36 protein-coding genes and 2 pseudogenes (2 of these 38 running past the window's edge) are annotated in these 57,671 nt (G+C 57.0%); 12 read left to right on the plus strand and 26 right to left on the minus strand.

Annotation, left to right across the window (positions count from 1 at the left end; all coding sequences use genetic code 11):
• Together PPGU16_RS10820 and PPGU16_RS10825 are read left to right on the plus strand one after the other, a co-directional pair.
• A protein-coding gene (locus PPGU16_RS10820) for a potassium channel beta subunit family protein (protein WP_180719988.1) crosses the window boundary here: on the plus strand, positions 1-818 show its 3' portion. The gene continues 154 nt to the left of window position 1, outside the view; only the last 818 of its 972 coding nucleotides appear in the window; its start codon lies beyond the left edge, outside the window; it ends in the stop codon at positions 816-818.
• Positions 819-1,077: 259 nt separating this feature from the next.
• Complete coding sequence (locus tag PPGU16_RS10825) at positions 1,078-1,923, plus strand: 23S rRNA (adenine(2030)-N(6))-methyltransferase RlmJ (RefSeq protein ID WP_180719989.1); 846 nt, start codon at positions 1,078-1,080, stop codon at positions 1,921-1,923.
• A gap of 33 nt (positions 1,924-1,956) precedes the next feature.
• Here PPGU16_RS10825 and PPGU16_RS10830 read toward each other — a convergent pair whose 3' ends face one another.
• The 4 genes from PPGU16_RS10830 to cueR all read right to left on the minus strand — a co-directional run bounded on the left by PPGU16_RS10830 (position 1,957) and on the right by cueR (position 4,559).
• Complete coding sequence (locus tag PPGU16_RS10830; protein WP_180719990.1) at positions 1,957-2,991, minus strand: ABC transporter substrate-binding protein; 1,035 nt, start codon at positions 2,989-2,991, stop codon at positions 1,957-1,959.
• Positions 2,992-3,151: 160 nt separating this feature from the next.
• Positions 3,152-3,502: a hypothetical protein gene (locus PPGU16_RS10835; protein ID WP_180719991.1), complete on the minus strand. Its 351-nt coding sequence runs from the start codon at positions 3,500-3,502 to the stop codon at positions 3,152-3,154.
• Between the two features lie 202 nt (positions 3,503-3,704).
• Positions 3,705-3,851, minus strand: a complete 147-nt coding sequence (locus PPGU16_RS10840) for a DUF3563 family protein (RefSeq protein ID WP_082624892.1) — start codon at positions 3,849-3,851, stop codon at positions 3,705-3,707.
• Positions 3,852-4,133: 282 nt separating this feature from the next.
• The gene (gene cueR, locus PPGU16_RS10845; RefSeq protein ID WP_180719992.1) at positions 4,134-4,559 is read right to left on the minus strand and encodes a Cu(I)-responsive transcriptional regulator; all 426 of its coding nucleotides are present in this window, start codon (positions 4,557-4,559) and stop codon (positions 4,134-4,136) included.
• Between the two features lie 134 nt (positions 4,560-4,693).
• On the opposite strand from cueR, the gene PPGU16_RS10850 reads away from it, so the two are divergent.
• Both PPGU16_RS10850 and PPGU16_RS10855 read left to right on the plus strand, forming a co-directional pair.
• Positions 4,694-4,903, plus strand: coding sequence for a heavy-metal-associated domain-containing protein (locus tag PPGU16_RS10850; protein WP_180719993.1), 210 nt, complete (start codon positions 4,694-4,696; stop codon positions 4,901-4,903).
• 15 nt (positions 4,904-4,918) lie between these two features.
• Positions 4,919-5,836, plus strand: a complete 918-nt coding sequence (locus tag PPGU16_RS10855; protein WP_180719994.1) for a dTDP-4-dehydrorhamnose reductase family protein — start codon at positions 4,919-4,921, stop codon at positions 5,834-5,836.
• Between the two features lie 24 nt (positions 5,837-5,860).
• Here the strand turns inward: PPGU16_RS10855 and PPGU16_RS10860 are convergent.
• Positions 5,861-7,828 (minus strand): annotated as a pseudogene (locus PPGU16_RS10860) (error-prone DNA polymerase); the annotation flags it as partial.
• A 289-nt stretch (positions 7,829-8,117) separates the two neighbouring features.
• Between PPGU16_RS10860 and PPGU16_RS10865 the strand changes: the two are divergent.
• The 4 genes from PPGU16_RS10865 (at position 8,118) to PPGU16_RS10880 (ending at position 17,717) form a co-directional block, all read left to right on the plus strand.
• Positions 8,118-9,617, plus strand: coding sequence for a site-specific integrase (locus tag PPGU16_RS10865; RefSeq protein WP_180719995.1), 1,500 nt, complete (start codon positions 8,118-8,120; stop codon positions 9,615-9,617).
• A gap of 142 nt (positions 9,618-9,759) precedes the next feature.
• Positions 9,760-13,242 carry a VPA1269 family protein gene (locus PPGU16_RS10870; protein ID WP_180719996.1) on the plus strand — a complete coding sequence of 1,161 codons (3,483 nt, stop codon included), beginning with the start codon at positions 9,760-9,762 and terminating at the stop codon, positions 13,240-13,242.
• Between the two features lie 115 nt (positions 13,243-13,357).
• Positions 13,358-17,014 carry a VPA1269 family protein gene (locus tag PPGU16_RS10875; protein ID WP_180719997.1) on the plus strand — a complete coding sequence of 1,219 codons (3,657 nt, stop codon included), beginning with the start codon at positions 13,358-13,360 and terminating at the stop codon, positions 17,012-17,014.
• A complete protein-coding gene (locus PPGU16_RS10880; RefSeq protein WP_180719998.1) occupies positions 16,998-17,717 on the plus strand; it encodes a hypothetical protein in 720 nt (239 codons plus the stop codon). Before PPGU16_RS10875 ends, PPGU16_RS10880 begins: the two co-directional genes overlap by 17 nt.
• Positions 17,718-17,890: 173 nt before the next feature.
• Here the strand turns inward: PPGU16_RS10880 and PPGU16_RS10885 are convergent, their stop codons facing one another.
• The 8 genes and pseudogenes from PPGU16_RS10885 to PPGU16_RS10920 form a co-directional block, all read right to left on the minus strand.
• Positions 17,891-21,040, minus strand: a complete 3,150-nt coding sequence (locus tag PPGU16_RS10885) for an error-prone DNA polymerase (protein WP_180719999.1) — start codon at positions 21,038-21,040, stop codon at positions 17,891-17,893.
• A gap of 133 nt (positions 21,041-21,173) precedes the next feature.
• Positions 21,174-21,881, minus strand: a complete 708-nt coding sequence (imuA, locus tag PPGU16_RS10890) for a translesion DNA synthesis-associated protein ImuA (protein WP_180720000.1) — start codon at positions 21,879-21,881, stop codon at positions 21,174-21,176.
• A 1,844-nt stretch (positions 21,882-23,725) separates the two neighbouring features.
• Positions 23,726-24,856 carry an alpha/beta fold hydrolase gene (locus PPGU16_RS10895; RefSeq protein ID WP_180720001.1) on the minus strand — a complete coding sequence of 377 codons (1,131 nt, stop codon included), beginning with the start codon at positions 24,854-24,856 and terminating at the stop codon, positions 23,726-23,728.
• A gap of 47 nt (positions 24,857-24,903) precedes the next feature.
• Entirely contained in the window at positions 24,904-26,148 is a 1,245-nt protein-coding gene (locus tag PPGU16_RS10900; protein WP_243460535.1) for an MFS transporter, read from the minus strand.
• Between the two features lie 557 nt (positions 26,149-26,705).
• Positions 26,706-27,883: pseudogene (locus PPGU16_RS10905) on the minus strand (porin).
• 1,013 nt (positions 27,884-28,896) lie between these two features.
• Positions 28,897-29,193 (minus strand): hypothetical protein, encoded by a 297-nt coding sequence (locus PPGU16_RS10910; protein WP_180720002.1) that lies wholly within the window; start codon positions 29,191-29,193, stop codon positions 28,897-28,899.
• 856 nt (positions 29,194-30,049) lie between these two features.
• Positions 30,050-30,643, minus strand: a complete 594-nt coding sequence (locus PPGU16_RS10915) for a cysteine hydrolase family protein (RefSeq protein ID WP_180720003.1) — start codon at positions 30,641-30,643, stop codon at positions 30,050-30,052.
• Positions 30,644-30,676: 33 nt separating this feature from the next.
• Positions 30,677-31,909, minus strand: a complete 1,233-nt coding sequence (locus PPGU16_RS10920) for an MFS transporter (protein ID WP_180722606.1) — start codon at positions 31,907-31,909, stop codon at positions 30,677-30,679.
• Positions 31,910-32,033: 124 nt separating this feature from the next.
• On the opposite strand from PPGU16_RS10920, the gene PPGU16_RS10925 reads away from it, so the two are divergent.
• Both PPGU16_RS10925 and PPGU16_RS43375 read left to right on the plus strand, forming a co-directional pair.
• Positions 32,034-32,684 carry a GntR family transcriptional regulator gene (locus PPGU16_RS10925; RefSeq protein ID WP_243460536.1) on the plus strand — a complete coding sequence of 217 codons (651 nt, stop codon included), beginning with the start codon at positions 32,034-32,036 and terminating at the stop codon, positions 32,682-32,684.
• Positions 32,685-33,098: 414 nt separating this feature from the next.
• Complete coding sequence (locus tag PPGU16_RS43375) at positions 33,099-33,389, plus strand: MarR family winged helix-turn-helix transcriptional regulator (protein WP_180720005.1); 291 nt, start codon at positions 33,099-33,101, stop codon at positions 33,387-33,389.
• Between the two features lie 240 nt (positions 33,390-33,629).
• On the opposite strand, the gene PPGU16_RS10935 is transcribed toward PPGU16_RS43375, so the two are convergent.
• The 7 genes from PPGU16_RS10935 to PPGU16_RS10965 form a co-directional block, all read right to left on the minus strand.
• The gene (locus PPGU16_RS10935; protein ID WP_180720006.1) at positions 33,630-34,136 is read right to left on the minus strand and encodes a peroxiredoxin; all 507 of its coding nucleotides are present in this window, start codon (positions 34,134-34,136) and stop codon (positions 33,630-33,632) included.
• A 145-nt stretch (positions 34,137-34,281) separates the two neighbouring features.
• Positions 34,282-35,241 (minus strand): peptidyl-alpha-hydroxyglycine alpha-amidating lyase family protein, encoded by a 960-nt coding sequence (locus PPGU16_RS10940; protein WP_180720007.1) that lies wholly within the window; start codon positions 35,239-35,241, stop codon positions 34,282-34,284.
• A gap of 8 nt (positions 35,242-35,249) precedes the next feature.
• Positions 35,250-36,032, minus strand: a complete 783-nt coding sequence (locus PPGU16_RS10945; protein ID WP_180720008.1) for a VOC family protein — start codon at positions 36,030-36,032, stop codon at positions 35,250-35,252.
• A 145-nt stretch (positions 36,033-36,177) separates the two neighbouring features.
• On the minus strand, positions 36,178-37,137 hold the full coding sequence (locus PPGU16_RS10950) for a PDR/VanB family oxidoreductase (protein ID WP_180720009.1): 960 nt from the start codon (positions 37,135-37,137) through the stop codon (positions 36,178-36,180).
• 86 nt (positions 37,138-37,223) lie between these two features.
• Positions 37,224-37,649: a Rieske (2Fe-2S) protein gene (locus PPGU16_RS10955; RefSeq protein WP_180720010.1), complete on the minus strand. Its 426-nt coding sequence runs from the start codon at positions 37,647-37,649 to the stop codon at positions 37,224-37,226.
• Positions 37,650-37,678: 29 nt separating this feature from the next.
• Positions 37,679-38,722 (minus strand): amidohydrolase family protein, encoded by a 1,044-nt coding sequence (locus tag PPGU16_RS10960; RefSeq protein ID WP_180720011.1) that lies wholly within the window; start codon positions 38,720-38,722, stop codon positions 37,679-37,681.
• Complete coding sequence (locus tag PPGU16_RS10965) at positions 38,719-39,879, minus strand: amidohydrolase family protein (protein ID WP_180720012.1); 1,161 nt, start codon at positions 39,877-39,879, stop codon at positions 38,719-38,721. Before PPGU16_RS10965 ends, PPGU16_RS10960 begins: the two co-directional genes overlap by 4 nt.
• Before the next feature lie 944 nt (positions 39,880-40,823).
• Here PPGU16_RS10965 and PPGU16_RS10970 point away from each other — a divergent pair.
• On the plus strand, positions 40,824-42,167 hold the full coding sequence (locus tag PPGU16_RS10970; RefSeq protein WP_180720013.1) for an MFS transporter: 1,344 nt from the start codon (positions 40,824-40,826) through the stop codon (positions 42,165-42,167).
• 466 nt (positions 42,168-42,633) lie between these two features.
• Positions 42,634-43,248 (plus strand): cysteine hydrolase family protein, encoded by a 615-nt coding sequence (locus PPGU16_RS10975; protein WP_180720014.1) that lies wholly within the window; start codon positions 42,634-42,636, stop codon positions 43,246-43,248.
• Positions 43,249-43,590: 342 nt separating this feature from the next.
• Here the strand turns inward: PPGU16_RS10975 and PPGU16_RS10980 are convergent, their stop codons facing one another.
• The 6 genes from PPGU16_RS10980 to PPGU16_RS11005 form a co-directional block, all read right to left on the minus strand.
• On the minus strand, positions 43,591-45,051 hold the full coding sequence (locus PPGU16_RS10980; protein WP_180720015.1) for an NAD-dependent succinate-semialdehyde dehydrogenase: 1,461 nt from the start codon (positions 45,049-45,051) through the stop codon (positions 43,591-43,593).
• A 679-nt stretch (positions 45,052-45,730) separates the two neighbouring features.
• The gene (locus PPGU16_RS10985) at positions 45,731-47,044 is read right to left on the minus strand and encodes an Nramp family divalent metal transporter (protein ID WP_243460589.1); all 1,314 of its coding nucleotides are present in this window, start codon (positions 47,042-47,044) and stop codon (positions 45,731-45,733) included.
• Between the two features lie 831 nt (positions 47,045-47,875).
• A complete protein-coding gene (locus tag PPGU16_RS10990) occupies positions 47,876-49,423 on the minus strand; it encodes a methyl-accepting chemotaxis protein (RefSeq protein WP_180722607.1) in 1,548 nt (515 codons plus the stop codon).
• Positions 49,424-49,977: 554 nt separating this feature from the next.
• The gene (locus PPGU16_RS10995) at positions 49,978-51,318 is read right to left on the minus strand and encodes a CapA family protein (RefSeq protein WP_180720017.1); all 1,341 of its coding nucleotides are present in this window, start codon (positions 51,316-51,318) and stop codon (positions 49,978-49,980) included.
• A 1,155-nt stretch (positions 51,319-52,473) separates the two neighbouring features.
• Positions 52,474-54,672: a KAP family P-loop NTPase fold protein gene (locus tag PPGU16_RS11000; RefSeq protein WP_180720018.1), complete on the minus strand. Its 2,199-nt coding sequence runs from the start codon at positions 54,670-54,672 to the stop codon at positions 52,474-52,476.
• A 111-nt stretch (positions 54,673-54,783) separates the two neighbouring features.
• Positions 54,784-57,671, minus strand: partial view of a hypothetical protein gene (locus PPGU16_RS11005; protein WP_180720019.1) — the 3' portion only. 871 nt of this gene lie beyond the right edge of the window; 2,888 of the gene's 3,759 nt are visible here — the last part of the coding sequence; its start codon lies beyond the right edge, outside the window — the gene reads right to left on this strand; it ends in the stop codon at positions 54,784-54,786.

Genomic DNA, 57,671 nt, shown 5'->3' on the forward strand with positions numbered 1-57,671 from the left:
AGGTCTACGCGGGCGGCAAGTCCGAGCAGATCATGGGCGAAGCGCTGAAAGAACTGAACTGGCCGCGCGTGAGCTACATCGTCTCGACCAAGTTCTTCTGGGGGCTCAACGAAGCGCCCAACCAGTATCACACGCTCAACCGCAAATACCTGCTGAATGCGATCGATCACTCGCTCAAGCGTCTGCAACTCGATTATGTCGATCTCGTGTTCTGTCATCGTCCTGACCCAAACACGCCCGTCGAAGAAACCGTGTGGGCGATGAGCGACATGATCACGCGCGGCAAGGCACTTTACTGGGGCACGTCCGAATGGAGCGCCGATGAAATTCGCGCGGCATACGAGATCGCCGAGCGGCATCATCTGCACAAGCCCGTGATGGAGCAGCCGCAATACAACCTGTTCCATCGCAAGCGCGTCGAGCAGGAGTATCGCCGGCTTTATGAAGACATCGGTCTCGGCCTCACTACGTGGAGCCCGCTTGCTTCCGGTCTGCTTACGGGCAAGTATCGCAACGGCGTGCCGGCTGGCAGCCGCGCGGAGCTGCAAGGCTACGACTGGCTGCGCAAGGAGCTGACGGACTCCGGCAAGAACAGCGTGGTCGGCAAGCTCGGAGAAGTCGCGGACGAACTCGGCTGCACCATCGGGCAACTGGCGCTCGCGTGGATCCTGACGAATCCGAACGTCAGCACGATCATTACCGGTGCGTCGCGTGTCGAGCAGATCGCGGAAAACATGAAGGCGCAGGACGTGGCCGTGCAGATCACGCCAGAACTCAAGGAGAAGATCGAAGCGATCGTCGGCGACGCTTATCAGTGATCGTTGGGCGCGCTGCGCGGACCGCGCGAATGATGCATGCGGCCCGCCGCGGCGAATGGGCAGCGCAGCGGCAGCGCGAGGACAGCGAGGGGCGAAACGGCCCGCTCGCGTACCTCGCGTACAATACGCAGCCCCGACGTTTGACCCCTGCGGCCGCGCGGCCGGAAGCCGAGACAATGCGCTTTGCGCAGCCTTTTCATCGGCGTTCGCCCCGCACGGCAACCGCGTAATTCGCTTCTTCACTAGCGCCTTCATCACCATGCTCAGTTACCGCCACGCTTTCCACGCAGGCAATCACGCCGACGTCCTGAAACACGCTGTCGTCGTGCAGTTGCTGCGCTACCTTGGACAAAAGGACAAGGCGTACTGGTACATCGACACGCACGCGGGCGCAGGCGTCTATTCGCTGAAGGAAGGCTACGCGACCAAGACCGGCGAGTTCGAAACGGGCATTGCGAAACTGTGGGGCCGCAAGGATTTGCCGCCCATGCTCGCGGAATATGTCGATGAGGTCTCCGCGCTGAACGCCGACGGCGAATTGCGCTACTACCCGGGCTCGCCCTATCTCGCGTGGCGTCTGATGCGCGAGCAGGACCGCATGCGTCTGTTCGAATTGCACAGCACCGAGATCGACGTGCTGCGTCACAACTTCCGCGACGCGGGCCGTCGCGCGATGCTCTTCTCGGGCGACGGGTTCGACGGCATCAAACCGCTCTTGCCGCCGGCGCCGCGTCGCGCGCTCGTGCTCGTCGATCCGTCCTATGAAGACAAGCGCGACTACGGGCGCACGCTGAATTGCCTCGAAGAAAGTCTGAAGCGGTTTGCGACGGGAACGTATGCCGTCTGGTATCCGCAGGTCGCGCGACCGGAATCGCAGCGCTTTCCCGAGCAGTTGAAGCGGCTGCAGGACAGGAACTGGTTGCATGTTTCACTGACCGTCAGCAGTCCGCCCACCGACGGCTTTGGGCTCTTTGGCAGCGGCATGTTCATCCTGAATCCGCCCTACACGCTGGCGAAGATGCTGAAGGAAACCATGCCGTGGCTCGTCGAGGTGCTTGGCGAGGACAAGGCCGCGCAATTCAAGCTGGAACATCGCGGCGATTGAGCGGCCCGCGCGCAACGCGACAAGCCGCGCGACTTACTTGACCTGTTCGGCTGCCTTACGCGCGAAGTCGTTCGTATAGGTCGCCTTCAGATCGACCTTCGACGCATCGAGTCGCGTATCGAACGAAGCGAGCGCGCGCAATGCCGTCTGCGGTCCGTCGGCGGGCATTAGACCGTCGGGCGAGTAGGCTTCGCGGACGTTGTGGAAGGCATCGATGTACAGCGCCTTGTCGTTGAGCAGATAGGCTGCGGGCACCATCTTCACGATATCGTCATCGCTTGCCGTCTGAAGCCAGCGATCCGCGCGCACGATTGCATTCGCCAAAGCCTGTGTCGTCTTCGGATTCTTCTGTATGAAGCTGTCCGATGCGTAGAGCGTCGCCGCCGGCATCGTCCCGCCGAACACTTCCTGCGTGCCCTTCACGGTACGCGTGTCGACCAGCACCTTGATATCGCCCGAGCGTTGCAGCTTCGTCATCATCGGGTCGACATTCGACAGCGCGTCGACCTGCCCGTTGCTCACCGCCGAAATCACGGTCGCACCGCTGCCCACGCCGATCACCGAGATATCGCTGCGTTGTACGCCGGCCTTGCGCAGGGCAACGGTCAGCACGAGATCGGTCGATGAACCCGGCGCGCTCACACCCACTTTCGCGCCTTTGAAATCAGCCAGCGACTTCATCGTGTCGGCTTTGCTTTTCGTCACCGCCACGGCGATCTGGGGTGCGCGGCCCATCAGCACGAACTCGCGGTAGTGCTGGCCTTTCGCCGCCATGAAGATCGTGTGCTCGTACGCGCCGGCGCCGACATCCGCGCTGCCGCCCACCACCGCTTCGAGCGCCTTCGATCCGCCCGCGAAATCCTCGAGCGTCACATCGAGCCCCTCGTCCTTGAAGAAGCCCAGTCGAGAGGCTGTCAGCACGGGGAGATAGTAGAGACCCGGCAAGCCGCCGACGGCCAATGTGAGCGCCGGCTTTTCAGGCGTTTCCTTCGCGATGGCGGAGTGGTTCACAAGTGCCAGCAGCGCCGCGCAGACACTTGCGGCACGGCGAAAACAGAGGTCGCGCATTCGTTGTCTCCTGTTCTGTTCGAATTGTTCGTCTCGCTGCGTGGGACGCGTCGAATGCACGCCCGCGAGCGATGATCGCGCAGCGATTGTCGTCTGAGGATGGGGTGCGCGCCATGCGCCGAAACCCGAATAATCGAACGAGTTGCGGCGCCGGGCTGAACTACTGCGAATGCGGCATGGATCGCGGACGCGGCTGAGGCGTCGACGGATAGGGATACGGAGCCTGCGTGGCGCCCGGCACCTGAATATACGGTGCAACGATAAATGGCGGCGCCCCGTTGGGCGCGAGTTCCTCGGGCGCGGCAATCGGCTGCGCCTCGACGATGCGGCTGTGGGACAGCGGCCCCGTCGTCAGGATAGTGCCGCTCTGGCCGTCGCTGATGCCGGCTTGCGTATCGAGAACCAGCGGCGGCCGGCTCGTCGATGATGCGGCAAATGCCATCGATGCCGCCCCGAGCAGCACGACAGCCGCTGCGGATCGCAGCAGATACATCGAGTGGTCTGAAAACATGGGCGCCCCGGATGATTGTAGAAAATGCCGGTTATCGCGAAAACATCATACCTTACCGCGGCACAGGCTTTTGAGCTAGTCGCTGCCGATCAGCGTAGCGCAATCCACTGGCTCCAGATGTGACAAAGCCCCGCATGACGGGGCTTGATCTTCTACCAGGGCTCGCGGCGCATCACTGCCCGCGCGAGCCGGGGCGAACGACTTACAGCGAGTAGCCGCTGGTTTCGAGAGCGCGGATACGCTGCTCGAGCTGGACGATATCCGACGATGCTGCGAGGTAAGCCTCACGACGGCTACGTTCAGCAGTTTCAAACCAGTTGCTCAGCTTTTCGATTACAAATGCAAACATGATGAACTCCAAGGATCAGTTAAGAATCCCCGGTGAATTGGGCATCAGGGATTTCCCGTAGAAGGGTTAACCCGGATTATAGACTTCTGGTGCAACCTTGCCAGTGAATTGCACGAATGACGTGCATTCCGTTTTGGAATGGTGCATGTTAATTTCACAGTCAAACCGTTGATTTCGAGCCTATTTTTCGAGATTCATCGAAAAATCGCTCAATCGATGCACCGTTTTAGCACCATTATGGTGCGCACACGGTGATTGCTCACAACGCTGCGTCACTGTTTTTCAATGCCCGTGACAATGCGGCGCAGCCGGCGTCGAATCCACGGCGGCAAGGCTTTCGATAATCGGGCAATCAGGACGGTCGTCGCCATGGCAATGGTCGGCAAGATGCGCGAGCGTGTCGCGCATCTCGGTCAATTCGGCAATCCGGCGGTTCAGTTCGGCGACATGCTCCAGCGCAATCGATTTCACCTCCGCGCTAGCACGCGACCGGTCGTTCCACAGCGCAAGCAGCTTGCGGATATCCTCGACAAGAAATCCCAAGCGCCGCGCCTGCCGGATAAAGCGCAGCGAATGGACTTCCTGCGTTCCGTAAACCCGGTATCCAGCCTGCGTGCGCTCTTTCGCCGCGAGCAATCCGACGCTCTCGTAATAGCGGATCATTTTCGCCGTCACGCCCGACGCACGGGCCGCTTCACCAATATTCATCGCTCGTTCCCCACTCTGCTTTCACGATATGTTGCATGATTCTTGACCTTCCCACAGTGGGAAGGTCAATCATGTAGTTGCCGGTCGACAGGCATAATTCAACCATTGCAGGACTTATCAGCTAGAGGAAAAGCATGAGCATCGAATTCAAGGTAGAAGGCATGAGCTGCCAGCATTGCGTCGCGGCCGTCACGCGCGCCATCCAGGAACAGGACGCAGGCGCGCAGGTTAAGGTCGACCTGTCGGCTGGCAAGGTCGCCGTCCAGTCGGGCGCATCGGTCGACACGCTGAAGGCCGCGATCGACGAAGCCGGTTACACGGTCGTCGGCGTTGGCGGCCACTGAGCGGGGAACACGCGCATGTTCAAGGTGGCCGTTATCGGCGCATCGGGTTTGCTGGGACGCGCGATCGTCGGTGAATTGACGCGGCAACCGGACTGGCAGCTCGTGCAGACGACCTTCAGCCGTCCCGTCGGGCAAAGCGTCACGCTGGACATTCGCGATGCCGACGCCGTCGCGCGGTTCGTCGATCGCGAGCGGCCGGATGCGATCGTCATCGCGGCAGCCGAGCGGCGTCCCGACGTGTGCGAGCACGATCCCGCGCTCGCGCGTGCGCTGAACGTTGATGCCGTGCGCGCGATCGCATCGGCGACGCAGCGGCACGACGCGTGGGTGCTGTCCATTTCCACAGACTACGTGTTCGACGGCACGCAACCGCCCTATCGCTACGACGCGACGCCGTCGCCGATCAACGCCTACGGCCGCAGCAAACTGGAAGGTGAGCAGGCGCTGGCTGAATCGACGGATCTCGGCTGCGTGCTGCGCCTGCCGCTGCTGTTCGGGCCGATCGTCGACTGGCGGGAGTCGGCCGTGACGAGTCTCGTGCCCGCGATCGCCGCGTCGGCACGCACGGCTTCGTCCGAAGCGAAAGCGGCCGTGATGGACGCGTGGGCGATCCGCTATCCGACGTATACGCCCGACGTGGCTGTGGTCGTGCGTCAGTTGCTGGAATGGCACGCGCGCGATGAAGCGGTGTGCGGCACGGTGCAGTGGTCCGGCGACGAGCCGATGACGAAATACGATATCGCGCGGCATCTCGCCAGCGCGCTGCAGATCGACGCGCAACTCACGCCACAACATACGCCGACGGACGCGACGCCGCGCCCGCACAACTGTCACCTCGATTCGACGCGACTCGAAACGCTCGGCATCGGTCGGCGCACGCCGTTCGATACGGCGATTCGCGACGTGCTCGCGCAATTTCCGTGGCGCGGTTAGCGGAGCATCGCGCGCTGTAGAAAGTCAGTGGAAGTCGCGGCTCGCCGATTGCAAGCCACCCAGCAGATGCGACATATCGACGAGCCGTTGCGCCACCAGGTGCCGCACTTCCCCTTCGCATTGCCACGTGCCGTAGACGGCGAGCAGCGATGCGCCGAGCGCTTCTTTCCTTTGTCTCTCCAGCAAACTCGGCCAGATGATCACGTTGACGTTGCCCGTTTCGTCCTCGATCGTCACGAACAGCACGCCCTTGGCCGTTCCCGGCCGTTGCCGCACGGTGACGATGCCGCAGCCGCGCGCGAGCCTGCCATTGCGATAGCTGCGCAAGGCCGACGCGGGCATCAGCCGCTGTTCCAGCAATGCGGGCCGCAGCAGTTCCAGCGGATGGCGGCCGAGCGTCAGTCCCACCGAGCGGTAATCCGCTACGATGTCCTGCGCCTCCGACGGCGCGCCGAGTTCGGGCGTATCGTCCTGAACGGTGGCAACCGACAGCATGTCCTTGTCGGGCACGGCGTCCACCGAATGCCACAACGCTTCGCGCCGATTGCCCGCCAGCAACGACAACGCATTTGCATCGGCGAGCACGTGCAGGTCGTGACGGTTGAGTTGCGCACGGCGCGCGAGATCGTGAACGCTCGTGAACGGCCGCACCGCGCGCGCGTTTTCGATACGTTCGGCTGCGCCGTCTTTCATGCCGCGCAGCAGCGACAGGCCGAGACGCACAGCGGGACGCGCACTGCCCTCCACCACTTCGAGCGACGAGTCCCAGCCGCTGATCGTCACATCGACGGGCAACGCGATTACGCCATGCCGTCGCGCGTCCTGCACGAGTTGCGATGGCGAATAGAAGCCCATCGGCTGGCTGTTGAGCATCGCGGCGAGAAACGCCTCGGGCTCGTGACATTTCAGCCAGCTGCTCGCGTAGACCAATAGCGCGAAACTCGCCGCGTGGCTTTCCGGAAAACCGTATTCGCCGAAGCCCTTGATCTGCTCGAAAATTGCCTCGGCAAAACTCTGCTCGTAGCCGCGCTCACGCATGCCGTTGACGATGCGGTCATAGTATTTTTCGAGTCCGCCCTTGCGCTTCCACGCGGCCATCGCGCGACGCAACTGATCCGCCTCGCCAGGTGTGAAGCCCGCCGCGAGAATTGCGACCTGCATCACCTGCTCCTGGAAGATCGGCACGCCGAGTGTGCGTTCGAGCGCGACTTTCAGTTGCTCGCTCGGATAGCTGACGGGTTCGAGCTTTTGCCGACGCCGCAAATACGGATGCACCGCTCCGCCCTGAATCGGCCCCGGCCGCACGATCGCCACTTCGATCACCAGGTCGTAGAACGTCTGTGGCCGCAGACGCGGCAGCATGCTCATCTGCGCGCGCGATTCGATCTGGAACACGCCGACGGTATCGGCGCTCGAGATCATGTCGTAGGTCGCCTTGTCTTCGGGCGGAATGTGTTGCATCTCGAAGCGCTCGCCAACGCGGTCCGAGACCAAATCCAGCGTGCGCCGGATCGCCGACAGCATGCCGAGCGCGAGCACATCGACCTTCAGCAAGCCGAGCGATTCGAGATCGTCCTTGTCCCACTCGATCACCGAGCGGTCGGCCATCGCCGCGTTCTCGACGGGCACGAGCCGTGTGAGCTTGCCGCGGCTGATCACGAAGCCGCCCGAATGCTGCGACAGATGACGGGGGAAATTGAGCAGTTGCGACGCGAGCCGCGCCCACGCCTGAATCAACGGCTTCTCAGGATCGAGACCGGACTCTTCGAAGCGCTTGAGCAGATCGTGACTCGTATCGAACCACTGATGCGACTTCGCGACGGTATCGACGATCTGCGGATCGATGCCGAGCGCTTTGCCCGTTTCGCGCAACGCGCCGCGCGGCCGGTACGTCGACACGGCCGCCGCGATCGCCGCGCGGTCGCGTCCGTACTTGCGATAGATGTACTGGATCACTTCCTCCCGACGCTGGTGCTCGAAATCAACGTCGATATAGTACCTGGTGCTGGTCTACCGATTAGCACGTTTTTGATTTTTAATCTCAATTGGGCAAGCCCGCAACGCGGGCGCGTCAGGCGTTCAAGTGTGGGCAACTTCGGAACCGGCCGCAGGCCGGCTGTACACAGGCTTGTCCTGTGTGCAGCGAAGTTGTCCACACGGGGTGCCCCACTTTTCCGAATTTATTGAATTTCAAATTCGATCTATTTTTTTTATCGAAAACTTGCTTGAAAGAAACCGGCGAAATCCTACCCTTTACCGATACTCCCGTTAGGAGGCGGCGATGCATCAGCGGCACTATTGGTCGATCAAATACATTCGAACCAAGGAGTTTCCGCACCACCGCTTCCCGCTCGTCTTGCTTCAAGGGGAAGTCGGATACGTAATTAATCAATGGATTTGCTACCTCATTGATACGGGTGTACGTCAGTCCCTCTTCGAGGAACGTCGCCGCGCAGTGCTCCATCTGTATGATTTTTGCCTCGCGAAGTATGGGACCCGTGAATTGACCAAAAGCGAGGCGGAGGCGCTCGTCGGAGATTTCCTTTCTGTAAAAAAGAGTGGCAGCGATCTTCACAACGGGAAGCACGCGCTGGGGCTTTACTGGAAACCGGTCCAGAAACGCACGTTAGCTCGGTATGCAGCGGCACTTGAGAGCTTCGATACGTGGCAAGTCGCTTTTCATGATGGCCCACGCCTAAACCCGATTGAATCGCGTATTTTGACCGCGTGGGAGATCTATGCGGACTTTCGAAGGCGCGAGAATTGGGATGTGATGTTGCACCTGTTCCCCGCTCGAACTCATACGAGGGCAGTGCCAAAACATAAAGTTCCTGAATATCATGCGCGGTTCTCAAGGCCAAAGGTCACTCTTCCACGAAGTTTCCCCCTCGATGCGTATGTCGACCTTGTTGAATCGTGCAGCAATCCGCGCGACAAGATGCTTTATCTTCAGCTATTCGGACTTGCCCTGCGCGAATCAGAGCCACTCCACCTTTTCGTTGAAGATGTTTTTGGAGTCACCGCACACGGAGAGGCACAAATCCGGCTCGACGATCCCGAATCAGGTCTTTGGCAATGGCGTGACGACCAAGGGCATCGAAAAACGTCCTCACGTACGGAGTATCTCAAGGCATGCTGGATCAATCCGGAGTTCAGAAAATCTCACCCTGATTTGTATCGATTGCTGCCGAGAACGCTATATGGCAGGCGGGGCGGAATGCACGTCGGATTCAAGGGCATGACATTTCATTTAAGCAACGATGGTAATCCGGCCATTGTCGGACATGAGGCGGTTTGGATCGACCCTCGCATTGGCGTTTATTTCACATCGTGCTTCAGGGAATACATGCGCGAATATTTTTACGGCAAGCCTCATCGATGGCCGTTCCATCCATGGCTCTACATTCAACTTGATGCAGAGTCATTCGGAATGCCCATGACGATTCCCGCATTAAAGAAGGTATGGGCGCGAAGTATGCGTCGCCTCGGTCTTGAGCATCTCGATGTCGGCCCACATTCTTTACGTCATCTCGGCGGATACTACTGTGCAAATGTACTGAAACTGCCCCTTGAAACCACCAAATCGCTGTTGCGGCATTCGGCGATTGACAGTACACAAACTTACTATCACATCTCAAATCAAACCGTTAGATCGGAAATTATAAAAGCAGCCGCCGCTCGCAATTCAAATTCGCACCTGAGCGATTTATTGACCCTTGCCGAAAGCCCGAAATTGGTGCTTCCTGATCATTGGTGCCCCGCCGCCCCACTGTCACGGTGATCCGATGTCAAACCCTACGAAATTCCTCATTAGTGCGACAGCCACGCGCGATCAGTCAGGCTTGCGAGAGGCCATAGGGTACTGGTCTGGACGGCGAGTATTGTTCAATCCAACCCGCCAGATTGTGGTCCTTGAGAATTCCTTGAATACTCAGACGCTAGTTTTGAGTGCTCGTGAGGCGTTTTTGGCGGGGGCTCGCGCCTCAATCTCCGAACTGCTCGACATTCGCATGCGAGCCTCCGGAGGAGACTTGCGGGCGATGTTTCAGTCAAATACCTTCCAAAAGAGCTTTAGTTGTTGGCGCATATCCGCATTTAAACGCGCCGAGTGTCGCATGCACAGGCGGGTTTCATGGACTGCAATTGCGAACTGGATCGAAAGTCTCTTCCCTGATCGCCCTGACAGTCAACGCGACTTCTTGATCGACACGTTGACATGTGCCGCACTCGACGGCGAAATCACTGCCGAGGCAAGTCACCGTGCCGCGTCGTGGTTGCTCTTAAATCTACCGGAATTCACGAAATTCCTTGATTCGCTCAGCACGGAGAGCATTGAAGTCGCACTCAGCGTGCTGGGGTCGGTACGGCACTTTACTTGCGACACGACAGCACGCGCTTTCGACCTAAAAAGGGTACGTGAACACAATGCGGCCGCGATCGCTTGTATGCGCAGCCAAGGTCTCCCCTGCGCAGATATGCGTGACGTTTCTGATGCGAAGGACGCCCGCACGATAGCTCGCGCTGCGGCGCTGCTCTTGGGACAGTTGGCGTATCAGAAGCTAATTTTGCTTCCCGCGTCAGAACCTCTGCCCGTCGATGTATGTGTCTGTGTCGCGCAATGCGAAACCGATCGCGGTGCATTGATTGGATCTGAGAGAAAGGAGAATCTACCCGAGATTTTAAAGCCGTTGGTCTCATCATCGACAGCGCGACATGTTGAGGACCTCCCTTCGGATATCAAACCGTGGTTGGTGGGTTTACCGCATCGGATGCCCACAACAGACTTGAAGCCGCTGATTCAGGACTTCCAAAGGACCATGCCAAGTCTTCGGAAGTGGCCCATCGGAAAACTTGACGGCAGTCGTTGTATAGGTGGTAGATCTGTTAAGTCAAAGTGGACGCCAATGGCAATCGCTGCAACATTTGGTTCAGAATGGGGATCGTTTGCCGAACTTTATTACGCATCTAGTGACTCTGGCGCAAAGTTTCTGAAGAAAGCGGTTAGCCACATCCTTCAATGGGCGAGCATGCGCGGCTTCTGTAGGCCGTCCGACATTGCGGCCAATGATCTCATTAACCCATGCGCGCAGGAACGACAGGAAACATTTCAGGAATATTTCACCGATCTCATCCGGACAGGCAAGCTTAAAGAAGGTACAGCGTCCCAGAACTGGCTGAACGCATCACACGCGTTCAGCCTTGTAACGAACACCCTAAAAATACGTCCGGATTGCCCATTGAATCTCTCGCACAATCCGTTTTCGCTACTCGACAATCCATTTCGAAGCGGGCACTTGGGCAAGACTCCTCGCAAGCGCCTTCCGAGCTCCATTCATGAGGCCATGATTGAGGTGCTGCTGGAACCCGATGAAAACGGAATCCCGACTTACAGATGGGCGAGAACCGTCTGCAATGATTGGGTTAGTAAGACTTCAGACGCTGGCGAAACGACACAGAGAGTATGGTGCCCATCCCGTTGTGCAATGCTCGCACTGCTATTGATTTTGCCGCTCCGCCTGAAACAGGCTCGCTGGCTCGACCGAGGATTGCTGGACGTCTGTATCTGGGACGTCGATACCTCCGGTTACATTGAAAACCAACATCCATTATGCGGATATCGTTATGCAGATGGCTCGACGCATCTGCAGCGCTATGGGCGACCCAGCGGCGTGCTCCAACCGATTTCCGACTCGATTTTAGACATCGTGGAACTGGGAATATACATCAACACGAACAAGACACAGATGTGGGATCCTGCGAGCCGCCGCGGCTATGAAATTCCGTGGCCTCATATCAACACTGATCAGGTAAATGAGGTTACAGAGGACACTGTGGAGTGGCTGAATCGTCCTTATATGGTTATCGCCCAGCAGATCAAATGGATGAATCTCTACTGTCCCGATCCGATTCCTATCAGCTTTGCGGATTCGAGCATGGACAGCGAAACAGTCTCTGAAAAACACGTTGACTTACTTCCTGCATTTACACCCCTGTTTCTTGACCTCTCCAGAGAGTACTACCGGGACGATGAATCTCACATCAGCTATAACCTTCCGGTAAGTCCCGAGAAAATTTATAGGCTTTTCAACGCCCTCTCACTGGAAACGGAGCGACGTCTGGTCGCTGAAGGACATAAACTCACATTGACGAAAGTTTCCGAGAACCCGAATGGGTATCAGGGCCGTGTAAGTCTCTATGCGATACATGGACTGCGAGTGGCAGGAATTTCAAGACTGATTGAGATGGGAATTCCAGTCTACATTGTCCAAGAGTTCATTGCAGGTCACCAAACACTGACGTCCACGTTGTACTACAACAGAGTTGAACCGGGTACATTGAAGGTAAAACTTGTTGAGTTTTTTCGACGGACGGGCATTGTTGATCACTGGCACGCGTTTCGCGAATCTATGGCGCAGTGTAATCCGGTTTGGGTATCGAACAGGCATCAGGCGTCGTACCGTGACGCTGATCTCCTAGACGACTTCTTCGGATGGGTGACCGTACCCGGCGGTATATGCCCTTTGGGTGGCACCGGCTGCGATGTCGGCATGCTCGCTGAGGAGGACAGCGCTGAAAAGAAATCCATCTCATTTTCCCCCGTTGACGGCGGATGCGGGAACTGCCGGTTCTTCAGTACCGGCCCGGCATTTGTCATCCAGCAATCTCAGGCGATGAACGAAATTATGCTCGAACTGCGCGGTCATGGCAGAAGCCGGAAGGCCTTGTACGAGCGGCTTTCTGAACTTGCGTGGACGGATCTGCCGGATCTCGATGCCGGACAGCGCCAGAAATTGACCTTGGATCGCCAACTTCTCAAGGAGCAGATCGCAAGTATCGATCTGCGATGCGAGCCACTGATACTTGAATGGGTTAATCGCTATCGCATGTTCGAGGAGTCACTCACGCGACTCGATGAATGGCGTCAGATAACCGACCGCTCGCAGAACCCGAAGGACGGCAAGTTTCTACTCATCGCCGGTAGCGACCGCGCTGACATTCTGGACGAAGTTGAAGTCAGGCTTGAGCGCTCAGGCGATTTCGCGCTCGTCCGGAACATCCTGGAAGCTGCAGTAATTCAGGGTGGCCTTGAGAAAGCATCGAATCTATCGAAGGAAACTTGCTCACAGTTCATGGATCAAATCCTGCGCGTAGAGGACTGCCGCCATTTGCTGATGGACATCCGAGACGATGCGCTGCGTCACGAGGCCGCCTACCTGATGGCTTGCATGGCCGAACACCTGGTAGGAAACAACAAAGTGCAGGAAGCGCTCGATAATAAGGCCCCGTTGCCCCTCACCCTTCCACAGCACGAAGACTTCCGCCGCTGGATAGCCGCTGTTGTCGACGAAGCGATGAAGGGAAAAAACCGCACAGCTCTTCACGACCACAACGAGAGCTTCGCATAAGTCCTTGATGACGCATCAGTGGTCCCAGTTAGTCACTCCCACACTTCCTGTTGACGTGCGCGTGTGGCGGCAAAATCCAGAGGCGAATGTTTGTCGACCGTAAAGGACCATCTGTATGTCGTCGCAAGAGCTTACCACCATAGCAAATGTCACCTTTGATCGATCCGCGCTACGGAGTTCGGTGGGTTATTGGTCCGGTCAGGCAATATTGTTTAATCCCACCGAGCAAATCGTGGTTCTTGACACACTTCTTGACGGATCGTCCCTGGTCCGTATCGCAAAGGATACCTATCGAGCCAATGCGCATGAAGCAGTCAAGGATAGGATGGGTGACATCATAAAATCGATTGGCGGCGATTTTCAGAAAGCGGTGCAAGAGTCAAAAACGTTTTCTACGACATTTCTGAGTTCACATCTTCGATCATTCGAGCGCCGAGGACTTTCGGAGAAGAGGTGGCGGGTTTCGTGGCCCGATATTGCAAGGGATCTAGAATTTACTTACCCGGACGATCAAGATTCGCAACGCCGATTTCTTATCGACGAGATAACCCGAGACTTGCTTGATGGCTTACCAGTCGTAACAGCGTTATCGAAATGGGGCACATCTTGGATAAATCTAGGATCACCGAGTTTCGTCGCGATTCTTGATAGATTTTTGAGCAAACGGATAGAAGAGGTGGTAGGCGATTTGTCAATCCTGCGGTCGTTTAGCTGGCGTTGCAGGGACCAGAAGCATAGTCTAGAACTGGCTCGAGAATTCAACCCTGCCGCTTTGTCGTGCCTTCGCAAGTATGGCCTTCCATTTTCGGAATTGCGCAGTCCAACTGACGCTATGGATGCTCAAGTGATCGCTCGAGCGGCTGAGCTTTTGCTGACTTGTCTCGCCTATCAAAAGTCGATTTTGCTGCCTATGTCAGCGCCCGCATCTTTCGAGACGTGCATTCTGACTGCTGGCAGAGACCTTGGGTTCGGCCTATTGGACGAGCCAGACCGTATTGCACATCCCGATCGTCCCCTCCTTAGAGCGTTGCTTTCAACGTCAACAGCAAGAGGTGTGGCGGATCTGCCTACGGATGTCAAGAATTGGTTGACGAACCTTCCGGCAAGCAACCGTACTACAGGTTTGTTCAAGTCGATTATCGAACGCTTTCAGCAGGGCAAGTCGGATCTGCCGTTGTGGCCTCTGGCTAAATTGCATGGAACGCGAGCCAAGGTTTCGGATCGTCTGAACAACCCTGTACGCCCTCTCTCTATTTACAGCATGCACGGTCCCGCATGGGGATGCTTTCTTGAACTTTTGGATGCTTCCGGCAAAGACATGCAAAGAGTTCAAGCGCACATGCGATGCTTCCTACCCTGGGCGGCATCTCGAGGCTTCACCAGCCCCCGTGCGATTTCCGTTTTCGATCTTATCGACCCGTCCAACCCCCAGCGAAAGGATACGTTCAGGGAGTATCTTTTTGAACTCGTACGGAGTGACCAGATCAACGAACAGACGGCGCGGAACTACTGGTATGGTGCATCGTATGCCTTCCGCCTTGTCTATAACGCACTGACTATTAGACCAGATGGAAGACTGAACTTGCCTGACAATCCGTTTGCGTTATTGGAGAATCCATTTGCAAAACGCCGCCCGACGAAGAGCACCAAGCGCCGTTTGCCAAGCTCCATTCACGACGTGATGATAGAGATTTTGCTGGAACCTGATGAGAACGGCGAGCCCACTTATAGATGGGCGAGAACCGTTTGCAATGATTGGATCAGCACAACTTCAGCCGATAACGAGTCGACACACAGAGTGTGGTGCCCATCCCGATGCGCGCTTCTCGCGTTACTCATGATCCTACCGGTTCGCACGAAACAGGCTCGCTGGCTCGACCGAGGCTTGATGGATGCCTGCATCTGGGACGTCGACGCCGCAGCCTACGTTGAGAACCACCACCCCTTGCGGGGATATCTTTACCCCGACGGATCAACGCATATCGAGCGTTACGGGCGCGCCAGTGGGGTACTCCAACAAGTTTCCGACTCGATTCTTGACGGAGTCCAACTGGGCATATTCGTCAACACAAATAAGACACAGATGTGGGATCCCGCTAACCGCCGAGGCTATGAAATACCGTGGCCTTACATCGACCCGGGTCAGGAAACAGACATCACACCGGACGCAGTGGCGTGGTTGAATCGACCATATACGATTATCGCCCAGCAGATCAAATGGATGGACCGGTATTGCCCCAGTCCTGTGCCCGTCAGCTTCGCGGACTCTCCCGATGATAAGAAATCAGTTCAAGTTGAATATCTAGACTTGCTTCCTGCAATTGCGCCCTTGTTCGCTGATCTGACTCAGGTGAATTATCGCGATGACGGAGTTCACACGCCTTACCACCTTCCCGTTGCACGATGGAAAATCGCGAATCTGCTTAATGCCCTATGCGTCGAAACAGAACGACGACTGGCCGCGGAGGGACGTAAGGTCTTCTTAACCAAGGTGGGCAAAGGTGGTGATGCGTATCGCGGGCGGGCCAGCCTTTATGAACTACACGGACTGCGCGTCGCAGGTATCTCGAGACTGGTTGAAATGGGGATTCCGGTGAACGTTATTCAGGAGTTCGTCGCGGGTCATTCTACAGCCGTCATGACCTCGTATTACGATAAAGGCGAACTGGGCCTGTTCAAGGCGAAGCTTCTTGAGTCGTTCAGACAAGCCGGTATCGTCAATGATTGGTCGGCAATCCGCGAGCCAATGTCGCGACATAAATCAATTTGGGTATTTAACCGACATCAGGCTGCTTACCGCGACACCGACCTCCTCGACCAAATCGCGAGTTGGATAACTGTGCCTGGCGGCATCTGCCCTCTGGGTGGTACGGCCTGCGATGTTGGCATGGCACCGCTCGAGGAAAATCCAGACAAGGTTTCCCCTGGCTACACTCGCGTAAAGGGCGGATGCGGGAACTGCCGGTTCTTCAGTACCGGCCCGGCATTTGTCATCCAGCAATCTCAGGCGATGAACGAAATTATGCTCGAACTGCGCGGTCATGGCAGAAGCCGGAAGGCCTTGTACGAGCGGCTTTCTGAACTTGCGTGGACGGATCTGCCGGATCTCGATGCCGGACAGCGCCAGAAATTGACCTTGGATCGCCAACTTCTCAAGGAGCAGATCGCAAGTATCGATCTGCGATGCGAGCCACTGATACTTGAATGGGTTAATCGCTATCGCATGTTCGAGGAGTCACTCACGCGACTCGATGAATGGCGTCAGATAACCGACCGCTCGCAGAACCCGAAGGACGGCAAGTTTCTACTCATCGCCGGTAGCGACCGCGCTGACATTCTGGACGAAGTTGAAGTCAGGCTTGAGCGCTCAGGCGATTTCGCGCTCGTCCGGAACATCCTGGAAGCTGCAGTAATTCAGGGTGGCCTTGAGAAAGCATCGAATCTATCGAAGGAAACTTGCTCACAGTTCATGGATCAAATCCTGCGCGTAGAGGACTGCCGCCATTTGCTGATGGACATCCGAGACGATGCGCTGCGTCACGAGGCCGCCTACCTGATGGCTTGCATGGCCGAACACCTGGTAGGAAACAACAAAGTGCAGGAAGCGCTCGATAATAAGGCCCCGTTGCCCCTCACCCTTCCACAGCACGAAGACTTCCGCCGCTGGATAGCCGCTGTTGTCGACGAAGCGATGAAGGGAAAAAACCGCACAGCTCTTCACGACCAAAACGAAAGCCTTGTAAAGGTCCTTGACGATGAATGTTCTCAATGAATCTGCGGAAGAAATATTCCAGCAATTGATGGAAGAAGTCGGTCCGAAAGCAAAGCCGAACCTTAAGAAAATCAAGGAAGCTTGTGATCTGATCGAAAAGTGTCGTGGCGTGATGAACTACAGTCGGGTTGCCGCTGTAGCGACCGAGCATTTTGGTGGGCCTAAGGAGCAAACGATTCAGAACAATGCTCAGCATAAAACATACATTAGTGCGCGAATCCGTGAGTATCAGACACGTATGCGCACACGAGCACAATCTACCAAATTCCCTGAGGTTACGGGGAGGGACCGGTCCCCATATCCTGCCGAAGGCCTGGATGCCAAAACCAGATTGTGCATTGATTCCTTGCTACAGGATAACCATCGACTAGATACAGAAAACAAAAGGTTGGCGCAACTTCTCGAACAAACGACAGTACACCGTCCCATTTCACTATCCGAAGCTTTCGAACGCGGTCCGACTTCCACGCTCGGCCTCGACATAGCATTGGACTCCACTGGACCAGAAGTACCTGATTCGTTGGTGGAGGCGTTACTTATACTTCTTTCCGGCGAGATTGTGCATTTTGAAGTGCAGCGTCGCGAGCAAGTGATGCGCCTCATTTATGAGCGTGATGGAATCGTACATACGCTGCTTTCACCTGCGCAATGGAAGGAGTCCACAGACTGGCTGGAGTGGGTGCAGGGCGCTGAAAAGACGTAGCCGAATCAACATGCCAACCAGTCACTGCGCCAGCAGGCTGCTGGATTTCTCCTACGGTCAGCCAATTCGATCCGCTTTTGTGTTCGGCAATTTGCGGGTTTGGAAGACCGGCATCCTGCCTGTCTGGAAAATATCTGACGCTTTAAGCCATCGCACGTAGAGCGGATGGATGATTAGTGAAAGTCCCGGCTCGTCGATTGCAGCCCGCCCAGCAGATGCGACATATCGACAAGCCGTTGCGCCACCAGATGCCGCACTTCCCCTTCGCATTGCCACGTGCCGTACACGGCGAGCAGCGATGCGCCGAGCGCTTCCCGCCTCTGCTTCTCCAGCAAGCTCGGCCAGATGATCACGTTGACGTTGCCCGTCTCGTCCTCGATCGTCACGAACAGCACGCCTTTCGCGGTGCCCGGCCGCTGCCGCACAGTGACGATCCCGCAGCCACGCGCGAGCCGCCCGTTGCGATAGTTGCGCAACGTCGACGCGGGCATCAGACGCTGTTCGAGCAATGCCGGGCGCAACAACTCCAGCGGATGCCGGCCGAGCGTCAGTCCCACCGAACGGTAATCGGCGACGATATCCTGCGCCTCCGACGGCGCGCCGAGTTCGGGCGTGTCGTCCTGAACGGCGGCCACCGACAACATGTCCTTGTCGGGTACGGCGGCCACCGAATGCCACAGCGCTTCACGCCGGTTACCCGCCAGCGACGACAACGCATTGGCATCGGCGAGCACGTGCAGATCGCGCCGGTTGAGCTGCGCGCGGCGCGCGAGATCGTGAACGCTCGTAAACTGCCGCACCGCGCGGGCATTTTCGATCCGTTCAGCCGCGCCGTCCTTCATGCCGCGTAACAACGACAGACCGAGGCGCACGGCGGGACGCACGTTGCCGTCCACCGTTTCGAGCGACGAATCCCAGCCGCTGATGGTCACATCGACAGCCAGCACGATCACGCCATGACGCCGCGCGTCCTGCACGAGTTGCGACGGCGAATAGAAACCCATCGGCTGGCTGTTGAGCATCGCGGCGAGAAAGGCCTCGGGCTCGTGGCATTTGAGCCAGCTGCTCGCGTAGACGAGCAGTGCGAAACTCGCCGCATGGCTCTCCGGGAAGCCGTATTCGCCAAAGCCCTTGATCTGCTCGAAGATGCCCTCGGCAAAACTCTGTTCATAGCCGCGCTCCTGCATGCCGTTGACGATACGGTCGTAGTATTTTTCGAGTCCGCCTTTGCGCTTCCACGCGGCCATCGCACGACGCAACTGATCCGCTTCGCCGGGTGTGAAACCTGCCGCGAGAATCGCGACCTGCATCACCTGCTCCTGGAAGATTGGCACGCCGAGCGTGCGACCCAAAGCAGTCTTCAATGCATCACTGGGATAGGTGACCGGCTCAAAGCCCTGCCGTCGACGCAGGTAAGGATGCACTGCCCCGCCCTGAATCGGCCCCGGCCGCACGATCGCCACTTCAATGACAAGATCGTAGAAGATTTTTGGTCGCATACGCGGCAGCATGCTCATCTGCGCGCGGGACTCGATCTGGAACACGCCGACGGTATCGGCGTTCGAGATCATGTCGTAGGTCGCTTTGTCTTCGGCGGGGATGTCCTGCATCTCGAAGCGCTCGCCGCGCTGCTCCGCGACGAGATCCAGCGTGCGGCGGATTGCCGACAGCATGCCGAGTGCGAGCACATCGACCTTCAGCAAGCCGAGCGATTCGAGGTCGTCCTTGTCCCATTCGATCACCGAACGATCGGCCATCGCCGCGTTCTCGACGGGTACGAGCCGTGTGAGTTTGCCGCGGCTGATCACGAAACCGCCCGAGTGCTGCGACAGATGACGCGGAAAGTTGAGCAGTTGCGCCGCGAGCCGCGCCCACGCCTGAATCATCGGTTTCTCGGGATCGAGGCCGGACTCTTCGAAGCGCTTGAGCAGATCGTGACTCGTATCGAACCAGTGATGCGACTTCGCAACGGTATCGACGATCTGCGGATCAATGCCGAGCGCCTTGCCCGTTTCGCGTAACGCACCGCGCGGCCGATACGTCGAGACGGCTGCCGCGATAGCCGCGCGGTCGCGTCCGTACTTGCGGTAGATGTACTGGATGACTTCCTCCCGGCGCTGGTGCTCGAAATCAACGTCTATATCGGGCGGTTCTCCCCGTTCTTTTGAGATAAAGCGTTCGAACAGCATACTGCCACGCGCAGGATCAACCTCCGTGATTCCCAAACAAAAGCAGACAGCCGAATTGGCCGCGGATCCGCGGCCTTGACATAGGATGTGCTGACTGCGCGCATAACGCACGATGTCGTAGACCGTCAGGAAATAAGGCTCATAGCCGAGGTCCGCGATCAGCGCGAGTTCATGCTCGATCTGCTCCTGCACGTTGAACGGAATGCCCGAGGGAAAGCGGTACTGCGCGCCGATGTACGTTTCCTGGCGCAGATACGCAGTCGGCGTGTAGCCTTCCGGCACGAGTTCGTCGGGATATTCATAGCGCAGTTCATCGAGCGAAAACGCGCAGCGCGACAGTACGCTGATCGTTTCGCGCACCGTGTGTTCGGGATAGAGATTCGAGATCCGCAAACGCGAGCGCAAATGCTGTTCGGCGTTCGGCGCAAGTTCGTAGCCGCATTCGTGCACGGGTTTGCCGACGCGGATCGCCGTCATCGTGTCCTGCAATGGCTTGCGCGAACGCACATGCATCACGACGTGACCTAACGCGACGACAGGCACATTCTGCTTCTCCGCGACATACTCGAGCGCGCCGCGATGAATGTCGTCCATCGCACGCTGATGCAGTACGAGGCCAGCCCACGCGCGATCAGGAAAAGTCTCGTCGAGCCATGCGATCTGCGCGTCGAGCACGTCCTCATTCGCCGGAAAATCCGGCACGAGAATCGCGAGACAATCGGGCATGCCGCGCAGATGCGCGTGCTCGCGGTCGGGCCGCGACAGATCGTGCGGTGTGAGGCGATATTCGCCCTTCGGCGCACGCGTGCGTGCGAGCGTAATCAGTTCGGACAGGTTGCCGTAGCCCTCGCGATTCTGCGCAAGCAGAATCAGGCCGAACGCGGGCGTGCCATCGGCATTTCGCAGCCGGAAGTACGAGCCGATCACGAGCGGCAAACCCACTTCCTTTGCCGCGACGTGCGCGCGCACGACGCCCGCGAGCGAGCATTCATCGGTGATCGCGAGCCCTGAATAGCCGAGCTGGAAAGCGCGGCCGGCGAGTTCTTCCGCATGCGACGCGCCATGCAGAAACGTGAAGTTCGAGAAGCAGAACAGCTCGGCGTAGGCCGGCAAGGCGTTGAACGTCGTATCCATCGCGCGTTACCCCGATAGACCGTACAGAAACGGGGGCGATCTCTTGCTCGCGCGATGGTCCTCGCAATACGCATGCGTCTCGCCCGAAAGCACAGCCGTGAGTTTCTCCACCGCCTCCCTGCCCTGTTCCGGCTCAGGCGACCACTTCGGTCGAACCAATTTGAGTTGTGACGTCGGCAACTGGACGGCGGGAAAGACGCGCATGACGGGAAAACAGAACAGGAGTGGGTTGAAGAGGAATCGACAGAGGCTCCATGCGTGTTGGGCCTCGTCGTTTCACAATATCGACTATCAAGCCTTCGGCTGACGGTCGTAGCGCCAGCCGCAAAAGCGCCGGCGATGAATCCTGGGCCGACGCGAGTGGCCGGACCATGATGAAGAGCGTCTCGGATGATTGCGCGGCCAGATGCAAGCGACGCAACGACGACGCCTGCGCGTGCTGCGCCCATAAGATCAGCGCGCCGCAAGTACCGGCGCGCAGAATCTGCTCGGCAGACCAGAAGGCGTCGGCACTTGTTCGAGCCTTGACGTGCAGCAACCTGTCGAGCGAGAGGCCGATGTAACTGAGGCCGAGACCGTCCGGGATATGCGGCGGCTGTACTAGCGCGATCGGACGATCGCCCATAGAACTCAACGCTGGCCGCAACAGGCGCATTTCTCCTACGCCAGGCACCTGAACCAGCAAGTCGACAAGCGCGCCGATGGGCCAGCCGCCGCCGGGCAACTCTGCCGCTAGCGCGGGATAGCCGGTGTCAAGCGTGCGCCGGCCGCCGCGTGCGAGTTGCGAGGCTCGCCATAGCGATGGGTGAATCTCTTCGGCGCGGGTAGCGGCAGGCGACATCGGCGTAGGAAAATACCTGTATATTTATACAGTATCGTACCTTGAAATTGAATCGAATGATCAGTCACCAATAAAACAATCCAATCGCGGATTGAACCGTGTGACCTGGCAGAAAAGTGCGCACTCACGCGCGGTGCGCCCTCGTGCCGACTGGCCGACGCAAGCAAATTCGACCGCATCTGCTATCTAAGCGTGACCACCGAGCGCTGCCCACAGGGTGCGTGGCTAGCACGCGACCAGATATGCAACTGGCTGGCTGATGAAAGGCCTCTATTGCTTCACAAACTTAACAAGTGAACGCCGATACCTCCGCTTCACCGACACGCGATCGCCATTGCTTCCTAGAGACGGCGCTGGCCGACGCCTTTAGTAGGGTGCAGCAAGGAACGGCCGCTAGTACTTCCCAATGCAACGACTCGCGGCCTTGTTTTCTTTCCAGCGTGCCCGCAATCGACAAGCATTCAGGGCCCAATCCGCAAGCAACCGAGGCTACCGGTTGTGTGTTGACGAATCAACACAGCTCATCTCGGGAACCTTCATCAGCATTTCGTGGAGAAACCCGCCCCTTGCGCCCCTGCGTGCATCCCGACGCCGCCATGTTCGAATTTAGTTCACGAGTAATCCAGCTACAGGCCGATGAGGTCGCCGTTCTCCGGAACGTGAACGGATACTACGCTGCGGTGAAGATCAGGTCGATCACGGACCGCTTGCGTGGGGATCATACCAACGACGGGGTGTCTTTTGACTACCAGATTCTGGGCGACGGTAGTCATTCGTTTTCGAATGCATCATCTAATTCTGGCGTAGCTGGCAGCACTCCGATGTTCGTCACCTCAGTAACGGCCGCGATTTGACGTGCCGCTCAGCAGAATCAAGGGAGGCTAGAGATCCAGCTTGCCTTGCTATGCGATCTGGTTGCGGGATACGGGAACGCCAGTGCGCATACTGAACATCAAGTGCGCTCTGCCTTGCGAACGATTAATACTGCGGGGTGGGGTCAGACTTCCATTGAGCACGACGGCCTGGTAACCATCACGGTTACCAAGCCAACTCACGTGAATGAGGTGCCCATTCTTTCGCGACCGCAGATGCCGTCCGTGACAACAAGTCCGTATCCGGTACTCACCTTCGTAACCGATGGTCGCAATTTAGAGCTGGTCCCCAAGCCTAAATTATGTGGCCACATCACGGACACGAGGACACTCCTTAAACCGGGAGACGAAATCAAAATTAAAGTAGATGCCAATGACCCCGTTGGTGGGAAACTGCAGTACCGCTTCCGGACACTCCATAATTCAGTGGATAGTGGCTGCAAGACGAAAACAACTGATCATATCAGTTCCAAACACCACAGATATCCGGGAGATTTGCGACGTCGCAGTTCGCATCCGCAGCGAGCGGAATTACCACGCCCTTGGTGAGTACGATGACCACGTCACCCTCCGTTACGTAGTTCGCCCGTGAGCACAGAGCGGCTGAAGTAAAGTCGCCAACCTGGCAATCGCCCAAATGGATGGTAACGCAGCAAAACATGGCGCTTGTCGAGCCGGCAGGCGCCGCATCCGCGGCCCTTCAGGAGCAGGGATGCCAACTGACCGCAACTGTCGATTTCTTTCGACTGGCCAATCACACACATCACGAAGCCGTCGACAATAGTATCTTTGGGTTTAGCTGACGGCTGCGACAGGTTGCCCGGTCACAGAAATACCGTTCGACAGTAACTCCTCCCAAACGGGTTGCACGGTTGCGTTGCGCTTACCTCATTCCAACGGTTCAGCCATTCCGATTCCCTCCAGGCTGTAAGGAATCGGAATATAGAACGCGCCATAGGGCGAGACCAACATTTAGCGAGATGGAAGACCGTCAATCCAAGTCTGAAGCCTAGACCACGCAAGCGCTCTCTTCGGCGAAAAGTTGTGCATGTGCGCGCATTCCGGAATTTCGAAAAGCGTGATGTCCACACACTTGCGATAAGCAACAGGCTCCTGCCTCAAGTCACGCAGGACATCCCGTTCACCTGCTGACAAGAAAACTGGAACTTTAATCTCAGCAGCTTCACGCGCGACGATCCCTTCCTGGAGGCAGATCTTCGCGAAAGGCGGAAAGGTTCTGGTGGTCCAAAGTGGGAGAGCCGATGGCCTACGCACAGGAAAGCCAACGCTCATGTCTTCCTGAACCAGTGCGGGGGGAACGTCCTCCCAATGGTACGCGAATCGGAGATTCGCCAACTCGTCCACGAATGGACCCGACCACGCTTCCGCCAGTGATTTTGAATCGTCCTCCGACGACGAATGGGGAGCAATCATTCCGTTCGGTGTTGGCACTACGGTGTGTATTGCACTAAACCCGAGCACTGCAACTGCATCGAATGTCGCATACTCGGCCTGCTGTGCGATGAGCTGCATTCCCCCCAGCGAGTGCCCGATACCGACCGACCTTACGACCGCAACAGGTGCAAGGCCGGGAACCAACGTCCCGGCGCGGATGCGTTCGATCGCTTCAGTCACAACGCCATGAACAGCCTTAATCGTCGCGGCGAGCCCGCAACGGTCCGGCTCAAGCGCTGTACTATCACCACCTCCGTACGGGTCGAGAGCGAGAAAAATCACACCGCGGCGGGCATGCCACTCCGCCTGCGTTTCACCGTCGAGCAACGGATGCTGAATATCGTAGTAGTGTCGACTGTATCCGCCACCAGGAAAAGCGAATACGACGGTGGTGCAATCGGCCGTATTAGGAGGTGCCACAACCGTCGCTGCGATTGCAACGTCCCTTTCCTCGCAAACCTGGAGTGTAAGTTCCGCGCGAAGGAGTGAGGATACCGCGTGTGGGGGTGCCAAAACCTCTGTGTTCATCTCTTGAATCCCTAATGTCGAGAATTCTATGACGTGACGCGCGTCAAAAATCGAACGGCGAAGACTGAAATAGTTGGGCGCGTCGCAGTTGTCCTGTCTAGGATAACTGCGACGCGACATGGACCGTTCCGCGGTACTGCGTTACGGGTTCGTGCCCGCCCTCACGGTTAGTCCGGTATGCGCCGCGCCCGGAACGCATAATAGATCTGGATCGCCGAAGAAACGGCGAGCAGTGCAAGGCTGACAACGCGCAGGAACTCTGAGCTGGTGAACCGATCGCTTCCATGGGCCAAAACCCAGCCCGCCAAAGCGGGGCCAGCTGAAATGCCGGCTACGGCGACGATGTAATAGACGCCGTTCATTTGACCGGTTTTATCCAGCTTGGACATCACGCCAAGGATCATCGGATTAATGACCCAATAGGCAAACGCGAACAGCAACACGGAAGTCACGAAAACAGGCAATGACCGCGGAGCGACAAGCTGCATCGTGACTGAAACACACAGAAGAATGAAGAACGAGGTGATGATCGGTGCGGACGATTTACGATCGCCAGCAAACACGGCGGAAGCTGCCCCCAATGCGCTAGCGATTGCAGCCCATCCGATCACTGCAGACATCTGTGCATGGCCAATCGAAGTGGTTTCCCCAAGGACTGAGATGAAAGGCCAGAACGTTCCTACGCCAAGATAGAAGACGCCGAACGTTGTCGCGAGAATAATCTTTTCACCCAGACCCAGTGTCGCCACGTCCCCGATCGAGGTAGCTTTGTTCTTTGTGATTCGCTCGTTACTTTCCGGGATCCAGCCGATCAGTATGAGACCGAGTGGAACCGTACCGGCAAGAATGATGAAGATTGAATTTGCTCCACAAAGCCGGTCGATGAAGGGCATCGCAAAAGCGGCAACCGCTCCGTACAGTTGCGTACTCGTCGAGTACAAGGCTGCCGTCTTCCCCGGGCGGCCAGACAGTGCAATCAGAATTCCGAGACGCCCCAAGCCGAAGCCCGCGCCGAAGCCCGAGAGAGCGCGGAGCGCGTAAAGCACGGTACCGGGATCTTGCTTGAAAGAGATGCTCGCCAGGTTCGCCACCATCATCAAGGCGAGCGCAGCGAACAGATAGGGCCGTCGGCGAAGAGCAAACGGAAACGCCGTCGCCACAATACTTCCTGCGCTAGTGGCGATCATCTCTGTTGCCAGAAGATAACCGGAAGTCGCCTTGTCGAAGCCGACAGCCTGAACGAAGGCCTGAATAATCAGCGGCTTCAGGGAGCCGGCAGCATGTCCAGCAACGCCGATCATCACAATTGCGATGATCGGTAACGCTGCCATGATTCCAGCACGCGACATACCTCTGCCGACGGACGGGCCACCACCTAGGTCCAGATCTTTAGTTGCTGTTGGGTCGCTCATTTCAAACGTCTCCTGATTGTGATCGACTAGTTAAATCGTTGCAATTCCGATTGATCAACGGATCGAAATACTGTATTGCCACGACCTCAATGCAATGCTCGACGGCGCGCATCAATCCCGGGGGCTGGCTCTCGGCGCCATACCTGGGTGTCGATACGAATCGAATATGTGTAGCTATGCCCCATGGATTGCGTAACGTTGATCGCGCGCCGCGAAATCAGTGCCACAATCGGGATATATTCAGTTTGTCTGTTAATGTGTATTCAGTCTGCCTGTATATATTGCATGCGTAAATAGGGAATCTACTTAAGAGGTTGCTGACTCAGGCGGCGATAGACCAAAAAAGAGCTCGCCGCCCTTTACTCCACACCCGGAGCTGTGGGACATCCTCAGCTCGCGATCGCCGAAACGGTTCTTTCATAACGCGTGGTTTGTGCGCGTGGCGCGATGCGTGCCGGCGACGATCAGGCGAAGGCAATGGTCGTCGGGTACTTTCAATCGCCTCCGCCTGTAGCAAAGGTGCGCGAGCGCTCCTCGGTAGACACCACGCGGGCCGGTTAGAACTTGTGGCGGATACCCACCAATGCCGCGACCTGGTTGGCGGTCGAAGACGGTGACAACTGGTTGATGTTGGCGACCGCTGCGTGCTGCGTCGAATCGGTGCCGCTAGCGTGCTGATACACGCAATCGACGTAGAAATCGGTGCGTTTCGATACGAAATAGTCAGCGCCGAGCATCGCCTGGTGATACTTGGCGTCGCTTAGACCATAGCCCTTCGTGTAGTCATACGCGACACCGACCAGAAAGGACGGGGTCACCTGATATTTGAAGTTGACTTCGGCATTGTGGAACTTGCCCGAGCCGCCCTGATAGCCGGCCGGATTCAGACCCGCGCCTGCTTCGGAACCCACGTCCTTGAACTGGGTGTTGGTATAGGTTGCCCCGAAGGTCGCTGCGCCGAATGTGTATGCACCGCCTGCGGCGATCACCTGCTCCGTTTTGGCGGAAGCGAAGCCCGAGATCACCCTACTGCTCCCGAAGTTTGAGGCCGAGGGCGTCGTCGTGGCCGTACGGGAGTTTACGTTGTTACCCCAGAAAGAGTAGTTTGGATCCTGGACAGTCAGGAAGCCAGCGCCCAAACTCAACGGACCATTCGAGTACCCAACGCCGACCGACCAGATCTGGTTGCGGTTAAACTGGCCCGCATTGCCGCCAAGGCTGTACACGCCGCCGAATGTCAAGCCTGCGTAATTGGCGCTCTTGAACTTGATCGCATTGTTCACGCGGTTTGTGTTGTTCAGGTTATCCAGGTCAGCCGGGTGAGCAGCAAAGTACGTGCCCCACTGACTGCCCGCTTCGAACGCTCCCACGTAATCAACCACCGAGTCATACTGTCGCCCCGCCGTCACGGTGCCGTATTGCCCGGAGGACAATCCGACATACACCTGACGGCCGAACATGTCGCCGCCTTGGCCCAGCGCACCCGTGTAGAGGTTAAATCCACTTTCCACAACAAAGATGGCCGACAGTCCGCTGCCCAGATCTTCGGTGCCACGCAGGCCCCAGCGGCTACCCTGCAGGTTGCCGCTGGTCGCGAAGAAATTGTGCTGCCCCCAACGTTGTTCGTATATGCGATTGCGGCGTCAACGACGCCGTAAAGTGTCACGCTGCTTTGTGCGTGCGCTGTTCCCGCGAAAACGCTCAAGGCTGCCAGCGCGACTAGTGACTTTTTCATTGCAAAGATCTCCAGGAGTGGGTTTGGTTTTTGATGCCGAAAGCTTCTCGGCGAGGTGCTGCAATATCGATCCTTCGCATGCCTGTATTGCCGATTCCCGCGACCGCGTTGGGTTCTCGTCAGATATCTGTTTTATATTTACTATGCAGTACTACATGTTTAAAATTGACATATTTGTCAAGACAATCCTCGAAAACGCCTGGTTTTATCGGGATTCGTTACCCGCGCATGCGACGCAAAAGTGAACCGCGCGTCGAGTGATGCACCCGATCGCGATCACGGTTGTCGCCGCCTCCTCTCCATCTAGCATTCGTTGTCTGAAACGTCGCCAAGGCGGGTTGCTCGATCATTCATTCTTTGAGCCATCGGTGATGGTGTGAGCGTCGTGATCGTATTCAGGCAACGCGTGTGGGCGCGTCGGGTTGCGTTATTCCTGGCCAGTTCTCGGCCTCGATGCGGTTGCGAGTATCGGTGGAGCGGTGATGAGACGCGCGCACGGAATCCCCTGGTGGGAAGTTTGGGGGCGACGACGGCGGACTGAATCCCGTTGCTCGCTGCAGGGTCGCTCATCTCAAACGTCTCCTCATCTTTATCTAGAAGTTGAACTCTTTGGATTCAACCCCTTGTGCGTTCGCGACTTCTTGCGATGCAACGCAATGGTCATGCGACGGGACGTCCGGATCAATCGGGCGCCGATACTCATCCGATTGATCCAACTACCCGCTTACGGTTTCACAAGCGGTCTCGGGCCAGAATCGGTCCTATCAGACGTCACCACCCTATTCTTCAGTCTGACTGCCTAATTTGTGATCAGTCTGCCTGTATATTATTGAAACGTATGTAAGGGAATGTACTTAAGCGCCGCACTGCTCGTCGAAGTGTATTCGGACTTGAGCGCAGCCGGATGTGGTATTCCGTTGGGATGGGGACGTCGTTTGACGATTCGCCGCGTCGCGCCACCCCAATACGTCATGAACCCGTTGTTCCGAAGCAGCCCTCTGCACCATCCGTTCTTACACTGCTAATTGGATATCCTGAGCATATCGGGTCGATTCAGCCGAACTCGGTTCCACTTTGTGGAGATTCATGGCGGGCCGTCGAGTGTCCGGCGGAAACACACACCAAGAGCCGTCGTCATGCCTGAAAAAGACAAAGGCGAAAGTGCCCGACGGACGGATGGTTTGAACACACACATATCGCCACGGCTTGCTCCGTGTGTGGCTGAAGTGCGTCACCCTCGCGTAAATTGCAGAGTCGGCGCCTAACCATTTTTCCACCAGCGAACGCAGCGAACTGTCGCGGTAACTCATGTCGACCTCCATACATCGATAATGCTGCTGGCACCGTCGTTCGACTATCCAATCCTTGAACCAACAGAACTGACCGCAAACAGCCGGCTGCCACCGAGACTATGTCGACTGATCGATCAATTGATCAGTCTGCCTGTGCATTATTTTTGATCAGTCTGCCTGTATATTATCAGCCCGTATGTAAGGGAATCTACCTAATTCGCATCGGACGGGCGCGGTTCGCCATACTTGCAACAGACTCAGGTTCCAGTGATGCCGGGATAGGTTTTCCCATCGCGTCAGCGAGCGTGAATGAACATCGATGTGGTCACGGGGTTGGTTATGGGAGCGCACCACGATCAGCTACGGGCCCTTCGCGTTCGGATCCTCACGGGCGCGATGACGAGATACCGTGAATACGGGTTCGACATCAAGAAGCGCACCTCACAAGGGCCATCAGCTAACGTTGGCGCTATCGATCGTTGCAGTGAACGAGACTCATGTCGTGTGCATTCACGAAGCTAATTGTGTTGTTTTGGCCACAGAGTCTCATTTCGAGGAGGAGCGTCTCGCGATCGACATGCTCGCGCCCGCCGCTTCCACCTCGGGAGTCAATGGTTTTCAGTTCGCGCCATGTCCGCAAGAGGGGCATCGACATTCGCGGAGAGAGACGCGCGGGTGAGCCCCCCACGCGCGCTCGAACCGGTGGCGTGAGAAGGCGTTCGCGCCGGAATCGGCACCGGATAGCTGCTCCCCCGGGAGCAGCGCTGGTCGTCCAGGCATTGGATCTCGTCGGACCCGCATGAATCGCGCTCAGACGCGCGCCCCGAATCAAAGCAATCCGCGATTGGAGGAAGCAATCTGACGCGTTGCAGTGTTACGACTTCAACGCTGCTTCAATATCAGCGGTCAACTGGACAGCTGCGTGCTGAGAGATAACCTTCTCGATCAGGACAACGTGAGTCTGCTCATCCGGATCGGTGCATCCATCGCTTGCGATCACCATTTGATAGTCCAGGTCGAACGCCTGCCGGACGGTAGAGAGCACTACGCCGGTCGTCGTGACGCCCGCGAGGACAAGCGTTTCAATACCGTTCGCGCGCAGCAGCCGCTCAAGATCTGTTCCCGTAAATGCGCCAATGCGATGTTTGGCCACGACCGGTTCCAGCTCCAGCGGCGTCAGGTCCTTGTGAATCTCCGTACCACCGCTACCCGGAGTAACGAGTCCACTTTCCTTCAGATAGGTGAAGAGCTTGTTGCCCGGGCTAATCTCTGGATAACCGGGCCGGAAGGCGACAGTGACGTGGATCGTCAGCATGTCGACTGCACGCGAAGCCCGAAGCAGCTTCGATGCATTACCGACCACTTCGGCCGCTGCCGCCGGCGTCAGAAAATTGTCGAGGACGAAGCCCTGAAAATCCATCAGCAGCAACGCAGATGTCTTCGGATCGATGGAGAGCGGTTGAGACATTGAAAATCCTGTTGGTTGGATTGAAGTGAGGCGTCAAGCACGCGCGGAGAAGCCGACCGCTTTCCAGTTGCAGGCTGCACCGGCGAGCAACAGAATGCATGTCCCGAAAAAGACTGCCCTGATGCCCAGCTGTCCGCCGATGAAACCGCCAATCAGCGGCCCGGCGACCTGCCCCGCAAATTGCGAAGACAGCGAATAACCCATGACGGTCCCGACGAAGTGGTCCGGCACATTGTTCCTGATCACAGCAGCAATGCAGGGAAGCAAACCGCCGAGAGCGAGCCCCATAAGAAATCGGAGCGCGACAAGTTGCCACTCGCTGGTCACGAAAGCCTGGGGGATCAGCAGCAGGCCAGCAGCCGTGAGCGCAGTAATGATCACCGTCGAATGCCCGACACGGTCGGCCAGCTTTCCAAGCTGCGAGGCCGAGACGATGCTGCCGAGTGCCGCGGCCGCCATGACGAGGCCCGCCACATAAGTGACACGTGCACTATCGTGAGCGATGGCACTGGCGCCCGACGGGCCATGGACGAGTGTTGCGACATACACGGTGATAATCGGCTCGATCGACATGTTCGCCACCATAAGAAGCAAGCCGGTGGCAAGCATCGTGAGCACAACCCCTTTGTTCGGCAATTCCGACCAGCCTTCCTTGTGGCGTCTATCTGCCGGATCTGAGACACGCGGCGCCTCGCGAACAAGAACAACCGTAGCAACAAAGGCGATGAAGATCAGGACACCAGATGCCCAGAACGTCGCCCGGATCCCGATCAATGAAGGAACGGAGCCTCCCGCCAATGGGCCGAGCAGGTTTCCTGCCATCACGCCCGACGCGAGGATGCCCAGCGCCCACGCTACACGATGCCGCGGCGTCTGAACGGCAACGAGGATCGTAGCCCCCGAGGAATAGCCTCCAGCGATTCCAGCGAGAAATCGCAACGCCACAAACTGCCATATGTTCGTCGACAGCCCCATGAGCGGCATTGTTAAGGCCATACCGAGGCTGGCGCGCACCAACATTGGTTTGCGCCCGTAGCGATCGCCCAGTCGTCCCCAAAGCGGTGCGATCAGACCGGCAGCCAGGAAGTTGGCACCATATGCGATCCCCGCCCACTGCACGATTGATGCGTGACCGGTAACACCGAGCTGTTCTACGTAGATAGGCAGAAACGGCAGGACAAGCGTCATTGCGAAGACGGTTGAGAACGAGCCGAAGAAACAGATAGCGAGATTGCGCCGCCAGTACGCGTGACCTTCAGGATTCATAGTGTCAGGGAAAACCCGGAACTGCATAAGTGATCGATGTTGGTATACTATCTTGGTATACCACATTGGTCAAATAATACAGGCAGACTGAACATCGTCTGCTGAGAACGGGGACTTGAATTTGATGACGCAGACCCAGCTCGTCGAGGATCGGCTTCGACGCATGATCCTCGACATGGATATCGGCCCAGGCGAGCGCACGACAGAACGCTGGCTCGAGGAACAGCTGCAAACCTCGCGGACATCGGTTCGCACGGCACTGTTTCGCCTGGAAGCGGAAGGCCTTGTCAGTCGCAATGGCCGGGCATGGTTCGTTCCGCCGATTGACCTCGAAGAAGTCAGACAGCTGTTTATCTATCGCGAGATTCTCGAGGTGGCAGCAATCCAGATCGGCGGTCTCACCGCAAGTCCCGACGAACTCGCCGAAATGGAAGCCATCCTCGACTCGATCACCGACGATACCGCCCCTGAGCAACGCGCTAGCGCAGCGCACCAGTTTCATCTCAGGATTGGTGGGCTCGCCAGAAATGAATTTGTCAGCCGGGGAATCGCGGATTGCATGACCCGATTGCTTCGAGTTCGCTGGATCGAGATCGATGCCCCGCTTGAGCGTTGGGCGGAACATCGCGCAATGCTCCAGGCCCTTCAAAAGGGACAAATTGAACATGCCATCGAGCTAACGAGAGATCACATCAGTGCGGCACGTGATCGACTGCTGGGCGCACTGGCATCGGGACGGCGGAGCCTGCGCGCGCGTGGCGCGGTCATTTCATAGAGAACCAGTTCGGCGTCATCGTTCCCCTTCCTCCGTCATCGTCATTGAACGGACAGATCGCAGTGTTTGAACACCAAATTGAATCGTAAATGAGCGCTTCGGATGTAAAATCAGTTCGTGCGGATTCATAATTTCGCAGCAGGTAACCCCTGACCACCCCTTGCTGGCGTTTGTGCCCCGCGTGTTACATTGACGGTGTAGAACGCATTGCACATCGATAGCGGTACTTACGACGTAGCGTCCAATCTCAATATGAACGTTGATCGAAATTCCGTTGCGGAACTCGCATCCGTCGCGGAGCTCGCATTTGAGCTTCGCGAAACTTTAGGCCGAGGGGCGAGACTCATCCGGGTCGAGTCTGGTCCGCCGTTATCGCAACTCACTGTCCTCGGCCATCTTCAACGCCAGGGTGCGATGAGCACGAACGACCTCGCGGCAGCCGAGCGTGTTCGTCCGCAGTCGATGTCAATGACAGTCCAGGCGCTGGAGAAGGCAGGCCTGATCGGGCGCAAGCCGCATCCTACCGACGGACGGGCGACTCTCGTTCAGTTGACGCGCAAAGGTGCCAAAACGTTGGACAGCATATTTGCGGCACGGGAAGATTGGCTGACTTCCGTCATCCTTGAACAGTTGAGCGATGACGAACGACAGGAACTGCATCGGGGATTGGCGCTTATCCAGAGAATCATCCACAACCGTGAATAATTCACGGGGGCGATTCCCGCTTAACGGGAATTCGCCCTCGCGCGGGGAAACTGTGACTGTCCCGGCTTCGCCCCGCGCCTCGTAAGGCGACGCCTTCGACTATCGATAATCGGCTTATTCACGCAGCACGATGTTCGGCAGCTGTTATTTCGCGAACGCGAAGCAACCCATGTTGCACTTTCAGCGAGGGTGTTCCGCCCCGCCGACAGGTCGCCCCAGTCAACGACACCCCGCAAACGCTCAGCGCAATAGAGCCAGGATACTCTGAGCGTCGCTGACCTCGAATTTTCCGGGCGCTTCAACATTGAGTGACTTGACCATCCCATTGTCGACCAACATGGCATATCGCTGCGAACGGACGCCCATTCCGCGCCCGGTCAAGTCCAGAACAAGTCCAAGTGCCTGACAGAACTCCGCGTTCCCGTCCGCAATCATCCTCACCTTACCCCCGGTTTGAAGATCGCGTCCCCACGCGTTCATTACAAACGCGTCGTTGACGGAAACACACCAGACCTCGTCGATCCCGGCCGCGGACAATTCCCCTGCCGCGTCGACGTACCCTGGTACGTGTCTGGCGGAGCACGTCGGCGTGAAAGCACCCGGCAATCCGAAGATGACCACGCGCTTACCAGCGACCCGCTCACGCGCCGAAAACTCGCCCGGTGCGGCCACAGCGCAGCCTTCACTCGCGTCTTCCATAAACTCAAATAGACGGACATCGGGCAATGTATCACCCACCTTGATCATGCTCGTTATCCTCTCCACGTAAGTTTCCTAAAATCCCCAAAGGTGTTGTCGTCCGATCTAACGGATGCATCTCGCGCGAATCCCCGGCTACCAGTTGCTCGTTACCGTGTTGGTGTGCAGCATCCGCAAACCGCGGCGCTCCTGTTTACGAGCGTTGATTGAATTTGCGCAGACACCGATGCACGGAATAGGGCCTACCGGTATAGCCTGCAAACGACTCGGGCACCTCAGAAACGTAGACCGCACCTCTGGAGTCAATGGCGATTGCATGCGGCGCGGGAAATTCAACGCCGGAGCGGTCCAGTCGGGCAATAATTGCGCCGTCCGACGAGCGTATCGTCACCCGCCCCGGCATCTCCTGCTCTGCCCGGCCAAGGCGCCAGGACTTGAGGTCAGCAGGACCACGCGGAAGTTCGGTCACGTACACGTTCCCATCGCGATCGAAAGCTACGTCCGTTGGCCGCTGAACATCGTTCCATACGTCCAGCAGATCACCATCGCATGAGAATATCTGGATGCGATCGTTCTCCCGATCACAAACCCAAACGCGCCCCACGGCGTCGACCGTGACGCTGTGTGGAATGACGAAACAACCTTCGCCAGGCCCCGGGCCACCCCACGAACGAACCAACTGTCGATCTGCAGAGAAGCGATGCACCCGACAATTGCGGTATCCGTCGCTGACGAACAGTTCACCGTTGCGCCAAGGCGCAACCTTGGTAGGCCGGTTAAAGGGTGGCCCCCCAACCATTCCATCGTATGCAATCTCTGCGCTCGAAGCTCCCGCGACGTATCCTGTATCGGATGGCACACCGGTGCCGATCGATTCGAGGAGGCGTCCCGACCTGTCGAACACGAAAACCTGATGGCCTCCATCGTCGGCGACATAGACTGTGTCGTCTTCACCGATCGAGATAAGGTGAGGTCGGGGCGAAAAACGGCCACTTCCCCATCGATCCACAACGGTTCCATCAGGGCTCAATACGGTGACAGGATCGTCACCACGACGGAGAACATATACGCGATCCTGTGAATCAACTGCTACACCGGTAACGTCGCGCTCCCACGTATCTTCGCCCCAATTTGCGACCTCCTCGAAGTTCATCGCGAGTCTCACTCAGTCTTTGCACGTACCCAGTGCGGCACCAACGAAGGAGCCTGGTCGGACGCTCCGTCGAGAAGCGCCGATACAGGCTCCTCGTCGATGAACCAGTCGGAAAAATCATACGACTGCCACGCGGCATCGCCGGCATCGAACGAAGAAATCTCGAGCGGATTGCCGCTGGGGTCGGAGAAATAAATCGAAGAGATGAAGCGATGCTGATTGTTCGCACCCTTTCGTTCTGACACTTCAGACACCGGAACACCTTGCGACATCAGGTGCTCGCGGAACCACACGACCTCAGCATGCGAGGCCACGTCGAACGACAGGTGATCCAGCTTCTGCGGTTCCACCGGCCGGCTCCATTGCGCCTTGCTTGCTGCCGGCCAAAGAACAGAACTCACGGGAGCGGGCGGTCGCTCGGTCACCGTGGGTGCCTCGTACAGTGAGAACAACTCGCCATTGCCCATCTCGAAGAATACCTGCCGAACCGTGATATCTACGGCTATGGGGGATGTCTCGGCCTGGTCCTGAGCAGCCGACCCGCTCGAATGATGTGCTGAAGAACGCAGACCCTTTGCAGTAGTGGCGAACCGCTGGGTTCGTACCACGCGCATGCCGAGCACATCCCTGTAAAACCGCACGCCTTCGTTCATGTCGCGGGCAAACATGACAAGATGGTTGATCCCCAGGATCCGTCCAGATGCTGGCCCCGATTCTTGCAGGATCCGACGGTGGCGGGGCAGTTCATCGGTATCTGACGATCCACCTTGTTGAGTCGACATTGCAACCATTATTAGTACTCCTAATATTCATTTGATTTCACCGTCACGACAGTCAGGCCCGCGTGTTTGCCACATGTCGGCGTAGCCAACGCAGAAACGCGAGCAAATCGTGCCAAGCGCGCTATCACCTTGATTCAGATGTCACTTCGCCCGACTACGCATCGAGAACCAGACGAGTCGAGCAAGATCTGGAGACGCACACCATGATTGTCTGCCCTGCTACGCGCTCTTTTTGGCTGAGCACTGAGTCGCGGTGGTCAGGTATTCCCGCGAGAACTCGCGTCTCGCACGACCCGCACACACCCTCCTGGCAGGACGAGTCAATGTCCACGCCGTATTCCTCAGCTAGCTCCAGGATGGAGCGGTCCGGCGGAACGGTTATGACAAGCTTTGACCGCGCGAATTCGACCTCGAACGCACCATTCGCCTCAATAGATCCGTCGTCGCGAGGAGCAAATCGTTCGTAGTGAACTCTGTCGGCCGACCATGAGGCACAGATTTCGTCAATCGAAGAAAGCATCGGCTCGGGGCCACAGCAGTAGAGGACGGCTTCTGGGTCGGCGTCATGGATCAAGGCAGCGAGATCGAGCTGGCCGCTGATTTCGCTCTCGTGAAGCGAGACCTTGTCACCACCGATTGCGCGTACCTCATCGATAAAAGCCATCGACTCGGCCAATCGGCCGCAGTAAACAAGCCGCCAGTCTGCACCCGTAGCCGAAACCTCAGCGATCATCGGAAGAATCGGCGTGATGCCGATTCCGCCCGCGACGAAAAGGTAACGCTTAGCCCGCACAAGCGGGAAATTGTTACGCGGCGCAGATACACGAATCGTATCGCCTTCCGCAAACACTTCATGGATATGAGCTGAGCCGCCGCGCCCATCCTCCGCCCGCCGTACAGCGACCTGCCAGTGACGTCGATCGGCAGTTTGGCCACACAAGGAGTACTGCCGCACATAATCAACGCCATTCGAAGCGAAGTGGACGTCGATATGCGCTCCAGGCTCCCATTTTGGAAGTTGCAACCCATCCTTACGGGCGAAAGTGAGGCGAACGACCCCCGTCGCCACCACATCTTTGCGGGCGATCACAAGTTCGAAGTCGCGTTCAGACATAACCATTCCTTGATAAACAAGCGGGCCACTGCTGTTAAACCGTGCGGCCCGCTTTACCACGAGTTCGCGAGTCGAAGTCGATCTGATCAGATTTCGAGGACGACCGCATCACCTTCGACGGAAATCGGAACCGTCTCGACTCCGGCTTTCAGGCGCTCGAGCTCCTCCGGCGATTCGATCGTCACCGGGTAGCTGCGCACTTTCTGGTTGGACTTGAAAATCGTCCGCCCTGTCTTGATTTCAAACTCCCAATGATGCCAGGGGCAAGACACGATCTCACCATCACGCACCCAGTGCATTTCCGGCATGCCATCCGCCGCCAACTCTGCCGTCGACGTCCCGCGAACATGGCCCTTGCAAAGCGGGCCGCCCATGTGCGGACAGGTGTTCTTCAACGCGTAAAACTCGCCATTGATGTTGAATACGCCGATCCCGCTCTTTACCTTTTCCGGATAGACGATCGTCGAAGAGCCGGGCGGAAGATCGTCGGCTGCACCCACTACATATCGCATTTTCTGTCTCCTGTTTCAGTCCTGGCGGGTCACGAGCTCAGTTCGGCCGATACTCGCGACGCGATACGCGGATAGAACTCCACCGCGTTATCGGCAAAACAACGAGCCCGGTCTTTCTCCGACCACGTGGGGAACACGTCCTCTGCTTTCGCACCATCCCAATAGGGATGGCGGCTGCCGTAGACGACGAGCGAAGAATTGTCACCGCCAATCGTCCCGGTTGCTGCCTTGCTGTGCGGCGAGATTTCGTCGTCCGCCTGAGTCACGAAGCGAACATGGCGGGCCAGGTATGTCGACGGATCATCGCTCACCCACGGCACCTCCATCCGATCGGATTGCCAATCCTTGTCCGTCCGGATTGCCAGCGAACGCGCCGCGTGCACGCTAAGGTCGCCGAACACGACACGAAGCTCCGGTAGGCGCTCGAAGACCCCGGCGATAATGAAGCTGGTCAGTTGCACGATCGACGCCATGGGGCGAAGCGCATGATCTTCCGCAAAGAAGCTCGGGAAACCGACCTGCGACGGCGGCGGTTCGATCAGCGTCGAAAAATCATCGTGGACATAGACGACGAGGCCGCGCTCAGCCGCCGCGCGCCAGATCGGGAAGAAGCGCTGTTCGCCAAAGGTCGCAAGAGAACGCGCCGGCACGACGAGTTGGACGAACCGGTCGTCATCGGCCCAGCGATCAATCTCACGCAGCGCCGTATCGGTATCGTTCATCGCCAGGCGGATCGATCCCAGGAAACGTCCCTCAGATTCCGAAGACTCCAGCCACTTTTTGAAAAGCAGCGTATTTGCGGCGCGCGCAACGGCAGCAGCCTGTTGCGGGTTCGGCCAATATCCGCGCGTCGTCGGGCTCAGCACGGCATAATCGACGTCGGTGCTACGAAGGTAGGCCGCGACGGCTGCAGGGCTCATTGCCTGTTCCGGGGTCACGGACAACTGATCGAAAGGAGAGCGATACTTCTCGCCGAAAAGGGGAGGCAGCTTCAGGAAATTCCAGGGCGAGCCGATTGCTTTATTGAACTCGACGCTTCCCAGGACCGGGTGGATAGCGCAATCGATTTTCATCGTGCACCTCCTGCCAGATCGAAGCGGTCGACCGGCCTTGTTTTCGGCAAGTCGTAAATCACTCGTGCGTTCTCATACATGATTCGGGTCTTCATTTCGGCGTCGAGCGAACGAGGAAGCGCCTTGCTCGGCGGGTCATAATCGTAGTGCGGATAATCGCTCGAGAACATTACCAGTTCGCGGGCATTCGCTTCTTCGTAAAGGGCAGCGATCTTGTGCGGATCCGTATTCTCTTCAATCGGCTGCGTTGCAAAGCGGATGTGATCGCGCACATACTGATGCGGCGTCTTCTTCAGCCCGAGTTCCTGCCCGGTCTTTTTCCAATGGCGCTCAAGTCGATCGATGAACGGCTGATACCACAGGAAACCGCCTTCGATGAACAGCACCTTCATCTCGGGATGCCGATCGAAAACGCCATTGCAAATCCAGCTGGCCAGATGTGCCCCGTATGCCATCGGTGCAATGAGGGAGTGGTACTCGACGAAATATTGCAGAGGCCCCGTCGAGGTCCATCCCAGCGGCTGTGTAGCACCGCCGCGGAAGTGCATGGCAATAGGAAGGTTATGCCGGGCAGCAGCTTCCCAGATCGGGTCATAAATCGGGTGACCGAACGGGCGGGGACCATAATGGCCAATCACCACCTGCCGGAACCCGGGATGTTCGCCCCATTTGTCGATCTCTCGTGCGGCCGCAACCGGATCGTCGATGCCGATGGAGATCGAGCCAACATAGCGATTCTCGGCGTTGTACTTGGACAGCCAGGTGTCAGCCAGCCATGCGTTCACCGCGCTGGCCAGCGCCGTATCGAGTTTCGGATCGACCGTGAATCCGCGAAAGCTCCAGGGCAGCAAAATCGCGTAGTCGGTCGGGTCGTCGACGAACATCTGCTGCCCAACCATGTCCGGATCGGAACCGATGTCGCCGACCTTAGGATAGGCATCCTTACGACCGCCGCCCTCCAACGTTCTGTACGTCGGACGGCTGAACGGCACGCTGGCGATTAGATTTGGAACATCGCGCCAGGGTGCGTCCAAGTAAGGGATAAGTTCTTCGAAATTGCGTGGTTCGACATGGACGTCCGTATCGATCACCTTGATTCCAACGTGATCGAGTTGACTGTCCCGCGCTTCCGGCCGCTCAAGTGTTGCCGTCGTCATAGACTGTCTCCTGACAATGTAGGGTCGCCGTTTTGATGTTTCTTCGCGACGAAGTTTCGTCGTGATATTCAGTCTGCCTGTATATTTTTTCCGTGTCAACACACCACCCGGTAGGTAGAAGCCCGAAGACGCCATGCTCGGGATTGTGGATGGACGATTGGGTCGATTGTTCACGCCGTGTTTATCAATTGCGGAAGGCAGAAACGAAGTCGCGTTATCGAACTTCCGCCCACAGACAGATCCGCGATCTCCCGACCTGTGTGGGCATTGAGGTTTGGCCCGCCTGGATTTGCGTCAACATGCCCTGCCCGCGCCGAACGTAGGTTTTCATCTATGCGTTGAGTAAGTGGATTCCCTTACATACGCGTCACAACTATACAGGCAGACTGATCACCATTATGCAGTTCGCCTGTATATTCCGATGAATCCCGACTTCCCTACTATTCGGTGCACACAGGGAAGGCTGGCAACCCGTGCGTCAGGAGGCCAAGGACGACCCCGCATCCACATACAGACTGTGTCGCCGTAATACGTTTAATGCGGATTAAAAGAGCATTTTTGGGACCAGAGAAAGCGGCGACAGAACGGCGGTTTACTACAACGCCCGGATAGTGCTGCATCCGCTTAACGAAAGCGCGCCCCCGCCACCAGTCAAAGAGGCAAGTTCACAGAGAGACGGTGTCAGTGAGTTGCGGGTTTGATATCTGTACCCTTATTCGCGGCGATCCAGCAGGGCGCGCGGTATCGGTGGTGGCGGAAAAGGCAACAAGCACAGCTGGTGAGCTCAAGCGTCGGCGCTGAGCACATGCAGGTAGGACCGACTGAGCACTTTCGAGCGGTTTGTCCACGCCAGTGTCCATAGGACCGTGCCAGCTGGTCTAGCCTAAGCCCTACAACGGAATCGATTGATCCGGTTTTAAAATACTCAAGTTCAGGAGACGAACGTGCAACGCATCGATGTACATGAGTTGGTCGACGAGGCCCGCTTCAATGGTTTTCATGCCAAGATACTGATCTGGTGTCTGTTGATCACAGCCATCGACGGCTATGACCTCACTGTCACAGGCATCGCGCTGCCTTCAATCATGCAACAGATGGGCGTGAGCGCCGTGACAGCGGGCTTCATGACGAGCTCCGCCTTGTTTGGCATGATGTTCGGGTCAATGTTCCTCGGCGCCCTGTCTGACAAGATTGGCCGTCGCTGGACGCTCTCTATCTGCGTTTTCCTGTTCAGCGTCTTCACGGCAGCAGCAGGTTTCACCAGCGAGCCCGTCAGCTTCAGCATACTGCGCTTTATCGCTGGACTAGGACTCGGAGGTGCAATGCCAAACGTCATTGCACAGATGAGTGAATATTCGCCGAAGAAGATCCGCAGTTTCGTGACGGCCATGATGTATTCGGGCTATGGGCTTGGCGCCATTTCGGCAGCCGCTCTGGGCAAACTTCTCCTCGTCGACTACGGCTGGCAGGCGGTTTTCTTTGCGGCCGCTCCGCCGCTGGTGCTGATTCCATTCATTATGAAGTCGATGCCTGATTCGTTGCCGTACCTGCTCGCGCGCCGGGCTGATAACCAATTACGTGCGATAGTCAGCCGCCTTCAGCCGGGTCTTCAGTTCCAAGATCGTCTGGAGTTTCGCGCACCCACCGGCGTGCGCACCGCGGGCGCGCCCCTCGCACGGCTGTTCCAGGACGGCCGCGGCATGAGTACTCTCCTATTTTGGCTCGCTATGTTCACCGCGCTGTTTATGATCTACGCTCTTATTACTTGGCTAACCAAGCTTATGGCAATGAGTGGCTATAGTCTCGGTTCAGCGCTGAATTTTGTCATCGCAATGAACGTTGGCACGATCATTGGTGCCATCGGCGGCGGCTGGTTTGCCGACAGACTGAACATCAAGTGGGTGCTAGTGACGATGTATGCGCTGGGCGGCATGTTTCTGTGCCTGATGACGGTGACGACGTCGGCCACACTACTGTTCGTGATTATGGGTGCCGTCGGTGTTTGCACCGCTGGGGCGCAGATTGTCGCGTATGTATATTGTGGACTCTTCTATCCGACGGCGATCCGCTCCACCGGCGCCGGCATGGCGATGGGCATTGGGCGCTTAGGTGCGATAGTGTCGCCGCCGCTCATTGGAATGATGGTTGCGCTAAAGTTGTCGCTACAACAGAATTTCCTGATGATCGCCGCCCTCTGCGTCGCCGCCGCATTCATGTTTGCACTCACAGATAATCGTCGATTTGCGTCTTTGCATTCTGAGGATACAGCCCCCGAGGCAACCGTCTGAATACAGGCACTAGCACGCTCGACAGCGAACAGCCGATTATGCACCCGGATGCTCCGGGTAAATGAGCGACGTGTTCTGATGGCGACGCTGGCCACGTCCTCGAATCGCATGTAAATCGCCAGCTGTATGTCGCCGCTTGTCGCCGTCGGTGGGATAGAACATGACGATTCGGCGTTAGCCCGCGGATACGATGGGTAGATCAAGCCACGGAGGAGTGTCGTGTATGGATACCAATAAGCCGCAGTCGACAGTGTCGAGCGTCAAGTCTTCCCTACTGGCGGCAGCTCATTGTGTTGAGCGGCAAGAAGCGTCCGGACTCAGGCGATTTCATACAAGCTGACGCAGCGCTGCGACGGGCCCGCAATTCACGTTATATCTGCATGGTCTGGCGAATCTGCCTATAAAGCCCCATGGAGCACGCAGCTTCGTCGACCATCCTTCTCGCAACATTACCCAAGAATTCACGATGATCGATTTACTAGCTGTGCACGAAAAACTTGAACCCATTAATCCAGCATCGACGGCGCTGGTGCTACTAGACCTCCAGAAGGTCTGTATCGAGCAGTGGGTACCCGAGGAAAATAGGATAACGTTGCTAAAGAACGTCTCTAACCTTCTAGCGTGGGCGCGCAAACTACAACTATCTGTGATTCACGTGAAGGTTGCCTTCCGAGAAGGTTACCCGGAGATTAGCTCATCGAACAAGCTGTTCTCCGAACTCGCGGCTAGTGATCTATTTCTCCCCTCAAGCCCGGGGTGCGATTTCCACGAAGCTGTCAAGCCAAACTGTGGCGAACCTACGGTAGAGAAGCATCGTGTTGGCGCGTTCACCGGCACTGATCTCGACATGATCTTGCGATCGAGAGGCATTCGAACAATCATTTTTGGTGGAATTACGACAACCGGGGCGCTGCTTTCGGCAGTTCGGCAGGCGTTTGATCTCGACTATAAACTAATCGTTCCAGGCGATTGTTGTGTTGATCCAGACAATGAACTGCATGAGATTGTCCTCAACAGAATCGTCGCAGTTCATGCCACCGTAACAACCGCGAATCGTCTAACGGCCGATTCAATTACCTGAGGGCACTGGTTGCTGAAGTTTTATCGCCTCTGAGGGTCGGTCGGATGCAGCGTCGCTCGACGGCTGGTCCCTCGGGAAGCCGGCCCCTCGCCTGCTGAATCGTCTTGGGGTCAACCCCGGCACCCAAACTCTCACGGCATAATCCACTGCAACGCGTGCGAAGTCGCCGCTCCCGACATCACTCCCATCCGGCCACCGGTTATACGCGTCACTTTCAATTCATTGCAAAACCCACGCCCCAAAAAAAGTGCCTTGGCCCAGACGTCAAATCTTCGGACCAAGGCAAAGCCCTCATAACAACCGGCTACAACTTGAACAGCGGTTCGACTTCCGCATCGACAACTATATTCCACCAATGCAGAGGTACTTTGTTTCGAGGTACTCGTCCAGCCCATAATACGCGCCTTCCCTGCCCAAGCCGGACTGCTTGATGCCACCAAACGGCGCTACCTCATTGGATATCAATCCGGTATTAATGCCGACCATGCCATATTCCAGAGATTCCGCTACGCGCCAGATGCGGCCGATGTCCCGGCTGTAGAAGTACGCCGCCAGGCCGAACTCCGTATCGTTTGCGAAATGCACCACTTCTTCGTCGTTACGAAAGCGGAACACGGGTGCGACAGGACCAAATGTTTCCTCGCGGGCGACTTTCATCTCTTGCGTCACATCTGCAATGACAGTCGGCTCGAAGAATCCGTGGCCGAGCGCATGGCGCTTCCCACCCGTCACGATCCGACCACCACGTGATACAGCGTCGCTGATGTGAGACTCCACTTTTTGCACCGCATCTTCATTTATGAGTGGACCTTGTGTGATGCCGCACTGCGTACCCAACCCCACTTTCAACTTCGCGACTGCGTCCGCGAGTTTCTCGACAAACTCGTCGTAGACCTTGCTGTGGACGTAGAAGCGATTCGTGCATACGCATGTCTGGCCCGCATTGCGATACTTTGATGCGATTGCACCGGCCACCGCTTCGTCGAGGTCCGCATCATCGAACACGATAAACGGAGCGTTCCCACCCAATTCGAGTGAGACCTTCTTGATGGTGGGTGAACACTGGGCCATCAGCGCCGAACCCACCCGAGTGGATCCAGTAAAAGAGAGCTTGCGAACACCCGGATTGGCTGTCATTTCGCTGCCGATCTGTTGCGGCACGCCTGTAATCACCTGGAAGACGCCGGGAGGCACACCCGCGCGCTCGGCAAGTACAGCGAGCGCCAAAGCGGTGAGCGGTGTCGCTTCTGCGGGCTTGACGATTATCGGGCAACCCGCTGCGAGCGCTGGACCAGCTTTGCGGGTGATCATCGCCGCGGGAAAGTTCCAAGGTGTAATCGCTGCACAGACTCCGATGGGTTCCTTGACGACCACGATACGCCGGTCATTGGCAACTGTGGGAATCACATCGCCATAGGCGCGTTTTGCCTCTTCTCCAAACCACTCAATAAACGAAGCAGCGTACTGGATTTCGCCCTTTGCCTCGCCCAACGGTTTGCCCTGCTCAGTGGTGAGTATCAAGGCGAGATCATCCTGATTTTCGAGTATCAGGTCATACCAAGACCGCAGAATTGCCGCGCGCGTCTTCGCAGTCAGGCTACGCCACGCGGGCCAAGCGGCCTTGGCATGTTCGATTGCTCGACGCGTCTCTGCCGCCCCCATGCGTGGCACGTGCGCAATGACGTCGCCCGTAGCGGGGTTCACGACAGGGAATGTCTCGCCGCTATCGGCGTTATCCCATCCTCCATTCAAATAGCACTGGTCGCGAAACAACGACGGTGCGCGAAGGTTTTGCATGCTCATCTGATGACCTCGGAGTCTATATGCCAGCGTGGGCCACCTCCCCGACCGTTCACCCTTCTTGTGGACAACGGCACAGGCAAGCCGGTTACCCAGCAGTCTGCATTGAAGAAAAAAAGGCGCCGCGGTCACGCGGCGCAAAAAAGGCACAGCTCCGGCGCAGAGCCGACCTTGGAGATACCCGAACGCGAAGTTCCGTTGCTTGTCGCGCCCTCTCAGTTTTCCGTAAGTGCTCTGGACTCGGGCAACAGATCCCTCTGCCTCGTATCCGATCGTTTGAACCGTGGATGCCGGGCCACGTACCGTTCGAGAAAGGTCAAGAGATCGGCCGACGTTGGCCGTGTGCCCCATTCACTGGCAGCATTGACCGTCGCTAACGCCATCCACGAATCGGGCGGACTGATGGCTTCGACAATGGACAATCCGTCGCTCACGATCAATTGACCGGTTGACGGTTGAAATTGCGCCGACACCTGTCGGGAGTCGACGCACATTTCCGCAAGTACATTTGAAGCCCTCATCCCATCCTCCTTCGAAGATCTGTGCCCCCGCATCACAAGGCGAGACGTTGGGGCCGCGCGCTTCACCAATCAGCCTACCCCTAGCGACCCGGACAACCGTACATCGCGCCACGCAATCCTGAAGAAGAATGTACGGACGAACCGCACCCGTGATACCGGACTCAAGCGTCCATCACCAGTTGCCAGAGCAACGCCACGTTCAACATCACAATGATCCCTGCGCACAACCATGCCAGCGCATGCGGTATCCGTTTGACGCGGAAGCGACCCATGAGGCCAGCATCCGATGCAAAGCGCACGAGGGGAATCACGGCAAGCGGCAACTGCACGCTCAAAACCACCTGGCTGGCGACCAACAGCTGGTTTGATCCATGTTCGCCAAACGCGCCCACCGCAAGTAACGCGGGCCCAATCGCAAGAGTGCGGGTCAGGAGCGCTCGAACCCAACGCGCACTTTTCAACCTGAGGAAGCCCTCCATTACCGCCTGCCCTGCGAGCGTGCCTGTGACGGTCGCGTTCAGTCCACAGGCGAGCAGGGCTGCTGCGAAGAGTACACTTGCCCAGTCGCTGCCGACGAGCGGGCTGATCAGGCGATGAGCATCGGCGAGATCGCTGACATCGTAATGTCCGTTTGCATGGAATACCGCCGCCGCGACAATCAGCAACGATGCGTTCACGCAGAAAGCAAGGCCGAGGGATGCGAACGTATCAATATTTACGCCCTTCAAGACCTGCACCACGGACTGATCATTGCCATTGCTACCTTTGTTGTAATCCTTCACAAGGGCGGAGTGCAGATACAGGTTGTGCGGCATCACAGTGGCACCCAGGATTCCGGCTGCGAACCAGACCATGCCAGCGTCGCGTAACAGCGCAGGCGTCGGCGCGAGCCCCGTGAGTGCGCCACGCCATGACGGATTGGCAAGGGCGAGTTCGATAACGAAGCAAAGACCTACAAACAATATGAGCGTGGTAATAACGATCTGCAGCGGCGAGCGACCGCGACTCTGCAAGGCGAGCATCGCAAACGTGCCGATCGCGGACATCAACACACCAACTGTTAGGGAGACGCCGAGCAGGAGTTGTAACGCCACCGCGCTGCCCACTACCTCAGCGACATCACAAGCGATGATTGCAATCTCGCAGGTAATCCAGAGAAATATCGTAGTGCGACGGCTGTAACGTTCACGGCACAACTGGGCGAGATCACGTCCAGTAACGACACCGACCCTTGACGCAACCCATTGCAGCAGTAGTCCCATCAGGCTGGCCACCAGCACGACACTCAGCAATTGATAGCCGTACTTGGCCCCGCTGCCAAGTGCGGTCGCCCAGTTGCCCGGGTCCATATATCCCACCGCCACCATCGCACCAGCGCCCACAAACGAGACCCATCGTCCACGGCCGCGTGGCGACGCGTCCGGCGGTTTCGCCCCCCCAAACGATTGCCATCGTTGCGCGCAGAGTGACCGGATGAAGGACACTCCGCAGCCTCGGTCTCAACGCAGCCACGAGAATCGACCGCAACGCAGGTGACATCGCGATACAAACTCTCTTCACCCCACCAGCCCGTCACGAGCGGAAAATTCATCGCCATTGTCACTCCGTTGTTGCAAATAACCAGCACCCGCCCGCTTGTTGCGCGCTGGCGGTTATGCCATCACCGCTCCCCGCCCCGATGAAAATCCGTTCTCTACACTCGAGGTTTCTGGTGACTGCGCGACCTTTGTTCAAACTTCCATTATTAATATTAAATAACACTCCTAACTTTCCTCTCCCCTCTTGATCTTCGGTTTCAACTATTTACTAGGCTCTTCGTATCGTCAGCTTCTCAGTCCGCGCGCGTGATTTTTCGATTTGTCGCCTGAACCTGCTTGATACCGACAGAAACGATCGATCTGCAAGGCCACAACGGCAGCATCACGATTTCACATATATTCAGTCTGCCTGTATAGTTTTATGGTGTCAACCAGGTAAGGCTCGGATGAACCCTAATCGTTGCTGTGATATGGCCCCGAACGATCCCAAGCCTCACCCAAGGCCTAATGCTTCAGCGTTCTGAGAAAACCCTGCAAGGCGAGACGAACTCCGAACGACCGACTGCAGCAAAGGGACCGTGATCACCGAATGGCACTGACTGAGGCCAAAGGATTCACTCTGTGTTGAAGAGCAAAATTTCCCACCACATCGGAATGTCGTGCTCGCCGCTGGCTGGCGCATGCGTGCACCGGGAGCAGTGACGGCACACTGCTGCCCGGGCACTGCAGATTGACGCTGGAAATTTGCGCCGCACAGCGGGAGAGGCGTCAGGCGGGTAACGTGAAGCCCGAGACTGCCTCGCGAAGCGCCCCAGCCTGGTCCCTTAGTGATTGCGCCGCAGCAGCGGCTTCCTCGACGAGCGCGGCATTTTGCTGGGTCACTTTGTCCATTTCTCCGACAGCGCGGTTGACCTGCTCAATCCCGGCGCTTTGCTCGTGCGACGCATGGCTTATCTCCTCGAGAATCTCACTCACCCGTCGCACGGATCGCACAATCTCGCCCATCGTTTCGCCCGCGGTGCCAACGAGTATCGCGCCTTGGTCGACCGTAGTTGTCGAAGACTCGATAAGCGCCTTGATTTCCTTGGCGGCCGTTGCTGAGCGTTGGGCGAGGCTCCTCACCTCAGAGGCGACAACGGCAAACCCGCGGCCTTGCTCTCCGGCACGTGCCGCTTCCACGGCCGCATTGAGGGCAAGAATATTGGTCTGGAAAGCAATTCCGTCAATCACGCCGATGATGTCACCGATCTTCTGTGAACTGGAAGTGATTTGACCCATAGTGTGTACGACGTCATCGACAACAATGCTGCCACGCGTTGCAACATCTGCAGCCTGCCCCGCGAGCTTCGCAGCTTGTGCCGCGCTGTCGGCGTTCGACCTCACGTTTGCCGTCATCTGGTCCATGCTCGAGGCGGTCTCGACAAGCGCGGCGGCCTGCTGCTCCGTGCGTTGTGATAGATCCATGTTCCCCGCGGCGATCTCGTTTGCGCCAATGTTAATGTTCTCGGCACCCGCACTTATGCGGGAGACAGCATCTGTGAGACCTGATTGCATTGTCGCAAGCGCGTGCATCAGGCTCCCGTTCTTGTTCCCGTCCAGCGACACCTTGACCGTCAGATCCCCTCGCGAGATACGATTCGCTGCTTCGATCGCTACTTCAAGGTCTCCGCCAAGTCCGCGCCGTACGCTGCGAACCACCACGAACATCACCACGCTAGCGATGAAGCCGAGCGCGCCCGTGACGATGGTCCAGTCGATGAGCGCGCTGACAAATTCTGCGTTGACATCGTCCATGTACATACCGGTAACGATGATCATGTCCCACGGCGCAAATCGCCACGCGTACGAGGTCTTTTCCACCGGCGTATCACGGGCGCCTCCGGGTCTGTACCAAACGTAGTTGACGAAACCGCCTCCCTCCTGACCGCTGACTTTCACAAGATCCTGAAAGATATGCTTGCCATTGGGGTCGGCGAAACCTGACTGATCCTTGCCGACCAGATCGGGGGCGAACGGATGCATAAGCATGACGGGTCGCGAATCGTTTACCGCAAGGTAGCCGTCTTTGCCATACCGTAAGATGGAAAGCGCCTCGAGTGTTCTTTTCTTCGCCTCCTCTTCGCTCATGACATTTTGCTGGGCAAGCGCGAAATAGTGCTTCACGACACTTGCGCCCTCCTGGACAAGCCCGATCAACTGATCGCGGCGGTCCTTTATTAGCGAGGCGTGGTATTGCCACATGCCCGCGACGGCGATCAGGACCAATCCTATCCACAGCACAGCTATCATCGAGCTGAGTTTCTGGTTCAAAGTCATCTTGAGCATAGTGAGGCCCCGTTCTTCACCCTTTTTGTTCACGCTATAGACAATCACGTAGTTTGCGATTGCCATTTTCATCAGATCAACGTCAAGTCGCCAGTTAGATAAAGATCCTGCGCAAAGATATTCTCAAATCGCGCGGTGGCCGTCTGTTCGCAATGAACTTCTTCTCTCGAAATCGACATCCCGACCAGCTTCTGTCATAGTCGATGAACACACACTCCCGCGCGGTCCTAGTTCCTGCTTTTCTATATTTGCTTCGTAGTCCTATGTGTATCGGCTGCCACTTGATTCCGCACATCAGCCATCATTGGGAGTTTCTTTTTCTGTCCGCCCCGTCCTGGCTACCTCGCAACGAACAGCGCTGACAACCATACATCTGTCTTTGATTGGTAGTCTTCGCGATACCCCTGCCGCTAGACGACATCCGTGACAGCATTCGCGCCCAGATGCGAATCTGCTACCACTGTCGGCCCGCCGCGCACGCAAAGATCCGTACCTGATTGAAGATCAGTACGCTACGTGCACTGCGGTCCTAACTCAGATCACATTCATTTTGTCGACTTGATCTTGCCGACGTATCGATCTCCCTCGCGGACGATATCCAAACCAGCCCCAAAAGGCTTCGAGAGTTCGTTCAGCCTTGTGAGAATGCGGGCGCCATCTTCGATAGAGGCGAGTTGCGGACATCCGCGCCGGCTTCGCGGGACATCGCGGCCGAGCGTGATGGGATGAAGTTCGCTGTCGGATAGAACGCCGTTTTCGTAGGTAAAGCGTGCTACCACCGATTCCCAGAACAGCGGCTGCTTTCCATATCCGGTGACCACATCGAACAGATCTGCCGGCGTGGACGTCAACGGCATTCCCTGCTGCTCGTAGACTTCGAGCGGGAAAGACGAAAACGTCTCCACATTAAAAATGAAATTGCCGAGCGAATAACAGATCGGCCGCCCCGCGTAAAGCTCGACGCCGCGCAGCATGTGCGGCCCGTGCGCAAAGACCCCGTGGGCGCCGGCGTCGATCAGTTGGTGAGCGAGGGGCTGCAAAAATTCTGCAGGGACCTCGGTGTTCCAGCGTCCCTGAATCCCTTCGTGGCAGTGAAGTCCGACAAAAACGAGGTCAGCCTGGCGAGATGCTTCTTTCACGGAGGCGACGATTGCTTCAACGTCACGTTCCAGAACGTCGGTCTGAACGCGCGAGTTGTCGCTCGGTGCGAAATTGACACCCTCGACCGCGAAGCCACCTGGCGGCGGCGGGTCATAGATGTTCTTGTCCGGATAAGGGAAGTGAATTCCGGGGGCGGTCGTTCCCGTCGCCGAGACATTGACGCCCGCTTCCGCGAGGATCTCACGCAGTTCGTCGAACCGCTCCTTCCTGATGTAGTGGGTCTTTTGCACGCGAACCGGGGCTGTACCAGGGCGGCCTACGTCGCCAACGCTTGGATCTGCGGCGAGGCAGAGTCGAGCGTTGCTGGATCCAGCGGCTATATATGCGACGCGGGCACCTGGTGCGCTGAAATAGCGGGGAGCGCGCGCCTCCTGCAGAGTTCGGCCGACCCCGGCATACGTCAGACCACGCGCCTCCAGCGCCTCCATCGAAGCCACCAACCCCGATACACCGTAATCGGTTGCGTGATTGTGCCCCATCCCGTAGATGTCGACGCCAAGCCACTCAAACTCTGACAGGAGTTCGGGCTCGACGCCACAGGGTATCCCGTGCATGGTGGGCGAGGCCATGCGACCTCGCCCAGGGAACACCATCTCGACATTGGTAATAGTTACGTCCGTCTTCCGAAGCATCTCAACGAGAGCGAGGAAGTCAGCATCTGGATTGGGCGAGATACGCTGCGTGAGCATGGCATCGCCCGTGGCAAGGACGCTAACTTTAGACACGACAAATCCTCCATTTGTAACTAGTGAAATGCATGGCTTGAGCTGATCTCCATTCTCGACACGTCCCAACTGCATGGCCACGGCACGATGGTCAGCGATGACCCGCGTTTGACCGCGATCGACGCCTTCGTGCCCGCGCATTTCCGGTGACGGATCTACGCGACAAACGTCGCTCCGAGCCAGGCTGACGGCTCGGACATACGCACAATCGGTTGCAGCCTTCGTGTCAGGCGGATGGGATCCCGTGCAGCGCAAGGACAAGCATGCCCGCCAGGACGATGCCCACGCCGATTGCGACTCGGATAGGGTGGAGAATTGCGGTCCCCGCCATGATGATCAGCCTCACTGATGACTATATGCTCAGTCTGCCTGTATATTTTCGCGGCGTATGTAAGGGCATTTACCTATCCAGTACCGCCCTCTTGTCGTCGACACCTTCGGCGGCTGGGAATCTCAACAGCCAAGTAATTATTACCGAATTGGCATAGAGCGGCTGGGCGTGTACGAAGCTTTACGCACCTCGAGACCGCCGTCTCGAGGCGCGACGGATACGCTCAAAGTTCAATCACTACCCGGTCGACGGTCCGAGGACGGCGCACGGCGAGGTTCGGTGCCGTGGTCAAGAGCTGTCGACGTTCATTAATGCCACTAGTCGTGTTTACTGACGCGCTAACGCGTTCATTAATTCTCCTAACGCGTGGGGACGTCGCTCTCCGCCTTGCCGGGCGTGAGTTTCAACGGCTTTCTCCGCCAGCAGCATTTCTGAACATGATTAGCAGTATCTAAGAATCCTGCCGCCTGTCAGAGTCCAGTTCGATTGGAAAGAATTTCTTTTGTTGATGTCCACGGAGAATTGACCCACCGGATCAGTTTCACATCGGCGCTAACATCTAGGGCCGGGATCGATTTGCAGACGGCGAAGCGGCAAGGGAGCCGCAAACGAATGATCGCGTCACCGGATGCGACTCAATGAAGGTGAAAACCAACTTCTCGGTAAACGCGGGCGCCGTAACCCGAGTGTGGGTGGCCCGGACGAGGCGTTCAGTGAAGTTTCGGGCACCGCGAGTCAATCCCGACTCGTGCTCGAGATCCTGAGTGATCAAATCGCTCGGTCACTCGCGCAAGCAATTGACACATGCCTCTCAGCGCTTTGCATCAGATCGCAATTCGCGATCGAGCGACAGCCTGCGTGAGATCCGCCTGCTGTTGTCCCATCAATCGGTTAGCCTGCTCGGAAATTGCAGCTGGATAACTTCCATTGGTGATCCGATCTGCAAGCCACGCGTATTCGTAGCTCAACGACGATCCTCGTATGCGAGCGGCCATAGAATGCGCATCAACTATAAGACTGAAGCCTTCAAGACTGTTAAACGGACTGTCTTCAACATAAACCGAGATAAATTTCTTCAGTCCTTCTTCAGTCACGCAAACTCCGGATACGATCTCGTAGGTTTCCCTATAAGCAAAGTTCAATTGAGCAAATCGGTACAGAATGGCATGCATCCGAGCCTCTCGGACCAAGTCTCCTTTCGAGGCTGCTTCCCGGACACGATGCGACCATATCTCCAAGGCGCTATCTACAGCTTGGCTATCGGGCACCAACTGCTTCTCTGGTGGCAATAGCATTTCAGGCCGTATGATCCACTTCCCCTGTTCCGCAGTAGCTTCTAGCAACACAGGCTCGGCGACAGATAGTGGCGCGCTCGTAGCGATCTGATTCAGGCACTTTATGCGATCTTCGAGGGCCGCTCGTTCCATCAGCCGCGAAATTACCTTCCCGAACAATTCAGCGAGCCCTTCGGTTAGCGCGTTCTGCGTTTGAATAGTCGACGCCGCATCAATCAATCTGCGAATGCTGCCACACGCATCGGGGAATTGACACGATGGCGTGTAGTTGAAGATCCATTCAAGTAAGAATGAAACATCGCTTGCATCGCAGTTCGCCAAGGCCTCGCGGAGTGATTCCGCAGTTTCAAGATAGCCGTGAATGGTAGTTGCTTCGGGAACGCTCTCCAACGACGCCATCCGAAAGTAGCGCGCGAGTCGATCCGGATCAACCAAACGAAGTTCATCTTCGGGAACCTTCTCTTTCTTATCAGCGGTGACCGCGAACAGGAAAGCGCACGCCCTCCGTGCAACATCCCGTTCGGCCTCGTCGGCTGGCAGATGCTTCTCCCACGGATGCTCGAACTCATGCCTCGTCGAATCGGACCAATTCGACCAGTCGTTCACCCCTACAATGACCGCTTCACTTTCGGCGTCTCCCCTAAACGACTGCCCTATAAAGTCGGTGGGGTTGCGATGTACATGATCGCGAACGTCTGGGAATCGCTGGGATAGTGCTTCGAAGACGATCACGTCAACCGCGTTCACTTCGCCCCGCGTTGCTGGTAGACTCAGCAGCAGTCGATTCATCAGACGCACTACGTCACGAGGGTGACGCACGATATGTGTAACGGCTTCGATGCCCGACCGATAGATCGCTTCCTCGTATCCGCGTAGTACGATATCGGCGCTCTTAAGCAGCTCCTGCAGCTTTGCATCAAGGAAACTACGAAGTTGATTTTGAAACAGCGGCGTGATTGGATAAGCTACCTGAACGATCTTTTCCAGATATGATTGTCCTCTCGCAAGGTTGCCACTACCTAATGCACTCGCCACGACTTCCCGATCATATGCCAAAAGATAAGTCGTTCTAGGAAAATCGGCAACGGCTTTTATCGTCTGCACTATCTGTCGAATTTCGTCTTCTGGTAACCGATCTACATCATCGACCACCACGACAATAGTACGATCGAGGCTTTGAAGGGCCTTCACCACCTCCGCTTTCTTTCTGGCCAGATCTAAATTCGGAAGCACCTTTTCGACATCTTCCAGTGCTTTCTTGGCGGCTTCGGTGCCATCAGCAATTTTCTCCGCAGCCTCTGCTGCATCCTGTGCAATATTCCCCACAAACCCGACGCCCGGCAGGTACCTCAAATATTTAAGATACTTTATAAGTCCGATGTAGTTCAGAAGCTTCTCGCCCACTTTTAGCTTTTCTTCTTGTGCGCCTAGCGCGACATGAAGTGCTGCTGCGATCTGCGTGACCAGTGCTTCAACCATTGCACCGCTGTTGCTCACAATCCACGGATTAAAATCGACAATAATCGGCTTGGTCTCGTCGGTAGTCTGACTTTCCAGGTGTCTTTTTATAAAACCTATAACGGTGCTCTTGCCTGTGCCCCAACCACCTTCAATTCCGATCACAAGACCGTCATCTGAGCGGACTGACAGAATCGAACGCGCAAGCGATTTTGCAAAATTACTGCGCCCGAGGGCATCAGTCTCTGCTGGCCGATCAGAAATGTGCATGATGAGAATCCGTGAATTGTCTGGCAGTTGATAGGAGGAGTTCGAGACGCGCAATCATTTCGCTCGAGTAGGTGCCGTGGCTGGTCAAATTTTCGACTACTCTCGATTCCCCTAGTCTCGCAACGCCTGTTTCGCAGCGCGGATATCTTCCTGCTCCGCATCCCGCATCCAACCGTCTGCGACCCGTCTTAACATCGCAGCTGTACGAGGAGCGTCTGCCATGATACGAGCCCAGTCGCTTGCCTGCTTTGCGAGCGCGCGTTCCTGATTCCCCCCCTCTCCGATTGCCTTGCTAAAAACCCCTCTCATGTTGTAACGCTCGACCATTAAACCGTTTTCCAGCTTTTCGGATGCGATGTCTTCGATCGCCTTACGCACTGCCTCATGTGGCCATGCGTGGTCCAACTGACTCGCTGGCGAATGCGCAAACATGTGCCCAATGCGGAAGTCGGTGACATCAACTCTCCCTGAGTTACGTGCAAGCAAACGAACCTCGGAACACCATTGAACGAGAATTTTGACATCGACCTCGTTGCCGACTTGGCCCGGCAATATATGAATCCCTTCGAGTAGATCGTATGCAGCCCGAGCACGCCTTTCTTCTACTTCGGTGACGTCGCTATGTTCCGCATGGTCTGACCGGAACACGGCACACACGGCTTCCATGAACAAAGTAGGTTGTTCTGTCATCAATCGATGAAGAATCAACGGCTTTTTTCTGCTATGGAAAAAAGGCAGGTATGCAAACTCTCTGCGCGCATGTTCCATTGGCGGTATGTCAGATCTTCCCTCCAGCTCGTCAAATACCTGCTCGAGGTAATATGCCGTCATCGTCCCATGCTGCGTTGTCGAGTTATTGATTTCAGATACCGCCCCATCAAGCAGGCGTAAGAGCATGTCTGACGCGAGCTCGTTCAATCGGCGGATTGCAGTTTCTATCGCAGCCATCGGCCGACCGTGAGTAGCGTACTGCTCGACGGCAAACAGAAGCTCTTCCGTATCGCCGGTCACGTAGAAGGCGCGCTTCTCGGTCCAATACGCTTTATTGATCTCTTGCCCAAAAGATTCAACGATGGTCCAGCTCTGCAGATTCTCATCCAGCGCGGTGAGCAGACGAGCGGTGCGCGATGGAGTTACCGTCAGGGTCCTCACAATATTTCTGAAATCGTGCGCAAATTCTGTCCCAAACCGGCTTACTCCCTGAGCCAAGGCAACGGCGCAGAGGCTATTGAAGTGCTCTCCACGCTCCATAGCCAGCCGCAACAGATCGACCAACTGCCCTCGTGACAACTGCAATGACTGGGTTGCCGCTGCGACGGTCGCTGGGACCTTGGCCCGCTGCGCAATTTCGATCAGTCCGACGAGACCTTTGGCTTCGAGTATGGTGCGGATTGCAGCCGATCGTGCGTCTTCTATGGGAGCCATCGGGTCGCCGACAGCCTCGACCATCGTGGGATAGTCCGGCATCCAGTCGTCGAACAACCAGGCACTCTGGGCGAGTGGATCTTCCGGGGTGAATTTTTGCACGACTGCATCGACAAGCGACAAGACCTCACCGCGAAGCGCCCAGTCCGCATTCTGAAATGATCGATGACGGTTTGCAGTCTTCCGCAAAGCATCCCAGATCTGGTATTGGACGTCCGCAGCCACGGAGGACAGTACAACGTCGAGCGCGGTAAGTGTGCTGTTGATCGCGTCGAAAGGGAACGCGCCCATCGCATCGATTAGCGTTTTCCATCGTTCTGGATCTTGCCCAACATGGGCTAACGCAAGCTTGACGACCGTCGCCTGACTCTCCCACACGACGCGATAAGTCAGCACTTCCCGTTCACCCTCATCAAACTCACGAAATTTCGGCTTCGCCGAAGGCGACGAGCTATCGTGGAATCGTGGTAACAGTTTGACCAAGAGTGACCAGGCGATTGCCGGGACAGCATTGACGACGTGCGTTAAAACGGCATCACGCTCCTTGCCGGGTGCATGGGTATTAGGTGCCCAAGAGAGGAAAATCGCTCGCAAACTGTTTATGGGACGATTTGATATCGTCCCTCCCGGATCGATTTCCGCCAGACGAGCGAGGCACAGCGCGACCTGCAGCAGAAGTCGTCCGTCCCATGCCAGCGTTTCCAGGGCCCAGAGTAGACCAACGTGATAGGTGCGTGGAGTGAGAAGACCCTTATGCTCTTCAAAAATCGGCTTGATTCTGGCGGCGTCGCCCTCAAGCAGGTGCTCGAGGGTTTCAAGGAAAGGGATGGGTGCCGCCTCCGCGAGGAGAGCCAGATTGTCCTGCAGACTTGCGAGGAGCCGATGATCGCTAGCCAAGCCCGTCAGCCCGCGGACGAGGTCGTTCACAAATTCCTGCGGCGTTGAGCCCACAACAGTAAAACCGGCTTGTTCGTGCAGCACGGCCATGTGCAACAGCATGGTCATCATACCCTCACGCAGCCAGGCGCTGTGTGCGTCCTTCCGGACGGATACAGGGTTGTACACCTCGTCTGCCTTTGGTTCCGGCCGCAGTTGCGAAAAGACTTCCTGCGCAGCGTGCCTGAACCGACGTAAGTGCTCAGGCCCAAGAAGATGCCCCAAGTATACGAACGCATCGACCGATGATCGCAGTGCCCACACATCTCCCACGTGGTCGACGGGGGGATCCCTGAACCTCGCCAGCCTGCGCAGAGGCGCCTCGAGCGACTCATAGTCATTGTGGGTGGCGAGCGTGCAGAGAATCTTCTGGTCTGACTCCGAAGACGAGACCCACGCGCCCGCGAGTAACGCGGGCAGTAGTGCATCTGCGCCTGTCGCCATCCACTCGGGTGTTTCAGCAGTCCCGCTCGGCCGCTGACGGGCCAGTACGGCGAGACTTCGTCCACAACGTCTTGCGAGGTCATATCCCTCACGCTCTGTAAGACCCATTGCAACGAATGCCCTACCGAGTGCGGAACTGTCCGGACGCTTCAGTAATGTGTGGTTGGACCGTTGTTCGTCCGCCCCTGCGCTGA

This window comes from Paraburkholderia largidicola, from assembly GCF_013426895.1.
In the GTDB taxonomy this organism is placed as follows: domain Bacteria; phylum Pseudomonadota; class Gammaproteobacteria; order Burkholderiales; family Burkholderiaceae; genus Paraburkholderia; species Paraburkholderia largidicola.

Excerpts from the sequence above, each read along its gene's own strand:
- PPGU16_RS10920 (WP_180722606.1), bottom strand. The coding sequence starts at position 31,909 with ATGAATCCTGAAGGTCACGCGTACTGGCGGCGCAATCTCGCTATCTGT.
- PPGU16_RS10895 (WP_180720001.1), bottom strand. The coding sequence starts at position 24,856 with ATGTCGCGTCGCAGTTATCCTAGACAGGACAACTGCGACGCGCCCAAC.
- PPGU16_RS10935 (WP_180720006.1), bottom strand. The coding sequence starts at position 34,136 with ATGATCAAGGTGGGTGATACATTGCCCGATGTCCGTCTATTTGAGTTT.
- PPGU16_RS43375 (WP_180720005.1), top strand. The coding sequence starts at position 33,099 with ATGAGCACGAACGACCTCGCGGCAGCCGAGCGTGTTCGTCCGCAGTCG.
- PPGU16_RS10940 (WP_180720007.1), bottom strand. The coding sequence starts at position 35,241 with ATGAACTTCGAGGAGGTCGCAAATTGGGGCGAAGATACGTGGGAGCGC.
- PPGU16_RS10880 (WP_180719998.1), top strand. The coding sequence starts at position 16,998 with ATGAATGTTCTCAATGAATCTGCGGAAGAAATATTCCAGCAATTGATG.
- PPGU16_RS10855 (WP_180719994.1), top strand. The coding sequence starts at position 4,919 with ATGTTCAAGGTGGCCGTTATCGGCGCATCGGGTTTGCTGGGACGCGCG.
- PPGU16_RS10965 (WP_180720012.1), bottom strand. The coding sequence starts at position 39,879 with ATGACGACGGCAACACTTGAGCGGCCGGAAGCGCGGGACAGTCAACTC.
- PPGU16_RS10990 (WP_180722607.1), bottom strand. The coding sequence starts at position 49,423 with ATGACTTTGAACCAGAAACTCAGCTCGATGATAGCTGTGCTGTGGATA.
- PPGU16_RS11000 (WP_180720018.1), bottom strand. The coding sequence starts at position 54,672 with ATGCACATTTCTGATCGGCCAGCAGAGACTGATGCCCTCGGGCGCAGT.
- PPGU16_RS10975 (WP_180720014.1), top strand. The coding sequence starts at position 42,634 with ATGATCGATTTACTAGCTGTGCACGAAAAACTTGAACCCATTAATCCA.
- PPGU16_RS10960 (WP_180720011.1), bottom strand. The coding sequence starts at position 38,722 with ATGAAAATCGATTGCGCTATCCACCCGGTCCTGGGAAGCGTCGAGTTC.
- PPGU16_RS10865 (WP_180719995.1), top strand. The coding sequence starts at position 8,118 with ATGCATCAGCGGCACTATTGGTCGATCAAATACATTCGAACCAAGGAG.
- PPGU16_RS10830 (WP_180719990.1), bottom strand. The coding sequence starts at position 2,991 with ATGCGCGACCTCTGTTTTCGCCGTGCCGCAAGTGTCTGCGCGGCGCTG.
- PPGU16_RS10900 (WP_243460535.1), bottom strand. The coding sequence starts at position 26,148 with ATGAGCGACCCAACAGCAACTAAAGATCTGGACCTAGGTGGTGGCCCG.
- PPGU16_RS10910 (WP_180720002.1), bottom strand. The coding sequence starts at position 29,193 with ATGAGTTACCGCGACAGTTCGCTGCGTTCGCTGGTGGAAAAATGGTTA.
- PPGU16_RS10875 (WP_180719997.1), top strand. The coding sequence starts at position 13,358 with ATGTCGTCGCAAGAGCTTACCACCATAGCAAATGTCACCTTTGATCGA.
- cueR (WP_180719992.1), bottom strand. The coding sequence starts at position 4,559 with ATGAATATTGGTGAAGCGGCCCGTGCGTCGGGCGTGACGGCGAAAATG.
- PPGU16_RS10950 (WP_180720009.1), bottom strand. The coding sequence starts at position 37,137 with ATGTCTGAACGCGACTTCGAACTTGTGATCGCCCGCAAAGATGTGGTG.
- PPGU16_RS10825 (WP_180719989.1), top strand. The coding sequence starts at position 1,078 with ATGCTCAGTTACCGCCACGCTTTCCACGCAGGCAATCACGCCGACGTC.
- PPGU16_RS10925 (WP_243460536.1), top strand. The coding sequence starts at position 32,034 with ATGACGCAGACCCAGCTCGTCGAGGATCGGCTTCGACGCATGATCCTC.
- PPGU16_RS10945 (WP_180720008.1), bottom strand. The coding sequence starts at position 36,032 with ATGGTTGCAATGTCGACTCAACAAGGTGGATCGTCAGATACCGATGAA.
- PPGU16_RS10980 (WP_180720015.1), bottom strand. The coding sequence starts at position 45,051 with ATGAGCATGCAAAACCTTCGCGCACCGTCGTTGTTTCGCGACCAGTGC.
- PPGU16_RS10885 (WP_180719999.1), bottom strand. The coding sequence starts at position 21,040 with ATGGATACGACGTTCAACGCCTTGCCGGCCTACGCCGAGCTGTTCTGC.
- PPGU16_RS10850 (WP_180719993.1), top strand. The coding sequence starts at position 4,694 with ATGAGCATCGAATTCAAGGTAGAAGGCATGAGCTGCCAGCATTGCGTC.
- imuA (WP_180720000.1), bottom strand. The coding sequence starts at position 21,881 with ATGTCGCCTGCCGCTACCCGCGCCGAAGAGATTCACCCATCGCTATGG.
- PPGU16_RS10840 (WP_082624892.1), bottom strand. The coding sequence starts at position 3,851 with ATGTTTGCATTTGTAATCGAAAAGCTGAGCAACTGGTTTGAAACTGCT.
- PPGU16_RS10835 (WP_180719991.1), bottom strand. The coding sequence starts at position 3,502 with ATGTTTTCAGACCACTCGATGTATCTGCTGCGATCCGCAGCGGCTGTC.
- PPGU16_RS10915 (WP_180720003.1), bottom strand. The coding sequence starts at position 30,643 with ATGTCTCAACCGCTCTCCATCGATCCGAAGACATCTGCGTTGCTGCTG.
- PPGU16_RS10955 (WP_180720010.1), bottom strand. The coding sequence starts at position 37,649 with ATGCGATATGTAGTGGGTGCAGCCGACGATCTTCCGCCCGGCTCTTCG.